The sequence below is a fragment of the Chryseobacterium sp. Mn2064 genome (assembly GCF_049319685.1).
Classification (GTDB): domain Bacteria; phylum Bacteroidota; class Bacteroidia; order Flavobacteriales; family Weeksellaceae; genus Chryseobacterium.
Map to the genome: position 1 here is coordinate 346,028 of NZ_JBMOUE010000005.1, position 57,179 is coordinate 403,206.

Consider the following 57,179-nt stretch of genomic DNA (forward strand, 5'->3'; position numbering starts at 1 on the left):
GTGCTAACTGGATGGAAAGAGAAACGTATGACTTTTATGGGATTAAATTTAAAGGACACCCTGATCTGAGACCGATTCTGAATATGGAAGATCTGGGATACCACCCAATGTTGAAGGAATATCGCCTTGAAGACGGGACAAGAACCGACAAGAACGATAATATGTTTGGAAGATAAAAATAATGCAATAAGCAGTAAGCTTAAAGCTTATAGCCTATAGCCTAAAGCATTTAAATTATGAAAGATAACTCATTATCTAATATACTAAACCAGTACGAAAGTAAGGAACAGATTGACGGACAATTATATACCCTGAATCTAGGACCTACCCACCCTGCTACCCACGGGATTTTCCAGAATATCTTAACGATGGACGGAGAAAGAATCCTTCACGCAGAGCAAACTGTAGGATACATCCACAGAGCATTTGAGAAAATTTCTGAAAGAAGAAACTATTCTCAGATCACTACCCTTACTGACCGTATGAATTACTGTTCTGCACCCATCAATAACTTAGGTTGGCACATGACAGTGGAAAAGCTGATCGGAGTTAAAGTTCCAAAACGTGTAGATTATATGCGTGTTATCCTAATGGAACTGGCAAGAATCGGTGATCACTTGATCTGTAACGGGGTAACCGGGATGGACTCAGGAGCTATTACAGGTCTTACCTATATGTTCATCGAAAGAGAACGTATTTATGACATGTACGAGCAGATCTGCGGAGCCAGAATGACTACCAATATGGGAAGAATTGGAGGATTTGAAAGAGATTTCACCCCAAAATTCCATGAGTTATTGAAGGACTTCTTAAAAACCTTCCCACCAAGATTCAAAGAATTCTGTACCCTATTAGAAAGAAACAGAATTTTCATGGACAGAACCATTGGAGCAGGAGCAATCTCAGCAGAAAGAGCATTAAGCTACGGTTTCACAGGTCCAAACTTACGTGCAGCAGGTGTAGATTACGATGTAAGAGTTGCACAGCCCTATTCCTCATACGAAGATTTCGACTTCATTATTCCTGTAGGAACTTCAGGAGATACTTACGACCGTTTCATGGTTCGTCAACAGGAAATCTGGGAATCCCTTAAAATTATCAACCAAGCATACGACAACCTTCCAGAAGGACCATTCCACGCAGATGTTCCTGATTTCTATCTTCCTGAAAAGGCAGATGTATATCAGAAAATGGAAGCGTTGATCTACCATTTCAAAATCGTAATGGGAGAAACAGATGTACCGAAAGGAGAAGTGTATCACGCTGTAGAAGGTGGAAACGGAGAATTAGGTTTCTATCTTGTGAGTGACGGAGGAAGAAGCCCTTACAGACTTCACTTCAGAAGACCATGCTTCATCTACTATCAGGCATATCCTGAAATGATTACAGGTTCTGTAATTTCAGATGCCATTGTAACAATGTGTAGTATGAATATCATTGCGGGAGAATTAGACGCATAAAAAGAAGAGGTCAGACATCAGATTTCAGATGTTAGACTCTTCGCTTTACATATAAATTTAAAATCTGATGTCTGAAATCTGGCATCTGAAATCTTAGATAAAAAATGAGCGAAACAATAGCTTTTAAACCGGAAAGTTTAGCACAGGTACACAAAATTATCGCAAGATATCCTGAAGGAAGACAAAAGTCTGCCCTTCTTCCTGTACTTCACTTGGCACAGAAAGAATTCGGAGGATGGTTAGATGTTCCTGTGATGGATTACGTTGCCGAACTCTTAAGTATCCAACCGATCGAAGTATACGAAGTGGCTACTTTCTATACGATGTTCAATATGAAGCCGGTAGGTAAATATGTTTTGGAAGTTTGCAGAACCGGACCTTGTATGGTTTGTGGAAGCGAAAAAATCCTTAATCATATAAGAACCAAACTGAACATTAAAGATGGAGAAACTACTGAAGACGGTATGTTCACGCTAAAGCCTGCTGAATGCCTTGGAGCTTGTGGATATGCACCTATGATGCAGCTAGGAAAATTCTTCCATGAAAATTTAACAATAGAAAAAGTAGACGAAATCCTTGATCTTTGTAGAGAAGGACAGGTTGCTTTAGACTAATAAAAAATTTTGAATCCGGAATTATACATTTTGGATTTAGAATTCGTTAATTTTTTTAATAATTATAAAAAGCTAGAAGCCAAAAGCCTATAGCGAAAAGCATAATAAACAATGAGTAAAAAACTTTTACTTAAAGACGCACATATAGAAGGTATTCGCTACTTTGAAACGTACCGTAAACAGGGAGGTTACACAGCAGCTGAAAAAGCCTTGAAAATGACTCCTGACGAAATTCTTGAAGAAGTAAAAGCTTCAGGACTTAGAGGTCGTGGTGGAGCTGGATTCCCAACAGGAATGAAATGGAGCTTTTTGGCAAAACCAGAAGGCGTTCCAAGACACCTTGTTGTGAATGCGGATGAATCTGAGCCTGGAACATTCAAGGACAGATATCTGATGGAGTTCCTTCCTCATTTATTGATTGAAGGGATGCTAATTTCTTCTTACTGTTTAGGTTCCAATACTTCTTATATCTACATCCGTGGAGAATATTCATGGATTCCGGATATCCTTGAAGAAGCTATTGAAGAAGCGAAAGCAGCAGGATTTTTAGGTAAAAATATTTTAGGAACTGGTTTCGATTGTGAAATCTATGTACAGAGAGGGGGTGGAGCATACATCTGCGGTGAAGAAACTGCATTGCTTGAATCCCTTGAAGGAAAAAGAGGTAACCCAAGACTAAAACCACCATTCCCGGCTGTAAAAGGTCTATGGGAAAGACCTACGGTAGTAAATAACGTTGAATCTATCGCGGCAATTGTTCCAATCATTGATATTACAGGTGCTGAGTATGCTAAAATTGGAGTAGGTAGATCTACAGGTACGAAATTGATTTCAGCTTGTGGAAACATCAACAAACCAGGAGTATACGAAATTGACATGACCATTACTGTAGAAGAATTCATCTATTCTGATGAATATTGTGGTGGTATTAAAGACGGAAAAAAATTAAAGGCTTGTATTCCTGGAGGAAGTTCTGTTCCAATTGTTCCTGCCAATTTATTGCTAAGAACAGTGAACGGAGAGCCTAGATATATGAACTATGAATCATTGGCAGACGGTGGTTTTGCTACTGGAACCATGATGGGTTCAGGTGGTTTCATCGTTTTGGATGAAGACCAGTGTATTGTAGATCACACCATGACTTTGGCAAGATTCTATAACCACGAAAGCTGTGGACAATGTACTCCTTGCCGTGAAGGTACAGGATGGATGTATAAGATTTTGAAAAAAATCGAAAAAGGAGAAGGAAAAATGGAAGATATCGATCTACTTTGGGATATCCAGAGAAAAATCGAAGGAAACACGATCTGTCCATTGGGAGATGCAGCAGCCTGGCCTGTTGCAGCAGCAATCCGTCACTTCAGAGACGAATTTGAGTGGCACGTAAAAAACCCTGAGTTATCTCAGACCCAAAACTATGGATTGGCACATTATGCAGATCCTATTCCGGCTGTTGAAAAGAATGCATAGGTAACATGAAAAAATTGTTGGTTGTCGGCTTAATGATGTCGAGTTTTGTTTTCGGACAAAAAAAAGAAAAAGATACTTTAATAGATAGAAGTACAGAAGCAGAAGTTCTTACCAAAAAACAAAAGCCAGAACCTTTAAGTAAAAAAGGTCAGATGTTCGTTTTCTTTGGATGGAACAGAGCAGCATTCAGTAACTCGGATATCCGTTTCACAGGAAATGGCTATGATTTTCAGCTGAATAACGTATCTGCACAGGACAGACCTACCAAGTTTGGTATTGTTTATATCAACCCGGGATGGTTTACAGTGGTTCAGTACAACTTCAGAGCAGGTTATTTTATTAAAGATAATTTAGCTTTAGTTTTAGGAATTGACCATATGAAATATGTGATGGATCAAAACCAAACGGTTAATTTCAAAGGTCATATTTCAGATCCGGAATATGCCGGAATGGTGCAAAACGGACAGGTAAACCTGGCAGATGAGAAGTTCCTTACTTTCGAACATACAGACGGACTTAACTATGAAAACCTAGGTCTTGAAAGATATCAAAGCCTTATCAATAAGAAAAATGTTGATTTGGTATGGTCTTACGGAGCCGGTCTTGGATTCATGTTCCCGAAAAGTAATGTAAAGCTTTTTGGAAATGAAAGAAGCGACCGTTTCCACGTAGCAGGTATGGGAACCGACTTAAGAACCAGTCTTAACTTAGTTCTTTGGGACCATGTTATGGTAAGATTAGAAGGAAAAGCAGGTTATATCAATATGTGGGATATCAAAACAACATTGAATAACAAGCCCGACAAAGCCCAACAGGATTTCGTTTTCGGACAGATCCTTGCAGGAATTGGATATACATTTAATACGAAAAAATATAAATAACAAAGCCTATTGCTTAATGCATAAAGCTTAAAGCATACAATATGAGCGAAGAAGTTAAAAAATTCAAAATAACTATAGACGGACAGACTACTGAAGTTTTGCCTGGTACTTCTATTCTAGAAGCGGCAAGACAAATCGGTGGTAAATCTGTACCTCCTGCAATGTGCTACTACAGCAAATTGGAAACCAGTGGAGGAAGATGTAGAACTTGTCTGGTAGAAGTTTCTAAAGGGTCTGAAGCAGATCCACGTCCTATGCCGAAATTGGTAGCAAGCTGCAGAACCAATGTAATGGATGGGATGGAAGTAAAAAACCTTACTTCCGATAAAGCTCAGGAAGGAAGAAAAGCCGTTACCGAATTTTTATTGGTAAATCACCCGCTAGACTGCCCTATCTGTGACCAGGCAGGAGAATGTCATCTTCAGGACTTAGGTTATGAACATGGTGTAGAGAGTACAAGAACAGAATTCGAAAGAAATACTTACGAAGCAGATGATCTTGGACCGAACATCAAATTGAACATGAACCGTTGTATTCTTTGTGCAAGATGCGTATTAACAGCAAATCAGCTTACAGAAACAAGAGAACACGGTATCCTTTTCAGAGGAGATCACGCAGAAATTTCAACCTATTTAAATAAAGCTTTAGACAATGACTTCATCGGAAACGTTATCGACGTTTGTCCGGTAGGAGCATTAACAGACAGAACAGCTCGTTTTGCAAGCAGAGTATGGTTTACAAAACCAATGAACGCTACCTGCAAATGTGATAAATGTTCAGGAAAAGCTGTTGTTTGGATGAAAGGTGACGAAATTGTAAGAGTAACTGCAAGAAAAGACCAGTGGGGTGAAGTAGAAGAATTCATCTGCGATACCTGCCGTTTCGAAAGAAAATCATTGTCAGACTGGAACATAGAAGGTCCTAGACATATCGACAGACACTCTGTAATTTCATTGAACCACTACGAAAAACCTAAAGATGAGCTAAGAGTATTAGACAATCCGATGGCGAAGGAAATCAGTGAAAAAGACGAAAAATAATTTTAATAAAGACAATTAGATTTCAGACACAAGACATCCGACTTAATCTCGTTTCTGACATCTCACATCTAAAAATCTTTACAATAAAAAATGGATTTACTTACATTTAAACTTATACTTGTATTAGCACTTTTCCTGCTATCACTAACGATTGCAGCCTACTCTACTTGGGCAGAAAGAAAAGTTGCCTCTATCATGCAGGACAGAATTGGTCCTAACAGAGCAGGACCTTTCGGACTACTGCAGCCTCTTGCTGATGGTGGAAAATTCTTCTTCAAAGAAGACTTTACACCTGCCAATGCTGAAAAATTCCTTTTCGTATTGGGACCAGCATTAGTAATGTTTATTTCATTAATCACAGGGGCGGTTATTCCTTGGGGTAAAAGTTTAAATATTGCAGGTACTTCTTTTGATCTTCAGGTTGCCAATATTGACGTTGGAGTACTTTTCATCATCGGAATGGCTTCCATTGGTGTATACGGAATTATGATCGGAGGTTGGGCTTCTAACAACAAATATTCATTACTAGGTGCTATCCGTGCTTCTTCTCAGATGATTTCTTATGAATTGGCAATGGGATTAGCACTTCTTTCTATCATTATGATGACAGGAAGCTTAGACTTAAAAGAAATTACTGAAAGTCAGACTACCGGAAAATTATGGGGCGTTATTCCTTGGGGTTCCGGTTTCAACTGGAATATTTTCTACCAGCCGATCGCCTTCCTTGTTTTCTTTGTGGCTGCTTTGGCAGAAACCAACAGACACCCGTTCGATTTACCTGAGTGTGAATCTGAATTGGTAACAGGATATTCTACAGAATACTCTTCCATGAAGTTAGGATTGTATATGTTCGGAGAATATGTGAACATGTTCATCTCCAATGCTTTTATGGTTGTTCTTTTCTTTGGAGGGTACAACTATCCTGGTATTGAATGGGCAACAGAACACTGGGGTGAAAATATTGCGGGAATCATCAGTATTGGTGCATTCCTTACAAAAACAATAATCGGAATTTTGATCTTCATGTGGATCAGATGGACGCTTCCAAGATTCAGATATGATCAGTTAATGCACTTAGGATGGAAAACATTGATCCCGATGGCATTAGTAAATCTATTGATTACAGGAGCTGTAATTTTAGCATTTGCGAACTAAGAAAATTTGAAAATGTGCTGATTTGAAAATTTGAGAATGAAATCAAAGTTTTATCTTTAGCGTATCATATTCAATCACCAATATTAAATAATTAAGATAACAGACAAGATTAGTCTAAAATCTGGTGTCTAACATCTAATATCTATAATTAAATGAAACTTACAAACAGATCAAAAGTTGTTTCCAACAAAGAAATGACCCTTGCTGAAAAAATCTACCTTCCTGCGATCTTTACAGGAATGGGGATTACATTTAAGCATGCTGTAAGAACCGTGATAAAGGGTGCTCCCGCAGTATATTCGTATCCGGAAGTACAGAAACCAAGAGCTACCATCTGGAGAGGCCAGCACGTTTTGAAAAGAGACGAAGAAGGCAGAGAAAGATGTACCGCTTGTGGACTTTGTGCGGTAGCTTGTCCTGCAGAAGCCATCACGATGACTGCTGCTGAAAGAACTAAAGAAGAAAAAGGTCTTTACAGAGAAGAAAAGTATGCTTCAGTATATGAAATCAATATGCTGAGATGTATTTTCTGCGGAATGTGTGAAGAAGCCTGTCCTAAATCTGCCATCTATCTTACCGACAGATTGGTAGACGTGGAAACAAACAGAGGTTCTTTCATTTACGGAAAAGATAAACTAGTTGAAAAAATAAATGAAAGGATTGATATCACCACAAGACAATCCGAGAAACAAAAAAATGCGGTAAAATAATGGATCAGTTTTTATTTTTCTTGGTGGCGTTTTTAGCAGTGGCAAGTGCGGTTTACTTCGTATTTGCAAGAAATCCTTTATATGCTATTTTGTCATTAATTGTTACGATGTTTTCAATTGCCGGAATGTACATCCTTCTGAATGCACAGTTCCTTGCAATTATCCAGATTATAGTGTACGCAGGTGCTATCATGGTACTTTTCCTTTATATCTTAATGATGCTTAACCTTAATAAAGGAGACGAAAGTAAGAAGAACAATACTTTAAAATTTATTGGAGTTTTTACAGCAGGTCTTCTTTTAGTAGGAGTACTAGGGGTTTTCAGAGGTGTACAGGACAATCATATTGTTGTTGAAAATGTAGACAGAAGTATCGGTCTTACGAAAAATCTGGGTAAACTATTGTTTAATGAATATGTTTTACCGTTTGAGCTTGCTTCCATCCTAATTTTGGCAGGTATTGTAGGCGCGGTATTAATCGGTAAAAAAGATTTATAAAATTATGGGAGAAGTAAATACATTTATACAAAGCGTCCCTTTGGAATACTTCATCATCCTTTCATCAGTATTGTTCTGTTTGGGAGTAATGGGAGTATTGCTTAGAAAAAATGCTATTGTGATTCTGGGCTGTGTAGAGCTTATGCTGAATTCTGTAAACCTTTTATTGGCAGCTTTTTCAGCGTATAAAGGCAACGGCGACGGACAGCTTTTGGTTTTCTTCATTATGGTGGTAGCTGCTGCTGAAGTAGCGGTAGGTTTGGCAATTATTGCTATGCTATATAGAAACACCCGTTCTGTTGATGTGAGTATATTTAATAAATTAAGAGGATAAGAATGGAGAATTTAGTATATGCAATAGTACTTTTACCACTTTTAGGGTTTCTTATTAACGGTTTATTCGGGAAAAATCTTCCAAAAATTTTGGTAGGTTCTTTAGCAACGGCAATGGTTTTCGGATCATTCTGTATCGCTGTAAGTATTTTCATGAATTTCAATTCTGAAAGTCAGCCTGTAATCGTAAAAGCTTTTGAATGGTTTAGAGTAAATGGAGTACAAATTAATTTTGGATTCCAGATTGATCAGCTTTCATTAATGATGGTGATGATCATTACGGGTATCGGTTCACTGATCCACTTATACTCTATCGGATATATGAGTCATGACAAAGGATTCTACAAGTTTTTTACTTACCTGAATCTTTTCATCTTCTCCATGTTACTTTTAGTAATGGGAAGCAACTACCTGATCCTGTTCATCGGATGGGAAGGTGTAGGTCTTTGTTCTTATCTATTGATCGGATTCTGGTATACCAACGAAGAATATGGTAAAGCAGCAAGAAAAGCTTTCATCATGAACAGAATTGGTGACCTTGCATTATTGATTGGTATCTTTATGATTGCTTCTCAAACCAATGCTGTAGATTATCTTTCAGTAGCAGAGAATGCTTCAAAATTTGAATTAGACGGAACAGTGATCATCTTTATCACAGCGAGTTTATTCATCGGTGCTACCGGTAAATCTGCTCAGGTTCCTTTATATACATGGTTACCGGATGCGATGGCAGGACCAACTCCTGTATCAGCGTTAATCCACGCGGCAACGATGGTAACAGCGGGGATCTATTTGGTAGTAAGATCCAACTTCTTATTTACTTTAGCTCCAACCGTACAGGGTGGAATTTTATTCATAGGATTCTTAACTGCAGCTTTAGCAGGATTCTATGCATTACGTCAGAACGACATCAAAAAAGTATTGGCATACTCTACCGTTTCACAGCTTGGATTTATGTTCATCGCTTTAGGTCTTGGTGCTTATACAACAGCAATGTTCCACGTAATGACACACGCTTTCTTCAAAGCTTTATTATTCTTAGGAGCAGGTTCTGTAATCCACGCTATGAGCAACGAGCAGGATATGCGTTTCATGGGAGGTCTAAAAAAATATATTCCTCTTACGCACGCTACATTCCTTATCGGAACATTAGCCATCTCAGGTTTCCCTTTACTTTCAGGGATGATCTCTAAAGACGAAATTTTAGTAGCAGCTTTCGCTAAAAATCCAATCTATTGGGTAATCTTATTTGTTTTAGCGGCAATGACTGCAACGTATATGTTCAGACTGTATTATCTGACTTTCCACGGAGAATTCAGAGGTACTGAAGAGCAAAAACACCACTTACACGAAAGCCCATCTAATATGACATTACCGTTGATCGTATTGGCTATTCTTTCTGTACTTGGAGGTTTAATCAACTTGCCACACTTCATCGGTCACGGGCACTATGCTAAACTGATGGAATGGTTAAAGCCAGTTCTTACGGAACAAAGCTTCAGCCAAATGGAAGCTACTCTTTCAGGAGTACCTTTCAATACTGAAATGATCTTATTAGCAGCAACCATCTTAATGTTCTTCTCTGTTTGGTTTATCGTAAGAAATACCTACGTGAAAAAGAAAAAAATGGCGGTTGCAGAAGAAAACTATACCGGATGGGAAAAGCTTTCTGCTAAAAAATTATATGTAGACGAACTTTACAACGCATTGATTGTAAAAACTGTTGAAGGATTAGGACGCGGAGGAAAGATGTTTGATAAGGGTATCTTAGACCGTTTTGTAAACTTTGTAGGGGATGGTGCTGAAGACAGCGGAAAAGCTATGAAGCGTGTACAGAACGGAAATGTAGAGACGTATATTCTTATCATGTCTTTAGCTGTGGGAATTATATTAATTGTTAACTTTTTATTACAATAATAATGTCTTGTTTGTTATTAACATTATTACTTTTACCTCTAGTAGGTTCGGGATTAGTTTTTGCCTGGAAGAATAGTTCCAGCAAATATTTGGCGCTTGGGATTGCATTGGTACAAATGCTTCTTACCTTCTACATGCTTTCGGATTTCAATTTTGGACCGACGGTAGATAGTAAGTTGCAGTACGAAATCACTTACCCTTGGTCTCAATTCATTAAAAGTTCACTTCATTTCGGCGTTGACGGAATGAGTATGCTTCTTTTGATATTGACCAACATTCTGGCACCAATCATCATTTTATCTTCTTTCAACGAAAATGTAAACTACAGAAATACCTTCTATGGGCTAATTCTGTTGATGCAGTTTGGTCTTGTAGGAGTATTTACTTCTTTAGACGGATTGTTGTTCTACATTTTCTGGGAAGTAACATTGATTCCAATTTGGTTTATTGCCGGACTTTGGGGACAAGAAAATAAAAGGTTCGAATTCACTACGAAATTCTTCGTATATACATTCGTTGGTTCATTATTTATGTTAGCCGGATTGATCTATGTGTACAACCACTCTGCATCATTCGCCTTAACAGATTTATATAATGCGCAACTAAACGAAGTACAGCAGACTGTGGTATTCTGGTTCATCTTCTTTGCTTTTGCAGTGAAGTTACCGGTATTTCCTTTCCACACATGGCAGCCTGATACTTATACCTACTCTCCTACTCAAGGATCCATGTTATTATCAGGGATCATGCTGAAAATGGCAGTGTATGGTGTAATGCGTTATCTATTACCAATCACTCCGCTTCCCATTGCAGGAATTTCAGGACAGATCGTAATCATCCTTGCTATCGTAGGAATTGTTCACGGTGCATTGATCGCGATCATCCAGACTGATATGAAAAGAATCATTGCCTATTCATCTTTCTCTCACGTAGGATTGATGGTGGCAGGTATCTTCGCATCTGCAGTCGTTACTTTAAGAGGAACTTTCAATGTAGAAGGTGCTGAAGGAGCTTTGGTACAGACTTTTGCTCACGGTATCAACGTTGTAGGATTATTCTACTGTTGTGATATTCTATATAAGAGATTCAAATCAAGAGACATCAGACAAATGGGTGGTTTAGCTAAAGTAGCGCCTAAATTTGCAGTGTTATTCTTGATTATTATATTAGGTTCAATGGGAGTTCCATTAACAAATGGATTCATCGGGGAATTTATTTTGTTGAAATCGGTATATGACTTCAACGGAACAGCAGCAGTAATTGCTGGTCTTACGGTAATTCTTTGTGCGGTATATTTATTGAGATTCTACGGAAAAGCAATGTTTGGAGAAGGTGATGAGGCCGTTCTAAGTACAGCAAAAGATTTATCAGGTGTAGAATTTTCTGTATTGGCAAGTTTAGCGGTTTTTGTGATCTTACTAGGTATTTTCCCACAACCGGTGATCGATATGGTGAGTAGTTCAGTGAAGTTTATCTACCAATCAATGGTAAGTTAATTTGATATTTTAAAAAATGAGTGTTTTAATTATTGTTTTCCTAACGGCAGTTATTGCGTTATTTTCGGGAGTTTTTGAACAAGGAAAATTCGCAAGATACATTGGGATTTTGGGATTAATCATCGCATTGTATGTAAGTTTTATGCCAGAATGTGCGTTCTTCGACCATTACAAGCATATGTACGAATACAGTGCAAATACTGCATTATTCACTAAAATATCAATCGTAACAACTTTATTGTTATTCTTCCTGGGTGGTTTTGCTTTCAGCAACCACAGAAGCCACCAGTCAGAATTATATGCATTGATGCTATTTGCATTATGCGGAGGGATCATCCTTTTCGGATATCAAAACTTAGTAACGATGTTCTTAGGGGTTGAGATCCTTTCTATTCCTTTATATGTAATGGCAGGAGCCAACAAAACTGATTTGAGATCCAACGAGGCTTCAATCAAATATTTCCTAATGGGTGCATTCGCAACAGGTTTCTTACTGTTCGGTATCGCGTTCATCTATGGAAGTGCAGGAAGTTTCGATCTTTATAAAATCCATGATTTTGGAGTGGCAAATGCTTCGAATGTAATGTTCATCTTAGGAGTATTACTAATCCTTTGTGCATTGGCATTCAAAGTAGCATTAGCACCTTTCCACATGTGGAGCCCTGATGTATACGCAGGTTCTCCTTCATTAATCACTGCTTTTATGGCAAGTGTAGTAAAAATTTCAGGGTTCTTCGCATTGTTCAGATTAATGACAATCGGTTTCGCTGGAGTTACTCACGAATGGATTAATGTTTTAGGAGTATTTTTAATTATTACTTTACTTTTGGCGAACGTTATGGGTCTTGCTCAGACAAATGCAAAAAGAATGTTGGCTTACTCTTCAGTATCTCATGCAGGATATATCGGATTGGTATTCTTCGGAATGACAAACCTTTCAACGTATAACCTAGCGTTTTATTTATTTGCTTATTCTTTATCTACAGTAGGTGTTTTCATGTGCCTGATCTGGGTAGAGAAATTAAAGAGAGAAACCTCTTTCGGAGCCTTCAAAGGATTGGCAAAAACAGAACCTTTATTAGCAACTACAGCGGCGATCTCTATGCTATCAATGGCAGGAGTTCCTTTAACAGCTGGGTTCATGGGGAAATTTGCTTTATTCTCTCAGGCAATGAACGGAGCGGCTTTCTTAGTATTGGTAGCGGTTTTAGGTTCTGCCCTATCTATCGCTTACTATTTAAGATTGATCATCGCGATGTTCTTCTTTAAAGAATCAACATTCAAGTCTTCAGAAAAGGTAACTCTTACTTATAACATTGTTGGTGTAGTTGTAATTGCAGCTATTATTATCCTGGGAGTTTTCCCAGATACATTTGCAGGAATGTTCGGATTGTAAAAAGTTATCCACACGATACTAAAAACCTTTCAGATAATCTGAAAGGTTTTTTTATGATGAATAAATATCTTTTTTCAATGTCTTTGATGATAAAAGCTCAATAAAAACAAATTCCAAATGGAAATTTTGATATATTTAAATACAATAAAACCTTCACTTATCCGATCTTATTTCAAACTAAAAAACTAATGACCTCCCCTCTTCTCAAAAAATTTTCTCTCATCTTCTTTTTCGCTTTAATTTGCTTTAGCTGCAAATCTCAAAATAATATCGATTACAACTTCGGGTTTGAATCTAATAGCCAAAACAGCAAACTACCAGATGGGTGGTTTTCCTGGGGAAACAATACCGAACAAATGTCTTCAGAACTATTTCAATCCGGAAAAAAATCAGTCCTGATTCAGTCAGAAAAAATGCCAGCCCAAGGAGGAATAGCTTACGTACTGTTTAACAAATACAGAGGAAAAGAAATAACACTTGAGGGCTATGTTAAAACAGAGAAGGCAGATAACGCCGGTTTATTCATTACATTAGGAGAAGGTCGGGAAGATATTCTTCATTCAAATGATATAAAAAAAGAAAGCGTGCCAGGAACAGCAGACTGGAAAAAATATACACTAAGACTTCCATTCAATCGTAATTCAGGAAATTTTATGATCGGAGGTTTTCTTAAGGGAAAAGGAAAAGTATGGTTCGACAGCTTTAAGGTTTATATTGATGGTAAAAACGTAGAAGAAATATTTCCCGATGACCTTTCTCAATCTCCCGATGAATTCTTTGTAGATTCCCAGTTTAGAATCGATAGTCTCAACAGCAGACAAATCTCTAATTTGTATCAACTGGGAAAAACATGGGGATACATAAAATATCACAGTCCATTCATTTCAAAAGGTGAAATTAAGTGGGATTATGAACTATTCCGTTTCCTTCCCAATATCAATTCAAACCATTTTGACTGCTTACTGTACAGCTGGAGTACATCTTTCGGAAGCGGCCTAAAAACGGTTAATAAAGAAAATCATTATATCGATTTTGTTCCTGGTGAAGGAAATCCCATCTTTAAAAATGAAGAATCATATCCACGAATGAAGTGGGATGACGATGGAATGAAACTTCTTTCTTTGTTCCGTTACTGGAACTGCATTAATTATTTCTTCCCTTATAAAGATCTTATCGGAAAAGACTGGGATACTGTTTTGAAAGAATACATCCCAAAGCTTATTCATACCAATGATGAACTCACTTATAAACTTGCCGTATTGGAATTAACAAAAGAGATCAATGATTCTCATGCCGGCATCTATACTTTTGGAGATATTGTTGATGAATTTTATGGCTTTAATACTGCTCCTATATCAACAAGATTTATTGAAGGTCAGCTGGCCGTCACTTACATCGATACCAAGAAAACCTCAGTAGATCTTTCCGTTGGAGATATCATTACAGAAATAGACCACAAAAAAGTCGGTGATCTTCTAAAAGAGAAAGCAAAATATATCCCAGCATCCAACAATGCATCACTTCTTCGGTATGTAAATGATTACATCCTGAAAACCAACAACGACTTTACCACATTTACTCTAAAAAAAGCTAACGGAAAAACTGCAACAGTTTCGATAAAAACGGTTCCTAATGAGACTTTTCTGGAAGAAAATACAATTCCTGTTTATAAAGAAATAGATCAGAACGTTGGCTATATTTGCTCTGCTGTCATCACAGAAAAAGAGATGGAAACTGTCATAAAAAAATTCAAGAACAAGAAAGGAATTATCATTGATCTCCGATGCTATCCTAAAGCATTTACAACTTCTGTCATTTCAGAATATTTCTTCCCTGAAGCAAAACAATTTGCACAAATAAAAGCCACCTCATTACAATATCCTGGAATATTCAAAACTACAGAACAAGCCAAAATAGGAAAAAAAAACACCAATTATTACCAAGGGAAAGTCGCTATTTTAGTGGATGAATACACACAAAGCGCATCAGAATTTCTTGCGATGGCCTTACAAACGTCTCCCAAATCTGTCATTATTGGCTCTCAAACTGCTGGTACCGATGGAAATGTTTCCTCAATAGATCTTCCAGGTTCTATGAGTACTTCTATAAGCGGATTGGGGATCAGTTATCCGAATGGAAAAGAATCTCAGAGAGCAGGAGTTTCCATTGATATTCAGACTAATCCCACTTTAGAATCACTACGTAAAGGAGATGATCCGCTTGTTCAAAAAGCGGTGGAATTTATTAATCGGTAATACAAAAATACTTCATGGTAAAAGACTGCAACAAATCGTAAAATACACTGTAAAATGTTTCAGAATATCTGTAAATTTTATACAATAAAATAAAATTTCTATCCTATCAATATTCTGCATTTTTCATAACTTTACTCTAAATTTCAGCTTTTGGCCAATCTTTATAAAAAAGACTCTCCTTTTCAGGTTTTTATATCATTCAAAAAATATTTGGATGTGCTGGAACATATCCGCTACAACGACCGCCTGGAGTACAGAGTCAGCTATGCTGAGTCTTTGATAGAGAGTACCCGAAATTTTAAAGAGTTTAAAGAAGGATTTCAGGATACCAGTCTCTTAGAAAAAAATGAAGACCTCATCAGACTTCTTCTTGCTGATCTTTTCCCAATCGGGCTTACAAAGAATGAAATAAAAGCAGCCAGTATTCCTCTGTCCAACCTCACCTTCAACTATACTGAAAGGTTTAAAGATATTCTGAAAGATGCCGGAAAAGACTTTGAAATAGAGTTGAGAAACATCAGTGACAATGAATTTTATGTTTTCTGCTGTTGTATCATTCTTCAGAGTTATTTTAAAAAAGATATCAAAAGTACAATTCCGCTTTATTATGACATCCCGAACAAACAGGGGATCATGAAGCATTATAAAATTACAGTAAATTCAGATTTTACTGAAATTTATCCTACAGAGGAAGCTAAAATTCCGGAGAATGATGTGCTGGATATGCTTCTGGAAAATCTGGATGACTTTAAACTGTGGAAAAAATATTTCCCTTCGGAATCATGGATTCTAAAAGGTTTTACCATTATTTCACTGGTAGACTGCACTTCTGAAGTCGCCCTGTCTGATCTCAAATCAAGCATGATAGAGATTGATCCTGAAAATCTTAATCCGAACGAAAATCTGACAGAAATTTTCAAATCTTATTTTGACGTTCCTGAACTCAATTTCGGTTTGATGACGTTCAACAAAAAAGAGCAGAAACTGGATAAGCTCCCTATTTACGAAAGTCTTCTTACCAATCATATTCTCGATTTCTGGATCAATACATTTGATGAGGAAACCAGAAAGACAACATTCAACAATTTGAGCCACAATTCAAAGTCCATTGTGGTTTCCAATGTGAACAATCTTGATGAGAATGTTAAAAAGCTTCCTTCTTTCAGTATTTTAAAAGATAATAATGTCAACAGCTTCATGGTAATTCCTATCATGAAAGATAATGAGCTTCTTGCTATTATGGAATTCACTTCTCCTATTGCAGGCAGTTTCAATGGTTTAAAGCTCAAAAAAATGGAGTTTTTTACCGATATGATTCTTTTCTCGCTCAGTAGATTTTATTTTGAAAAAAATTATCAGATTGAAGCGATCATACAACGTGAATATACCACCATTCACGACAGTGTGGTATGGAAGTTCAGAAATGAAGCTGAAAAATATTTTACTGCATCTCTTGGGAGAAAAATACACACTTTAAAGCAAATCTCTTTTAAAAATCTTACTCCGCTATTTGGAGTATCAGACATCCGTTCTTCTTCAGAGAAGCGTTTCAATCTGATGCTTAAAGATCTTAATCACCAGATTGAAGCACTGAACAATATTTTAACACTTACCAACTCAGATTCCGAGAAGTTTCAGCTGGCTCTGGATGTTTTTGAAAACGAACTGAACAATGAGATTAAAGCCGATACCGAGCAGCGTTTTCAAAGACTCTTACGGGACGAAATTCATCCTTTTCTGCAGGGAAAACTGGAGGTAAGAACTTCTAGAGACACTAAAACCAAGATAAAAGAATATTTCTCACAGCTTCTGCCTCAAACAGATCTGTTTTATAGTCATAGAAAAAATCTGGATGACTCTATCACGCTTCTCAACAGAAAATTTGCAGATATGTTGGATGAAAGCCAGGTTAAAGCTCAGGAAATTTTTCCGCATTATTATGAAAGATTCAAATCTGACGGTGTGGAACACAATCTCTACATCGGTCAGTCGATTGCCCCAGATTTGCATTACACCGCAAAAGTAGTTCATAAACTCCGATACTGGCAGCTGAAAACCATCTGCAAAATAGAGGTGGAATTTCAGTCTTTTAAAATGAATCTTCCTATTCAGCTGGATATTGCTTCCCTGATCTTCGTTTATAATGAAAAGATAGACATCCGTTTCAGAATGGACGAAAAAAGGTTTGATGTAGACGGCGCTTACAATTCCTATTATGAGATCATCAAAAAGCGCTTGGATAAAGCCCATATCAAAGATTCTCAGGAAAGAATAACGGCCCCGGGAAAAATTACTATCGTTTATTTTGGAATGGAAAACCAGAAAGAATACCTCGATTATATCTCCAAGCTGCAAAAGAAAAAAATTCTGCAGCATGACATCGAATTCCTAAAAGTAGAAGACCTTCAGGGGATTACAGGATTGCTTGCGTTGAGAGTTTCAATCTGCCAGAATGAATCTGTAATTTAATTTTTATCCGTTTAAAGACTCAGAAAAGCTGCTCCAAAAGACAACACGGAAATAATAATTCCGGCCATAAAGATCTTATACGTGATGGATAAAAGCTTATACTTTCTTTCAAGAACTTTTCCCAGATAGTAAAGATCCTTCACCATCGAATCGTAGATATAATCTCTGTCTTTGATCAGATCTTTCATCGCATTGTGATAATCATCAAATATCATCTGTTGAAAATTTCCGAAGAACAGTAGGTTTACTTTTCTGTTAACAATATCCTGTGCCGTAAAGGTCGTTTTGGTGACATTCGGTTTTGTAGAAAGAATCGCAAATATAATCGTAAGAACACTTGACAGCAATAATATAAAGCTTGGAAGAATCAAATGGGAGTTTTTCGGTGCATCCAGCTTTGGAACCAGTACAGAAAGACAAACCGAAATGATGATTGCGTTTACAGAAAGCAGAATATTGGCTTTGCTGTCTGCAATATCGCTCAATCGGGTATGGTTGTTCAGCGTAACTCTGAATAAAGTATCTACACTTCTGTCTGATTTTTCTTTATCTTTCTTCCCTTCAGAATTGTCTTTTTTATCCTCCTCTTTTTCTTTGCTTAACTTTTTTTCTATCTTTTTGATATTTTTCTTTTTCAGAGGTTCCCAGTTTTCTTTGGCGTAATCCGTATAAAAGGTGTGCTTATTTTTCAGCATATCCAGATTGCCGGCATTCCATTCATCATTGGAAAAACATCTGAAATTGGTAAGTTCCCATTCTTTTCTCAGAGCATCAGAAATATCATTGTAATCATGACCTGCAAAATGACTGAAATCTGCATCTTTTACAATTTTCTCCAGCAAAGTCTGAGGAACATAGGTAATTTTAGTCGCAAGAATAAGCTTTTCAACATCCTGGATATAGCCTTCAGGATAATTCTCTTTTTGTAAAAATTCCCTCATCACTTCTACTCCTTTCTCTTCGTGGTTCTGCGCACACTCTATATAACCGGTGTCATGGAACCATAAGGCTACAAGCACCTTTTCCTGATCCTCTTCTGAAACAGGCGTATTTTTCATGATTTCCTCTGCCTTATTGACAGTGTAGGCAGTATGAATAAAATTATGATAAAAATATACTGAAGATAACTTATCTTTGAATAAGATTTCAACATAATTTTTAGCTTTGTGTAGAATGCTCATTCCTGAATTTTTGTTAATGTAAATTTATGAATTTATCCTTTAAAACTCATCTAAAAAATACTTCTATTGTTCTGAGAACAGTAATGTCCGCCGGAGTGCTTTATTCCTGCGCTACATATAACGTACAAAAGGGCAAAAACTTATATGAAGTAAAAGATTCTGACATAAAATCTGAAAACGATTTTAAACTTTTTCTGATTGGAGATGCCGGAAATGCAGATGAACCTCAGGCTCAAAAAACGCTAAATTTACTGAAAAGTAAACTGGATTCGGCAGACAGCAATTCTATGCTGATCTTTTTGGGAGATAATATCTACCCTAGTGGAATGCCGGAAAAATCTGACAAAGATTATGCATCTGCAAAGCAAAAACTGGAAAACCAGCTGTCCATTACCAAAAATTTCAAAGGAAAAACTTTGGTTATTCCCGGAAATCATGATTGGTATAACGGACTGGATGGTCTCAATAGCCAGGAAAGCCTTGTTAAAAAATATCTTGACGATAAAAAAGCTTTTCTACCCAAAAATGGCTGTCCTATTGATGACATTACTATTTCCAAAGACATTAAATTAATTGCTATTGATTCGGAATGGGTCATTACCAACTGGGACAATCATCCGGGAATCAACAAAAACTGTAATATAAAAACCCGTGAAGATTTTTTTACTGAGTTCAAAGACCTCATCATTAAAAATCAGGGAAAAAGAATTATTGTAGCTCTTCATCATCCTATTATCAGTAGTGGAACTCATGCGGGGTTCACTGCTGCAAAATCGCATCTTTATCCGTTCAATAGTAAAGTCCCTTTACCGGTTATCGCAAGTGCGGTGAACATTTTGAGAAGTTCTTCAGGAGCAAGCCCTGCTGATCTCAACAACCAGCATTATGCAGATCTTGCCAACAGACTGAAAAGTATTGTTCAGGATAAAGAAAATATTATATTCGTTTCAGGACATGATCATAATCTTCAATACCATGAAGATGAAAATTTAAGACAGATCATCAGTGGAGCCGGTTCAAAAGTGGATCCATCCACTATTGTAGAGCATACTGATTTCTCATATGGAGGAAGCGGCTTTGCTGTGCTGAATATCAGAAAAGACCAAAGCACAGATGTGGAATACTTTTCCACAAAAGATAATCAGACCAAAAAACTTACTCATATTTCCGTAATTTCAAAACCGGATGTGTTTGTAAATAATTTTCCTAATAGTTTTCCACCAACTATTTCTTCAACCATTTATCCGGTAGCTCTTACTGAAAAAAGAAAATTCTATCGATGGCTTTGGGGAGATCATTACAGAAAATATTATGGTATTCCTATTGAAGCTCCTACAGCTAATCTTTCGGAACTGAACGGCGGGTATAAACCTTTCAGAGAAGGAGGAGGAAACCAGTCCAACAGTTTAAGGCTGAAAGCGCAGGACGGTCAGGAATTTGTAATGCGTGGGGTGAAAAAAAGTGCAATTCGCTTCCTTAATAATATGGCTTTCCAGAAAAGTACATTGGGAGAAGAGCTTGCGGATACATTTCCTGAGAAATTCTTATTGGATTTTTATACCACCAATCATCCGTTCACTCCGTTTACGATTGGTAACATGTCAGAAAAACTGAATATTTTACACAGTAATCCCAAACTTTATTACATTCCTAAACAACAGGCTTTAGGAAGATATAATGAAGACTATGGGGATGAAATGTATATGATTGAAGAACGTTTTTCTTCGGATCCGAAAACCCTGGCTTACCTTAATAATGCTAAAGATATTGTCTCTACGGATGACGTTTTAAAAAACCTTACAAAAAGCTATAAATATTCTGTTGACCGGGAATCTTATATCAGAGCACGATTATTTGATATGTTGATTGGGGATTGGGACAGACATTCTGATCAGTGGAAATGGGCAGAATATGAAGTAGGCGATAAAGTAGTTTACAAACCGATTCCAAAAGACAGAGATCAGGCTTTCAGTAAATATGACGGTGCTGCATTCAAACTGATCATGAATGTACCGGCTATTCGCCATATGAAAACCTTTACAGAAGATATCAGCAGTGTAAAATGGCTGGCTATGGAACCTTATCCGATGGATCTTGTCTTTTTAAAATCCTCTACTCAAGAAGAATGGGAAGCTCAGGCAAAATATATTCAGGAACATCTTACGGATACAGACATTGATGATGCCTTCCATAATCTACCGAAAGAGGTACAGGACGAAACCATTGCCGATATTCAGAGAAAACTGAAAATACGAAAAACCAAGCTTCAGACTTATGCTTCTCAGTACTATGATGTTCTTCAGGTAAAAGTTCCTTTGGCAGGAACTGTAAACCCTGATAAGTTTGTGATTACCAAAAATGGTCATTCAGTATTAGTACAGCAATATAAATTAGGTAAGAATAAAGACAAGAATGAGTTGGTTTTTGAAAAAACCTATCATGATTCAAAAACAAAAGAACTATGGATTTATGGCCTGGAAGATGATGATATTTACGAAGTGGTGGGCAAAGGAAGACCTAAAATGAATATCAGACTGATTGGAGGATACAATCATGATGTATACAATGTAGCAGACGGAAGAAAAGTAAAAATCTATGATTTCGAATCTCAAAAGAATACATACAACACCCATAATGCGACAAAAAATATTACCAACGATTATGACATCAACAGTTATAATTATAAGCATCCGAAATATAATTCAGTAGCGGGCTATCCGAACTTGGATTACAACCCGGATGATGGCGTTATTGTAGGTGTTTTGGCTAATTATACGGTGAATAATTTCATTCGCGATCCTTTTACTCAGAAGCACAGCTTAAAAGCCAATTTTTATACCGCAACGGCAGGATTCAGTCTTACCTATAAAGGTGTTTTCAAAAAGGCAATTGGCGGATGGGATCTCAATCTGGATGCGTTTTATACTACTCCAAGATTTTCACAGAATTTCTTCGGTCTTTCCAATGAAAGTGCTTATGACAAAGAAGATACAGAGAGAGAATACAACAGAGCAAGAATTTCCAAGTTCAACTTTTCACCTTCTATCGTGAAAAAAAGCTGGACAAATCTTAGTAACCAGATTCAGCTTACTTTTGAAGACAATAAAGTTCAGAGAAAAGACGGGCGATTCATCAATCAATCTCCGGACGTGAAGCCTGAAGTTTTCAACAGCCAGCAATTTGTAGGCGCTAACTATACTTTTGGTTATAAGAATGCTGACAATGTGGCTTTTCCAACCTTGGGGCTAGAGCTTATGGTGAATGCTGACTGGAAGGCTACTCTTTCTGATTTTAACACAAATTTCCTTACGCTGAAAGGAAAACTGGCTATTGATCACCGAATTGATAAAAAGGGAATCTTTGTATTTGCCAATTCCAGTAATGCCATGTGGATCAATAATAACAATTTTGAATTCTACCAGGCTGCTGCTATAGGAGGAAACAATGGAATGAGAGCATTCAGAAATGAACGTTTTTCGGGAAGGTCTTATTTTATCAACAACTCTGAGATCCGTTGGGACTTTGGAAGAATAAGAAACAATATTGCTCCCGCTAATCTGGGAATTCTTGTTGGGTATGATGTGGGACGTGTATGGAATGATGGTGAAAATTCAAGAAAGTGGCATCAATCTGCAGGGGCCGGTTTATGGCTGAGCATTGTTGAAATGATGTCTGCAAGGCTGAATTACTTCTATGGTTCGGATGGAGGAAGGATTTCTGCAGGAGTGGGAATGAAGTTTTAAACTGTTGAAATTATTCTTCAAAAAGCGCCCTTATTTCACAATTAAAGCATTAATAAAACCCATCAGAACAAACTCAACAACAATATCTTATATTCAATTATTCAAAAAAAATCAATTTAAACAAAAATTAACAATCCTATTTAAAATTTGAAGATTTTCATCCATAAAATGAATATGACCTACATGCAAAAGTCATAGTTGAAAGATTATCGTCTATAACCATCCATAGATTAATATTTTTAGTATCTGTCAAAAAGACAAGGTATCTGAAAAAAATTATATTTGCCTAGAATTATTCGATAAAAAAACAACGTAAGATGAAAAAAAAGCTATTGTATATGGCACTATTTGTTATGTTCAAAATTATAAACGCACAAGTAGGAATACATACTCTCACTCCTCAACATTCTTTACATGTCAATGGTTCTCTTCAGGTCGTAAAAGATCTTAATGTAGGCGGAAGTGCCAATACAAAAGGAAATTCCGGTAACAGAGGAGAATTTTTAATGTCAAACGGAACCGGCAATGCTCCTGTATGGAAAACAATAGAATCGGAAAACTTTCTGAAAGTAGTTTTTGTAGGGAACAAAACAGATATCAGTCCCAACAGCGGAAGCTATACAGGCACACATACCACTCCGGTAAATACCCATGAAAATTATTCACAAACCTATATTTTTAATGTGAGTAATAAAATAGATAACGCTTATCTTACTTACAATACAAACACAGGATTATTCACGGTAGTTAAACCTGGTTTTTACAATATTGTACCCTATGTTACTTATGACCTCAGCCTAAATGGTAATGGACAAACTGCAGGAACGGCAAATTCTTATATTCAGAAAGTGTTGCCTGCTCTTACAACGCTCTCCGGAATCTCTACAGGACATGGCGAACGTACTTTAGGCCTGAATCATAATCTATCCAGTATCAATTTTTTTAATCCCGGGGATACGTTCAGGATACGTTGTCGTTATACCCAAAACTTTAGATTATCAGGCGGTAATATTCATATTTCATACTTGACGCCTTAGGTTATTTTTGCCTTCAATCACTTCAATTATATATGTTTTTTTTTAAAATCCACAGAGAAAATTCTCTGTGGATTTTGCTTTATTCTATCTTTTGAAAAGGAAAATATAATAATACCTGCCTGTTGTTATCATAATTGTAGGTCCAGTGGCTGTTTGAGAACTTTCTTAAAAAGGAAATGTATACACATATCCGCCTTCATTTTTACTTTTCTCATCGGCAATCATTAAGGTTTTATCATCATAGAAAACAATGGCTTCTTTCTGAGAATTGTGATGTAAAGGGATCTTCTGAATCTTGGATGTATTGAAATTATCTGCTGTAAATCCTGTAAGGACATGAATATTTTTATGGCTCAGCAAAACAATTTTGTTTTTTGTACTGTTGATGGTTGCAGAAGTAATGGCAGCATCATTGTAACCTCCTTCAAGTTTTAAAGTTCCTATAAGCTTCGCTTCGAAATTTCCTTCTTTGTTTGGAACTTTGAAGACAAGGAAAGTTCCGTCAAACCCTTTGCTTCTGTTTTTGGTAAAAAGATAGAAATTGCCGTTCATTTCAACAAAAGCTTCACAATCATAGAGTAGTTTTGATTTCTTTGGCGGAAATTCTGTCTGTCCCTGATAATGAAATTTTGTAGTCTGAACAACTTTTGTTGTGGTTTGTGTAATATCTTTCAGATCCGTTTTTAAAATCACGAGATCCTGTCTGTCGTTATCATTATTACCGAAATCTCCAATGTAAATATTACCCTGCGCATCTGAAATAATATCTTCCCAATCTGTATTTTCAGAATTTTCAACCGGAACTTTGGCTACCAGATCTCCTTTCTCATTCATCCCGTATACAGCATTCTTATTCCCACTGTCTTCAATTACCCAAATCGTCTTTTTGTCTTTTGAAAGGGTAATTCCTGATACTTCCTTCAATTTTTTAGGTAAGGCGAACTGTACTTTTAGTTCATCACTTTTAGCAGGTGAATTCTGAGCTTTCGGATTACAGCTCAATAAAAACAAAGCAGGTAAAATAAGAAAACGTAGCATATTTTTATTTTTTTAACTGAAAATAAGAAGCATTAATCATTCCAAGTAAGATCTATGAAAGCTGTTTTGCTTTTTCCCAAAGAACATCCATCTCTTCCAAAGACATATCTGCAAGCTTCAGACCCTGATCTTCTGCGAGTTTTTCCATTTTCTGGAATCTTGAAATAAATTTAATATTGGTTCGTTCCAATGCTGAATCCGGATTGATTCCTGAAATTCGGGCATAATTGATCAATGAGAAAAATACATCTCCCAATTCCTGTTCTTTTTTATCTAAATCTGTTTCTGCATGAAATTCCTGAATTTCTTCGTCAACCTTTTTCCAGGCATCTTCTGCATCATGAAATTCAAATCCAATACCTTTTACTTTATCTTGGATTCTGTACGCTTTTACAAGGCTTGGAAGGCTTTTTGGAACGCCACCCAAAATAGATTTGTTGCCTTCCTTTAATTTTAATTTTTCCCAATTCTGCTTTACTTCTTCTTCATCTTTCACTTCTGTATCTCCATAAATATGAGGATGGCGGAAAATCAACTTTTCATTGAGTGAGTTGATGACATCTGCAATATCAAAACTTTCTTTTTCGGAACCTATTTTAGAATAAAAAACGAGATGGAGCAGAACATCTCCCAGTTCTTTCTTTATTTCCTGCAAATCTTCCTGTAAAATAGCATCAGAGAGTTCATAGGTTTCTTCAAGGGTAAGATGGCGAAGGGATTGTAAAGTCTGCTTCTGATCCCATGGACATTTTTCACGCAGATCATCCATGATATCAAGTAATCTTCCAAAAGCGTCTAGCTTTTCCTGTTTCGTATTCATAAGTAAATGGAAATTCAATCTTATACAAATGTAAGGGTTATTTTGTGAAAATACATCTACTTCATTTCAACAAAAAATCCTGTCGAGAAAGTTCTCAACAGGATCCTGTATTGTCAATTCAAAAGAGAATTATCCTTGTTTTCTGTGTGTGCTCTTTGGAGCTGATTTCGCAGCGGAAGTAGCTTTTACTTTTGGAGCAGCAGGTTTTTCAGCTTTTGGAGCCGCTTTTTTAGGAGCTTCTTTTTCTACGCTTACTTCTTCTGTAGCAGCCTCACCTTCTAAAGTTTCTGGTTCTGCTTTTACAAAGCTTTCCGGAGTGATGTATCCTGCTTTGTGAAGAATGTTGTACCACTGAGCTAATTTTTTGATATCAGAAGCATATACTCTTTCAGTATCATAGTTTGGAAGAGAGCTTAACATAAACTCTTTCAATTCTGCATCAGAAGATTTGTGAGAAATTGTTTCCTTGTAATCGTTATTTTTTGCAACATTTTCAAAAACTTCGAACAAAGGAACTTCTTTATCAAATGTAAACATTGCAATATTATCCAATAAACTTACCTGGCTTGAATTTCCAATGCTAACTTTTTTCTTGTTGGTAACATCTTCAATGATGAATCCGTTTCTTAATTGGGAAACTAATTTGTAAAGTCCTGGTTTTCCAGAAATTGAAATTATTTTTTCTAACAGCATAATTTTATTTTTTGTATATTCTGCAATCAGCACTAGCTTTTTGCTTTTTATTATTTTTTTTATCCTTGTTTAAATTATTTTGGGAATCTCATTTTGTAACCGATGCTTACGTCACCTTGAGAGATTTTGGACAGTTTTCCTTTCACCAATTTTTTCTTCAAAGCACTCAGGTGGTCAGTAAACAAAATCCCTTCAATGTGGTCATACTCATGTTGAATTACGCGGGCTCTAATATCGGAAAAAGTTTCTGTATGTTTCACAAAATTTTCGTCATAATATTCAATAACGATTGTGCCCTTTCTTTTTACGTCTTCTCTTACATCAGGAATAGAAAGACAGCCTTCGTTGAACTTCCATTCTTCGCCGGATTCTTCAAGAATTTTGGCATTGATAAAGACTTTTTTGAATTCTGCCAACTCATCTTTAATATCCTCATAATCCTCATCTTCTGCAAGAGGTGTCACATCTATAACAAACAGACGCAGATCCAAACCAATCTGAGGTGCCGCAAGACCTATTCCGTTGGCGCTGTACATGGTTTCGAACATATTATCTATCAGTTCCTGTAATCCGGGGTAATCTTTTTCTATATCTTTTCCTACTTTTCTCAAAACAGGATCCCCAAAAGCTCTTATCGGTAGTATCATCTTAATCTTTGTTCTAAAAAATTCTGCAATATGATGGTTGCACTTACTTTATCTATTAATCCTTTTTCCTGCCTCTTTTTTTTACTTTTTCCACTTTGTGAAATAAAAAACGAAGCCATTTTGGAAGTAAATCTTTCATCAAAACGGTGAACTGCAATATCCGAAAATTCTTTTTTAAATTCTTCAATGAACTTTAAGATGTCGGTTTCCACCTCAGAAATATTTCCTTTCAAATCTATGGGAAGTCCAATGACTACGTCATCTACCTTATTTTCGCTGAAATATTTTTTCAAAAACTCCATCAAAAATCGGTTCTCTACAGTCTCCAGTCCACTGGCTATAATCTGCATATCATCCGTTACAGCAAGGCCACAACGGGCTTTTCCGTAGTCTATCGCAAGGATTTGTCCCATAAGTCTGCAAATTTAGTAAAATTTACTGATTTTATTCATAACGCAGTTTTTTTATATAAATCATGTTTTATTCCATTATTTTTTTTATAATTTTAATCTTCCAAAAAACATATATATGAAGAGACTCATCCTCGTAAGACATGCAAAAAGCGACTGGCCCGAAGAAACTGAGGACTTTGACAGACCTTTGGCAGACAAGGGTTTGGAGGATGCTATGAACATGTCCAGATTCTTAAAAAACAATAATATCACAATTGATCATTTTGTTTCCAGCCCGGCAGTGCGTGCGCTGAATACGTGCAAAATTTTCAATCAGGCTTATCAGTTGAACTGTTCTACTGATCAGAAGTTATATAATCCTTCGGAAACAAGTTTTGAATCTGTAATCTACGATCTGGATGATAATCTTAGCTCAGTTGCCCTTTTCTCTCATAACAATGGGATTTCTAATTTTGCCAATTCTATTTCTGAAGATATTTTCCACTTTCCAACGTGCGGAGTAGCCGGTTTTGAAGTAGACTGTAACTCGTGGTCGGAATTTGACGGGGCCAAAAAGAAACTTCTATTCTTTTATGAACCTGGGAAAATATAGTTTTACCTTTTTTTATCTGCTGTTATTCATTCTTCCTTTCTCCTGTCAGAAAAAGGAAAAAACGTATTTTGAAACAATAGCAATTGATGATATTCCACTTCCTAAGCCTAAACCCGGAGCCTGGAGATACCATCATGAGGAAAAATTTCAGACTTTTGAAGATTTTCAAAAAGGAAGGAAAATTATACCTAAGCCGGGGAAAAATACAATTTATCTTCAGCCTATAGGAAATTTTGATGCTCTTCAGAAAAAGGAAATAGCTCTCACAAAAGAATATTTGAGAATTTATTTTCAGCTGGAAACCAAAATACTTCCCGTTTTACCCAATACAGTCTTTCCTAAAACAGTGAGAAGAATTTCTAAAGAGGGACAGGAACAAATATTAGCGGGATATGTACTGGACAGTATTTTAATCAAGAGAAAACCTAAAGACGCCGTAGTTCTGATGGGAATTACAGAAAAAGATCTTTTTCCTCTGCCTGAGTGGAACTATGTTTTCGGACTGGCTTCGTACGAAGATGGTGTAGGTGTCACATCTATATATAGATTTGCAAATGGTGGTTTAACAGCATCCAATTTTAATGAAAGTCTTCTCCGGTTAATAAAGATAGGTTCTCATGAGATCGGGCATATGTTCGGAATCAGCCATTGTCTGAATGCCAATTGTGTAATGAACGGCACCAATTCTCTTTCGGAAACGGATTATCATCTCGCAAGGGCTTGCTCACTTTGCCAGAGAAAACTGAGTTCAAGCATTCATTATAATGATAAAAAAAGACTTCTTGAACTAAAAGACTTCTTTGAAAAACAGCACCATAATACAGATCTTACTGTAGTAAATCAGGATCTGAATCTTGTACAGTAAAACAACTTTTCTTTTATAGGCTACACATTCCCCTCCGGTGGAGGGGGTGAAAAAAAATTATTTTTTGACAGGTGTGGTTAATAAAAAAACGGGCTTTAGCCCGTTCCTATTGAATATATTTTGCAGTTTCGTTTTTTACTTCTTCTTCAGATCCAAATCATCAAAATCAAAACTAAAATCTGTTACATCAGAAATAGCTTTCAACTTTGCAGATTCTGCTTTTCCATTTTCATCATAGCTGAAAATAATATAGGCATCGGCATCATAGCTTCTATCATCCCATTTGATGATAAAAGAATTATTAGAGTACGGAAGTAATTCTCCTTTCAGCCTTGGAGAGTTTTTACATGAAATTCTGTACGTATTTCCCTCTGCTACAATTTGAACATCACCAAACCATACATCGTTGTATGTTCCTGTAAACTGTTCTGCTTTTGGCTGAAGAGCTTTTTCTTTTTTAAATGCCTCAGACTTAGCAAATGCTTCTTTCTTTTGCTTATCATATTCTGCTTCTACCTTAGACATTCTTTCGCCGTAAGTTTTAAGCCAGTTTCTATCTGCAATTCCGAGATAAGAATCTTTCACAGTGTTGGTGATTGTATTGAAAGCGGCTCCAGATTGTTGGTTAGTTAATACAACAATTCCCAATTTAAGATCTGGTATCAGAGTGAACTGTGTAACGGTTCCTATCAATCCTCCTGTATGCTGTATTTGTTTATGTCCTTTAACGTCGCTAAGGAACCAGCCTAAACCGTATCCGTAAAAACTTGTATCATATGGATTTTTTGCCGCCACTCTATCAGGAATCTGCAGACTCCAAAGTTGTTGTGCATTTTTATCTGAAACCAGTTTTTTCCCATCTTTTGTGGTGAAATTATTGAGAAGACATTCTGCCCAGGTTGTCATATCTTTAATATTACTCATAATTCCACCTGCGGCATTTCCTGTTTCGTTCCAATCGTGAGGTACTGCAATTGCTTTACCATCTACAGGAGCGTGCGCATCAATTTTATTGGCAACGGTTTTTGCTCTGTTATAGCTTCCGAAACTTGAATTCATCCCTACAGGTTTCATAATTCTCTGCTCAACAAATTCAGCCCAGCTAAGTCCGGAAATTCTGTGAATCACCTCCCCTGCGACAATAAACATAATGTTGTTATAATCAAGCTTTGTTCTGAAAGGATTCTCTGGCTTCAGATATCTTACATTGTGAACGATATCATTAACGGTTAAGTTCCCACCTTCCGGAAAGAACATCAAATCTCCCTGTCCTAATCCTAATCCTGCTCTGTGAGTAATAAGATCTTTGATCGTTACATTTTGAGAAACATAAGGATCATACATCTGAAACTCGGGAATATATTTTGAAACTTTATCATCCCAGTTCAATTTTCCTTCATCAGCCAGAATAGCTAATGATACACAGGTAAATCCTTTGGAGTTAGAAGCAATACCTACCAGAGTATTATCATCCATAGGCTGTTTGGTGGTAAGAGAACGAACACCGAAACCTTTAGAATAGGTTATTTTCCCATCTTTAATAATTCCTACCGACATTCCCGGAACATCAAAAGTTTTCAGGGTATTCTGGACCAGTTCATCCAGTTTTTTCTCTTCTACCTGTGCATTGGCCAATCCTACAGTCAAAAGAAAAATGAAAAAAGAAAATTTCTGTTTCATTGCTTTTTTAATTTTCCCAAATTTAATAAATATTAAGAGATGCTCATTTTGATCGTGTTAAAAGTTTACTTACATTTCGGACAAATCAGTTTTTAATCAATGAAAAAGTCTATTTGCACCTGTCTTCTCTCTCTTTTTTCGCTTGGTGCTATGAAAAGCCAGAGTAAAGCGCCCAACCCTCTTCTTCTGCAAACGTGGAACCTGAAGAGTGCTGATACTTATATTTATACATACGAAAAACAGGATGCATTTGAAAAGAAAAGACAAGGTCTCAGATTTCAGAAAAATGATAAAATTACCGGCAATCTCAATAGTGCTCCTTACAAATTTGATACAGAGGAAGATATTAATCCTAAAAAATTAAAATTCGATCTTTACATTGGCAATTGGAAAAAGGTTTCGGATACAACAATTAACATTTTATTTCCTTCCAATTCCAGTATGAATGGTACTTTTATTATTACAAGACTGACTGAGAATGAATTGAAACTCAAAAAACTATTCAGTGCTGAAATTGAAAAGAAACTGGACTCTATCCGTAGAACAAAAAATATTGGTGACTGATTTCTCTAAGAGATCATTACTCAAGAGATTTACTAAACCTTCTTTATATTTGCAGTTTAAAAGTATTGAAAATGACAATAAAACGATTATTAGCTTTCTTCCTGGTGACGATAAGCTGTAATTTATACTTCTCTCAGGATGTAACCATCAAAGACACTAAAGTTTTACTGGATGGAAAACAGATTTTAAAAGCTGAGAAAATAACCCTTGCACAGTATTCATTTTTCTCGATGAAGAATGACGAGGAAGTTCTTCTCTATAAATATATGGACAATGAAACACCCAGCTATGTGAGCGACGACTATTTCATTCTGAATTTTCTCACTGAAAAAGTTAAAGTAGAATCTAAAGATCTGGGAAAAGTTTCCAATTTTATGAATTCTAAAAAAGGGATGGAAAAAATAATAAAATGGCTGTTGAAAGAAAGAGTTCTTACTCATGATGGAAATCTGAACCTTGAACGTTTGGCCATTTTCAAGGAAAAATACGACGAAAATATCACTGCAAGAACTGTTAGATAATGACAAAAATCCTCCTTCTCTCCGATTCTCATTCTTATATAGATGACCGAATTTTAGAATATGCAGCACAAGCCGATGAAATATGGCATTGCGGCGATTTTGGAAGTATGGATGTTATTGAACAGCTTGAGAAAATAAAGCCTTTAAAAGGAGTTTACGGGAATATTGACAATGCTAAAATTCGTGCTGAATTTCCCGAAGTCAACCGTTTTTTTTGTGAGAAACTGGAAGTATTGATGATCCATATTGGTGGCTATCCCGGGAAATATACCCCTCTCACAAAAAAAGAAATTGCTGAAAAGAGTCCGAAATTATTCATTTCTGGGCATTCCCACATCTTAAAAGCAATGTATGATGAGAAAAACAGTCTTTTGCATCTGAATCCCGGAGCTTGTGGAAAACAGGGTTGGCATAAAGTGAGAACCATGATGCGCTTTGTGGTAGACGGTGAGGAAATAAAAGACTTGGAGGTGATTGAACTGGGATCTAGAGTATAATGCGGGGGGGTGAGAGTAGATGAGTTTGCCTTTAATACAATTTACTTTTTACCTTTGCATCAATATTGGGTTCAGGCAATTCTTAAAATTATGAAAATCGGCGATAAAGTTTCGGTAGTAGATGAAGATTTAAGCGGTATGGTAACTTCCGTGAAGGGGAATATTGTGGTTTTCAAAGATGAATATGGCTTTACCCATCAATATCCAAAAGAAAAACTAGTTCCGAAAGATGCGGATCTGTACGAAAATATCCGCGTGGTAAAAAAGGCAGAACCTAAAAAGGTGGTTTCCAAAAAACATCAGAAAAATCATTTGGTTTTGGATCTGCATTTTCATAATTTGGTAAAGAATCCTAATGACTATGACAGCTTTGAAAGATTGTTCATTCAAAAGGAAAAGCTGATTCAAGTTATAGAGTTTTGCAGAAAAAATAACCTGAAACGTCTCGAAATTGTACATGGCATTGGTGACGGAGTATTGCAGAGGATGGTTCGGGATGTTTTGGAAAGCCAGGTTAATATTGATTTTTATAATAAGGAAATACTTCACCATCAATCGGGTGCGGTAATGGTAGAATTTCACTAAATTTGCAGGAATTGAAATATGAACGTACTTAATTTACTTTTTACCAAAGACGGATTGATCTATCAGATTGTGAAAAACAAAAACATTCTGGAAGAGCAGTCTTATTTCGTTACAGAAGAAACTTCGCCCAATCTTATTGAAGAAAAACTTGATGAAGTTCTTATCAAACAGCGCTTTGATGAAATTCAGATCATTTCTGCATTTAATCATTTTACTCTGATGCCGGAAGGATTTTCTGAGCACGATGCAGGATTTGACCTGATCGCCTTTAATGCTCCCGCAGATAAAGAGAAGGAAGAACTGATGCTTTCCATCAACAAAAAATTTGGAATTCAGTTTTATTATACTTTCCCTAAAAATTATTACAAAAAGATAAAGGAGCTTGCTGTACCGGTACATTTCAATTTCTCCGGTGAAAAATTCCTGAGCTCTGTTCAAAATAAAAACAGTAAAGAAATTCACATCAATCTTTATCATAACCAATGTGAGTTTTTTGCGATAGACAATAAAAAGATCATTCTTTATAATAACCTGGATGTTAACTCTGAAGTAGATTTTCTTTACTTCATTATGTTCACATTGAGCAAGTTAGGTTTCGGAATCAATGAAACCAGCTTTTATGCTTACGGAGAAACAACTGAGAATGAAACGTTTATCTCCGAACTTCAGAAATTTGTTAAAAACCTGAAAATTGTTTTTGACAATATCCCAAACAAGAATTTTATACTTAACTAGGTTGCAGGCCGCAGGGATTAGTTTCTAAACATAGTCACCTGCTACTTATAATCTACCACCTAAACTAAAAAATATGTTCAGAATCATATCAGGCAAATGGAAAGCCAAAAAAATTGCCGCTCCTAAAAACTTTGATGTAAGGCCTACCACCGATTTTGCGAAAGAGGCTTTATTCAGTATTCTGGAAAACAAATACGATATGCAGTCGATCTCCGTGCTAGATCTTTTTGCAGGAATTGGCTCTATTACTTTTGAATTTGCTTCCAGAGGATGTCAGGATGTAACTTCTGTGGAAATGAACCCTAAGCATACCTCTTTTATCAATTCTACGGCATCAGATCTTGATATGTCTCTTCAGATCAATGTACAGCGAGGAGATGTTTTCGACTGGCTTAAAAAATTCAGAAATAAAAAGTCTTTTGAAATTGTTTTTTCTGACGCTCCTTTCGAAATGGAGGAAAAAAAATACTACGAGCTGATCTCTTTGGTTTTAAACAATAAATATCTGAAAATAAACGGAGTACTTATTGTAGAGCACCAAAGCCGTATGAAGCTTGAACATCCTAATTTAATAGATACCCGAAAGTACGGAAACGTAAGTTTCAGTTTTTTTGAACCGAATAAAGAAGATAATCAGGAAATTTAATTCCTGATTATTTTTTTGGAAATAACAGGGGCTTGCTGTCCCCATTTGGTAATCGCTTCCAGTACAGGCAGTAAAGTTCTCCCAAAATCGGTCAGTTCATATTCAACGACCAAAGGAGGTTTTTCTGTAAAAACAATTCTGTCTATAATACCATCTTCTTCCATTTGCTTTAGCTGTAAACTCAGCGTTCGTTCTGTAATGGTAGGAATTGATTTTCTGATCTCATTATATCGCTTAGCTCCCTCAATAAGGTGGTGTAAAATTACCGCTTTCCATTTCCCGCCAATGAACTTCATTGTTACACTGGTGCAGCAGGGATAGGATTTATTATCTATTGTATACATTTTTATACTATCATTTTTTACCGTTATTGCAAAGTTAGTAAACTTAAATTACTTTTGTAACTATAAAAATGATAGTATAAAATTATGAACTTTTTAGACAAAATGAAAAACAGGTATACTGTAAAAAAGTATAACCCACAGGGAAAAATAAATGAAGAACAGGTTGCAATCCTTCAGCAGATTTTAAATTTAAGCCCTTCCTCCATCAACAGCCAACCGTGGAATTTTGTTTTTGTAAATGATAATTCCAAAGTAAAGAGCCAGCTGGCAGAAGCTTCTTTCTGGAATAAAGAAAAAATACTGGAAAGCAGCCATTTAATCGTGTTCCAGGTTCTGAAAAATTCGGAAGATTTTGAAAAGCAGATTGAAGGCGTACTTCCTGAAGGTTCTGTGAATTATTACAAAAATTTTGTAAAGCCTAAGGGAGAAAAAGGCATCCAATCATGGATGAAACATCAGGTTTATTTATCACTGGGAGTTCTTTTATCTGCCTGTGCCGATATGGAAATAGATTCTACTCCGATGGAAGGTATTGAGCCTGAAAAATATGATGCTATTCTGAATAATGAAAAATATGAAACATTATTCGCTGTAGCTATTGGAGAGAAAGATGAAACCGATGCGAACCAGCCAAAGTTAAATCCAAAGACAAGATTGAAGGCTGAAAAAGTAATTGTGGAAGCCTAATTTTAAATGAATCTTTCATGAAAAAAGATCAGTTTTTGTTTTCCAAAACAAATGTGATAAAAAAAGTCTGCTTCTTATAGGAGGCAGACTTTTAATTTATAGTACTTTAAATTCCAGATCTATGCTTTTTCCGAAGAATTTCTTAGAAATTTTCTCGAAGTTTTTGGTAAGATCCGAAAGATAGAAATGATAATTCGGTTTTGGATTGTTCTCATTCAAAAGACTGTATTTATCCAGAATGATTTTCAAATGATTTGCTACAATATTTGGAGAGTCTATAACACGCACTCTATTTCCATAATACTGCTTGATCTCATCTATCAAAAGAGGATAATGGGTACATCCCAGAATCAACGTTTCAATATTTTTTAATTTACTGTTGCTTAAATAATTGTAAATAATGGCGTGCGTAATCGGGTGGTTTTTAAAACCTTCTTCAATAGCGGGCACCAATAATGGCGTTGCCAGTTCATCTACCTTGATCCATTTATTATGCTTACGGATGCTTTTTTTATACAACCCGGAATTTACAGTTGCTTTGGTCGCTATAACTCCTACATTATTATGGATTTCATAGGAAACTTTTTCAGCTACAGGATTGATCACGTCTATCACAGGAACTCTTCCTGCAACGGACTGCATCACTTCGTTCAAAGCGTTGGCTGTAGCCGTATTGCAAGCTATTACAATGGCTTTACAGTTCTGCTCCAACAGAAAATTGGTAATCTTTGTAGAGTATTCAATAATAGCTTCTTTAGATTTTTCTCCGTAAGGAAGGTGCTTGGTATCTCCAAAATAGATCAGATCTTCGTTGGGAAGAAGTCTTTTAATCTCTTTGGCAACAGTAAGACCTCCTACACCACTATCGAAAATTCCGATAGGCTGGTTGGGTGAAAGATGCGAATAATCTTGTTTTTTAGTTTTCAAATGAACTGAAATTTTATACAAAAATAGTGAATTTTATGGCACACTTGCATATATACAAGTATTATACGAGAAACAAATCTGAAGCAATACCGTCTGCCATAAACCAATGCTTTTCAGGAATTTTTAAATGGTCGTTTTCAACTATTAAGATTCCTTCTTCAATTTTGGTTTTTATTTCGGATTGGAAATGTTCCAATACTTTATCTGAAAATTTATTTTTCAAACTGGTAATATCAACCCCCCAAATTGTTCTTAAACCAATCATAATCATTTCATTAAACTGATCTTCCTGAGAAAGAATTTCTTCTTCTTTTGCCAACAGCTTGTCATTAAGCTTCTTTATATATTGCTGATTATTGGCGATATTCCAGCTTCTTACATCAAAACCATTATAAGAATGTGCGGAAGGGCCTATCCCAAGATATTCCTGATATTTCCAGTAAGCAGAATTATGTCTGGAGTAAAATCCGGGTTTTGCAAAGTTGGAAACTTCATAATGTTCGAAGCCGTTATCTTTCAAAAAGTCTGACAGATAATAAAATTCCCTGTTTTGTTCTTCTTCTTTCGGACTTTTCACTTTTCCTTTCGAAATCCAGTTTTCCAGAGCTGTCTTAGGTTCAACAGTTAAAGCATAAGACGAAATATGAGGAACTTCCAGAGCGATTGTTCTGTTCAGATTTTCTTTCCAGATTTCAAGGTTGGAAGTAGGTGAACCGTAAATTAAATCAATACTCAGGTTTTCAAAACCAAAATCCTGTGCACGTTTTATAGAGCTTTCTGCTTCGGAGGCATTATGAGCGCGATTCATCAATTTTAAATCTTCCTCAAAAAAGCTTTGAGTTCCTATTGAAAGTCTGTTAACAGGTGTTCCGGCAAGCTGTTTCAGAAATTTTTTATCCAGATCGTCGGGATTGGCTTCCAGCGTAATTTCTATATCGTTTTCAAAATTGAAATATTGCAGTACTTCATCAATCAAAGAATGAATTTCATCCACAGAAAGAATAGAAGGTGTTCCGCCACCAAAATACAGAGATTTCAGATTTTTGTTCTGTAGTTCATTTTTTCTGAGGGCTATTTCGGTCTTCATAGCACGAATCATTTCATCTTTAAAATTCAAAGATGTTGAAAAGTGGAAATTGCAGTAGCTGCACTTCTGCTTACAAAACGGAATGTGAATATATATCATAAAAAAAGCTCTGAAAAAATTCAGAGCTCAAATTTATTTAAATTAAATTGATTAATATCTAAATCCTCTAACATTAATAAAGTTATCGAAGTTATAACCAAGACCGATCATGAAGCTGTTTCCTCCATATTTCTGAATATCAGATATTCCAAGGTTATACGTTGCCCCGATCATGAATTTGTTGAATCTCACTTTTACAATTGGAGAAATACTTAGATTTTGGCTGTCAAATCTATTTTGCTCTGTTCTATAGCTTACCCCAAAAGAGAATGCATTGATATCATTAGAGAAGGTAGCCATAAGGTTCCAGTCGATCATTCTTGATGAATTGGTATTCAGATTGATCAATGCTGAAGGTGCTAACGTAATATTATCAGCAATATTCCAGTTATATCCTAAGTTTAAGAAAAATTTGATTGGTGAAGGCTCGTAGTTGTTTACGATAGAGGCATCATTACTTAATGCGATATCATTCACGGAAACACCCCCGAAAAGTCCTCTATACGTAGCGGCTAAACCGAAGTTTGCATATACCATGAAGATATTACTTTCTTCACCTCTTAATAATGGATCTCCACCTTCTTCAGTATTAATCTTTGAATAATCAAAATTCATGTTATAGAAGTTAACACTTGTACCAAAAGAGAACTGGTCTTTTCTGTCTCCTTCGCTGCTTAATGGAATAAAGTAAGAAGCACCGGCTGTAATACCTCCTGCAGAAATGGGCCCGTTACTGTCTCTAAACACAGAAATACCAGCACCTACTCTATCAAAGATATTCGCATTAATCCCGATTGATTGCACATTCGGAGAATTACTGAATTTTGAAAATTGTTGTTGATAATTGGCGTTGAGCTGTACGTAATCTGTTTTTCCGTATTGAGCTGGGTTGAACAGGAACTCACCATCCAAAAGATATTGCTGATAGTATGGTAGTGATTCTTGTGCTTTGTATGCATTTGACAAAAGAGCTAAACATACGATAGCATATAGTTTTCTCATAACAAATCTTGATTTCAATTCAACAAATATAAAAAAATTCTCAATATATTTTTAGTTTTCCAAATAATTTCTCCATTTTTTTACAGCATCCGCCATATCTTTGGGCATTGGGCTCTCAAAATATAATTCCTTTTTAGTCGTTGGGTGTATAAATCCTAGGGTGTGCGCATGGAGGGCATGTCTCGGCAAAATCTCAAAAACATTTTTAATAAACTGCTTATATTTTGGCAGATTTATCCCTCTCAATGGCGTATGCCCTTCATATCTTTCATCATTGAAAAGCGTATGGCCTATATGCTTGAAGTGTGCTCTGATCTGGTGTGTTCTTCCTGTTTCAAGCTTACATTCAACCCAGGTCATATATTTAAATCTTTCCAAGACTTTATAGTGGGTAACAGCGTGTTTTCCCTGACTTCCATCTTCATATACGGACATCTGCATTCTGTTTTTAGGGTGTCTTCCGATATGTCCTCTAATTGTTCCTTCATCTTCCTGAGGATTTCCCCATACAAAGGCCCAATAGAGTCTTTTCGTAGTTCTGTTAAAAAACTGTTTGGCCAAAAAGCTTAATGCATATTCATTCTTTGCAATAACAAGCAATCCGGAAGTATCTTTATCAATCCTGTGAACAAGACCTACCCTGTCCAGATCAGACTTTTGACCATTCTTTTCAAAGTGATAGGCCAGTGCATTCACCAGGGTTCCGTCCCAGTTCCCGTGTCCCGGGTGTACTACCATTCCTGCTTCTTTATCTACCACTACAAGATCCTCATCTTCATAGATAATATGTAATGGGATATCCTGCGGAATAATAACATTAGCTCTCGGTGGATGAGCAAGCAATACAGAGATCTGATCACCGGGCTTTACGCGGTAATTCTGCTTTACCGGAGTTCCGTTCACAATAACGTTTCCGGCCCGGCATGTCTGTGAAATTTTATTTCTTGAAGAATTCTGTCTGTATATTAAAAGAAACTTATCAATTCTTAAGGGCTCTTGTTTGTTGTCAACAGTGATATTAAGATGCTCGTATAAGCCTTTATTTTCCTCATCAATATCCATATTTTCGATACTGTTGGAATCTAATAATTCTTCATCTAAAAAATCTTCGTTATCTTCTGACATTTGTTTATATTTTTTACACAAAAGGCTTCAACATTTTGCAGTTGAAGCCATTATTTTTAATATTAATCTGATTTTATTCTACGACTACTTTCTTAGCTTTAGCATTCTGAGCTGGATGTTGTGTCGTTGTTGTGCTAGCTGGTTTTGCTGAAGTTCCGGTAGTATGAGTGCCGTTTGCTGCTGTTTTTGGTTTCTCCGTTGCAGAAACCGCAGGTTTCGATGCTGTAGTCTGAGTTTTCGGAGCTTCTGTTTTAGGAACTTCCGGCTTAGGGGTTTCCTTTTTTGGAGCTGGAGGAGGAGCTACCGGAGCATCATAAACTGGTTCATTATGAACTTCTTCATATCGTACCGGAGGCAATGTTGTATCTACTTTCATACGGTACATTGCATTCAGCTGTTCCACTTTTGCTCTAAGCTCTGCAGGAGTACGCTTACTTGCCCAAAGGTCAATCTGCATTCCCTGATCACGAACATCTCCTGAAGCAGGATCCTGATAATAGATAATATCAGATTCATCCTTACTTCCGTCTTCATGTTCTACCAATCCTACTTCAAACATACTTTTTGCAATAACAGCTCTTGCTTCTTTTACAGAAAGCCCTACCACATTAGGAATAGAAATATTTCTCATAGGCCCGGATCCTACCACTACGTCAATTACTGAAAATCTAGGTAAACGGGTTCCCGGATTAACGGCATTTCCTTTATATAGGATTCTTAGAAGAGCATCTTTCTGAATACTCGGCTCGTAAATTGTATCTCCGATCTTAAGACCAACCTGATCCAATCTCTGGAATGCCAGACCTGAATATTTGTTGATAACATCAGGAACTGCAATCTGGGCCCATGTTCTAGGATTTACTCTAAGACGCACCGTTCTTCCGTCTTTTACACGGGAACCTGGTGCAGGATAGATCTGAAGAACCTGAAAAGGTCTGTATTTTGGATCATAATTGGCACTGTCTACTTCATATTCCAAACCTGTATCATCCAATATTTTAACAGCGTCGTGTATTGATTTATTGACAACATTAGGCACAGGAATTTCCTGACCATGATTAGTATGGTATTCCAACCAACGGAATGTGAGCCATACCAGCCCTACAAAAACACCGATGGCTACTACTAAATTCAGTAAAACTTTCCAATTGAAAAGTGATTTAAGCATACTTAAAAATACTTTAATTATAACGGCAAATATAGCTAATAATTTTAGAATGGGCTTTTTATTTAACACATTTCATTTTTGATTTTAAAATTTCCGGATTTCCCTTATTGCATTCCATAAAATGATTAAATTTGCCTTAATTGATACTATATGGTTATGAACAAAAAATGTGTTGCCGTAGTAATGGGAGGCTATTCTGATGAATATGTGGTTTCTTTAAAAAGCGGACAGTTGATCTATGATTCTTTAGACAGATATCTATATGATGTATATAAGGTTGTTGTCCTTAAAGATGAGTGGTATTTTTTAGGCGAAAATGACAAAAAATATAACATCAACAGAGGTGATTTTTCTGTTACATTAGATAACGGAGAAGTACTGAAGTTTGATGTATGCTTCAATATCATCCATGGAACTCCCGGAGAAAATGGTATTCTTCAGGCTTACTGGGATGCGATAGGTCAGAAATATACAGGATGTGGTTTTTATCAGAGCGCTCTTACATTCAATAAGAAAGATACTCTTGCTGTATTGTCAAAATATGGTATTCCTTCTGCTAAAAGTATCTATTTAAGAAAAGGAGAAGACATCAATGTAGATGAAATTGTATCAGAATTAAAACTTCCGCTTTTCGTAAAGCCCAACCAGTCGGGATCTTCACTGGGAATTTCAAAGGTAAAAGACAAGTCTGAACTTATTGCGGCTACAGAAGTTGCTTTCAAAGAAGATGATGAGATTCTTATTGAGAGTTTCTTAGACGGGATGGAGGTTTCTGTAGGCGTTGTTGATTTCAAGGGAGAAAGCATCGTATTGGGTATTACAGAAATTGTTCCTACCAACGAATTCTTCGATTATGAAGCGAAGTATGAAGGAGCTTCTGAAGAAATTACCCCGGCAAGAATTGACGAAGAAACCACAAAAAGAGTGGAAGAAATTGCCAAAAGAGCCTACAATTCACTAGGAATGAGCGGATTTTCAAGAAGCGAATATATCTTAATGGATGGTATTCCTTATATGCTTGAAATGAATACCAACCCTGGATTCTCTCCTGCAAGTATTCTTCCTCAACAGGCCAAACATTACGGAATTTCCATTATGGATCTTTGCGGTAATGAAGTTGAAAAAGCACTTAATAAATAATTAGAAGTTAGAAATTAGTGATGGGATGAACTCATTACTTCTAATTCCTGACTCACAATCATAATCCGTACAACATGAAAATTGCTGTTTTCCCGGGATCATTTGACCCGATTACACTAGGACATTACGATATTATAGAAAGAGCGGCACCGCTATTTGATAAATTAATTATTGCCATTGGACAGAATTCCCAAAAGAAATATATGTTTCCTCTGGATAAAAGAATGGAATTCATTCAAAATTCTGTAGCGGAATTTCCCAACGTGGAAGTAGACTCATTTGAGGGCTTAACGGTTGACTACTGTTTTGAAAAAAATGCCCAATACATCATCAGAGGTTTAAGAAATCCTGCAGATTTTGAATTCGAAAAAGCGATTGCACATACCAACAGAACATTAGCTCATAAAAAGCTGGAAACCGTATTCTTACTTACCTCTTCAGGAAAATCTTTCATCAGCAGCAGTATTGTAAGAGAAATCATTACTCACGGCGGCGAATATGAACTGATGGTTCCGGATTCTGTAAGAGTTGAGAGATAAATATATTAGTAATGAGCAATAAGTAATGAATAATTTTGATAGAGTAGATTTTAACCAAATTTTCAGGGAGAGAACCAAAAGCTTTTCCATCGCTATCATTAAGACACTTTCTTCATTACCTTTTTCGGATGATATTTCAATAATAAGAAAACAAATCATCAGATCCGCAACCTCTGTTGCTGCCAATTATCGGGCAGTATCCAGAGCAAGATCTGAAAAAGAAAAATTCGCTAAAATGTGCATAGTAGTCGAAGAAATTGATGAAACTCAACTTTGGCTTGAAATTATTGAAGAATTACAATATTTAAATCCGGAAAAAATTTTACATTTAAAATCAGAATGCGAAGAACTCGTAAAAGTTATGACTACATATAAGTTTAAATTATCTCAAATTTAAATGGCATAATTTTTATTACTCATTGCTCATTATTTATCATTCATAATATATGCACGAACAGTTCAATTTTGCCATAGAAGTCCTTGGAACCATCGCCTTTTCCATGTCGGGAAGTTTTGCAGCGATGCAGAAACGTCTCGATCCGTTTGGGGTTCTTATCATTGCCTTCGTAACTTCCGTGGGAGGAGGAACTGTGAGAGATTTATTGCTGGATATTCCGGTATTCTGGATGCATGATCTTCTGATGTGTTCACTCATTCTGCTTACCAGTGTATTTTCCATGGTGTTCAAATCGCTGGAAAAAAACTTTCAGGTTACCCTGTTTATTTTCGACAGTTTTGGTTTGGGCCTCTTTACAATTATTGGGATCCAGAAAGGATTGAATGCAGGAATTCACCCTATGATTTGTATTGCCCTGGGAACGATTACCGGTTGTTTTGGGGGGATTATCCGGGATATACTGCTTAACAGGATTCCGCTGATCTTCAGAAAGGAGATCTATGCAACGGCTTGTATATTGGGAGGATCAGCATTTTTACTGATGACCAAATACACTTCGCTTTCTTACACCTTCATCCAGATTTTCACCATCTTACTGATTGTAGCGATCCGTACTTTGGCGGTAAAATACCACTGGCAGATGCCTAAGTTTTATGGCTACGACCACCATAATTCGGAAATGTAAAACAGATTTTACAGATATAAAAAAAGCACCTGAGACAGGTGCTTTTTATTTTTATTTTTTCTGACTAGAAGAATTTTCCTCTATTTCTCATATTAGGATTATGCATATGCTTTTGCATGGTCGGCATTTTCAACTGATCTTTCATCATCTTGATCTGATCCGTCATCATCCCAGCGCTGTCTAATCTTTTTGCTTCTTCCAGCAATTTCTGCCCTTCCTGCTTTCTTCCTTTGGAAATAGCTGCTGCTGCAAGATTCAATGTCGCCATCGCTCTGTCGTGTTTCATATTCAAACCATACTCCAATGCTTTCTTCATTAAAGGTTCCACTTTTGTCGGGTGATCCTGAGCTTGTGTTAACCCTAATAAGTAATGAAAGTATCCGTATTGAGTTTGATGAAGTTGTCCTTTATAATCTGTTATTTTTGTTAACCATTCTGCAGCTTTCTCCATATTCTGTTTTCTCAGTTGCCAGAATGCCAGAAGAATATATTCATTTTTAAAGAAAAGCAGAATCGGAAATGCGGCAAGAAGAAAAACCACAATACCCCAGCCAAGATTTCTTGTAAAAATCATCATATAAAGTCCCAGTAGGATAAGAACTGCTGCTACTGCAATTTTAATGTATTTATTCATTATTAAATTTTAGAAGTGCAAAGATAATAAATTTAGGTCTTAAAGTTCAAAAAGTCAATGGTGAATAGTCAATTCGCTACGCTTGTTAATTTTTGTATCTGTGAGAAATTCATGATTCATTTTACGAAACGAAAACTCACTATTGCTCCTTATGCTTCTTTTTTAATTCTTTCAAACGTCTGAAAACAGAAATCGTAACCATTTTTTTCGTCTTTCTCGTGGCAGATTTCATTTGTTTTTTCCCAGATTTTCTCATCTATTTTCGGAAAGAAAGTATCTGCTTGAAGATCTGCTTTCACTAAGGTAACCTCTAATTTGTCTACAATATCCATCGTCTGCTCATAAATATTACCTCCTCCGATGATGAAGATTTCTTCATCAATCTTTTTGGCAAATTTCACTGCTTCTTTCAGACTTCCTACGATAAGAATACCCTCCTCAAACCAGTCTTTTTTTCTTGAAACAACAATATTAGTACGGTTAGGCAAGGCCTTACCAATGCTCTCATACGTTTTTCTTCCCATGATCACCGGATGCCCTGAAGTAATATCTTTAAAATGTTTTAAATCTTTAGGAAGATGCCAAAGCAACTGATTTTCAAAACCAATTTCATTCTTCTCTCCCATTGCCACCACTATTGTTGTCATTCAAATATAATTTTCTACAAAATTAGCACATAATTTGTATATTTGATTAGCACAAAAAATTAAAAAAAATAAACTATGAAAAATAAAGGATGCCTAAGCGCAGGAACCATTGGTATTGTTCTTCTTATTATTGTTATTGGTCTTTTCTTCTGGGGAAAAAGCGGCTATAACAGTTTTGTAGATAAAGAGCAGACTGTGAACGCAAAATGGTCTAATGTAGAAACGGTATATCAAAAAAGAGCCAATCTTATTCCTAATCTTGAAAGAACGGTAAAATCTTATTCAAAATTTGAACAGGAAACTTTAACGCAAGTTGTTGAAGCACGTTCTAAAGCAACTTCCATCAATATTGATCCAACCAATATGACGGAAGCTGACATTGCGAAGTTTCAGGCTGCACAGGGAGAATTATCCGGAGCGTTGAGCAGATTAATGGCAGTCGTAGAGTCGTATCCTAATTTAAAAGCAGACCAGCAGTATATCAACTTCCAAAGAGAGTATACCGCTATCGAAAACAGTATCAGAACAGAAACTGTTTATTACAACGACGCTGCTCAGATTTACAATACCTCTATCAAGACTTTCCCAAACAATATTTTGGCGAATTTCACCAACTTTAAAGAAAAACCTTACTTCAAAGCTGACGCAGGAGCTCAGAAAGCACCTGATGTATTCAAATAACAATGGGTAATTACCTTACAAATCAACAGATCGCTTCCCTTGTGGAAGCGATTCAGTCTGCGGAAGATCATTCTACGGGAGAGATCCGAGTGCATATAGATTCCAATACTGATGATCATCTTGCAAAAACGGCATTTGAGGTTTTCCGCGAACTCTGTATGGATAAAACCGCCGATAGAAATGCCGTGCTTTTTCATGTTAATTTTGAAAAAAAATATCTGACCATCATTGGAGATGTTGGAATTCACGATAAAGTACAGCAATCCTACTGGAATCATCTGCACGATTATATCACTGCTGAATTTGCCAAAGGTAACTACTATAAAGCATTGAAAAGTGCGATCCTGGAAACAGGTCTTGAACTTAAAAAACATTTTCCTGTAGAAGGAGAAAACCCAAACCAACTTCCGAATGAAATTACATTCTCTTAAAATAGTATTTTCATTTCTACTGCTCTGCTTTTACACTTTTGTATCAGCACAGTATACTATTCCTGAAAAACCTGCAATTCTTTATCCTGTTTTTGATGAAGCTAATCTTCTTACTCCACAGGAAAAAAATGATCTGAATAATAAACTCATCAAGTTTGCCGACTCTACTTCTACAGAAATTGAAGTGATCATTATTCCATCTACAAAAGGGGAAGATGTGAACTTCCTGGCCACCATGTTCGGTGAAAAATGGAAAATCGGGAAAAAAGATGTAGATAACGGAGTTGTATTTCTTATTGCAACGGAAGACAGAACCATGTCTATCCAACAGGGACGTGCTGTAGAACAATATCTTACCGCGTCAGTAGCAGGACAGATTCTTGACTATATTGTAACCCCAAATTTCAAAAAAGGACTTTGGTATGAAGGTATCAATGGAGGAACCTCAGCTATTATGGAGGCTGTTCAAGGGAAATTCAAACCTGTTGCCACTACAGCGCCTTCCGGTAACGGAAGTGCATTAAAAGTCCTTATTATTGCCTTTGTTATCTTCATCATTATTGCCATTCTTTTTGGAAACAGAGGCGGCGGCGGTGGTGGCGGTAATAATGACGACGATGATGATGTGATCATTACCCGAAGAGGACGCAGAAACTATCCTGGCGGATTTTTCCCTTTCCCCGGCGGATTTGGGGGTGGCGGCTTCGGAGGAGGAAGTTCCGGCGGTGGCGGAGGATTTGGAGGCTTCGGTGGCGGAGGAAGTTTTGGAGGCGGAGGCGCTTCAGGAGGATGGTAGTTTAGTGTTCTTAGAAAACTCTGTTCCTTATCTACCTTTCAGCCTTATTCATTAACCTTGCTAAATTCCAATTAAAAATGGGGAAAGAAATTTTCAAACGATTACTATATCCCTTTTTATTTTCTCTGGGATTATCTTTTTTGATTGTTTTATTGGTTTCAGGAGGTTCAGGAGGATCTGAAAACACGCAGGCTCGAAACATCATGTTTTTTTATGCGTCTTTCATTTCTATAAGCTGTTTTATTTCTTCTGTACCTGCATTTCTTAACTTAGTTGTATCGGTGAGGAAAAGCCTGTATCTAAGTATCGCTTCGTTCTTTGCATTCCCTTTGGCTGTTCATATTTTTACAATTCTCCAAAATACTGAAGGAGACCTCGCTCTATTGATTATATTTTACAGCCCTTCTTCACTTTATCTTCTAGCCCTTATTTACAATTTTTATAGATTCAGAAAAAATACCGAAATAGAGTGGATTCAAAAGAATCTCTAAATTTGAATCAAACCTTTTATCTAAACCTCAAAAATAAACCCATTCTTCGTATAATATTAATATTAAATTCAATTTTATATATTAAAAAATTAACAAAACCCCACAAAAACTACCTTTTATTCAATATTTTTTCACTATATTTACTGAAAACAGGATTATGAAGAAGACCTTGGTAGTATTTGCACACCCTTATCTGGAGCACTCTAATTCGAATGTAGAGCTCATCAATTTCTACGTTCGTCATCAGCATTATACCTTAAGAGATCTTTACGAAGAATATCCTGACTTTCATATTGCGGCTTTCAGAGAAAGAAAACGCCTTAAAAACTACGACCGTTTTATTTTTCAGTTTCCATTGATATGGTTCGGAATGCCACCTCTTCTTAGATTATGGATTGATGAAGTTTTTGATAGAGACTGGCTTAAAGAAGGAGAATACAATCCTTTAGAAGGAAAAGAAGTCTATATTCTTATTACCACAGGAGGAAAAGAAAGATCATTCAGTAAAACGGGAACTTATCAGTATACGATAGACGAGCTAATCAGTGGGCTGATTGTTTCTTTAAGAGTCTTTAAAGCCGACATCAAGCATATTAAAATCGTATACGAAGCCAGCAAGCTTTCTAAAAAGGAAATTATTTTACATAAAAAAGAATTTACAGAACTACTCAACCAATAGCATATGGAATCCAGCTTAGCGATGAACACATTAATTTTTCTGGGGGTAGCCATTATTATGGTTCCATTGGCCAGAAAGTTTGGATTGAGTTCTGTGATCGGATATATTTTAGGAGGAATCATTATAGGTCCTTATGTTCTGAGACTTACAGGAAATAATGTAAACGACATTATGCACGCCAGTGAGTTTGGAGTGATCATGCTTTTATTCATTGTAGGATTGGAACTGGAGCCCAGGAAATTCTGGGATATGCGAAAAAAGATCATGGGACTGGGGCTTTCTCAAATGCTGCTCACCATTTCGTTGCTATTTGTAGTATTCATCAGTGTAGGATGGCGAATAGACAAAGCAATAGCCGTAGCCATGTGTTTTGCATTATCTTCCACAGCCATCGTTCTGCAAACTCTACAGGAAAAGAACAACCTTAAAACAACGGCGGGAGAAGCTTCTTTTTCCACGCTTCTGTTTCAGGATATCTCAGTGATTCCAATTCTGGCAATTCTTCCCATTATTGCTAATTATAAAGCGAAACATCATGACAATGAAATTCAGATTCTGATTCAGAAGTTACCGGAATGGTTACAGGCAAGTACCGTAATTCTGGGAGTTGTTTTACTGATTCTGTTGGGAAGATATGTATTTGTCCCTTTTCTCCGCTATGTTTCAAAATCGGGAATGGCAGAATTGTTAACAGCTTCTTCACTATTTCTGGTCATTGGGGTTTCTGAGCTTATGGTAGTTATTGGCCTTTCTCCCGCACTGGGAGCTTTCCTCGCTGGAGTTATGCTTGCGAACAGTGAATTCCGGCATGAACTGGAGGCGCAGATCAATCCGTTCAAAGGGTTGCTGTTGGCTGTATTTTTCGTGAGTGTAGGCTCAACAATTAATTTTAACATTATTCAGAAAGATCCTTTATTTATCTTCAGTACCGTGTTTGCAGTGCTGATTGTAAAGTTTATTGTTTTATATGCGATTGGAAAATTTTTCAAGATAGATACTCCACAGAGTCTTTTCTATGCATTTGCTCTTTCCCAGGTAGGAGAATTTGCGTTCGTATTAATCAACTACGCCTCCGATCTTTATCTTCTGAGCCCGGAACTGAATGCTCAGCTTATGGCTGTAACGGCAATTACGATGTGTATCACTCCTATCCTTTTGATCTTGAATGATCGATTTATCACGCCCAAATTTATCAAAGAAGTTCCTGAAGAAGATCACGATTTTAATATTTTAGACAGCGATGTCACTCAAAAAAAGATTATCATTGTCGGTTTTGGTCATTTTGGAAGTACTGTAGGACGACTTTTAAAAGCGAATAAAGTATCGGCCACTATTTTGGATAGAGATTCAGACCGTGTAAAGCTATTGAGAAGCTACGGTTTTAAAGTATATTATGGGGATGCCACCAGAATTCCGATTCTAAGAGCGGCCGGAATTGAAGATGCAGAGATTTTGGTTTTATGTCTTGATGATCCGGATGACAATATGTTTATTGCAGAACTCGTTCGTGAACATTATCCTGATGTAAAGATTTTCGTAAGGGCCAAAAATAGAATTGACGCCTATGAATACCTCAACAACGGGATCAATCATATTTATCGTGAAACATTAGGTACTGCAGTGGATATGGCTGTAGACGTTCTTCATGAAACAGGAATGAGAAAATATGCGGCACGACGTCTTGGACAAAGATTTATGGCCATTGATAAAGCATCGATCAGAAAACTGGCAAAAATGAAGGAAGATGATGATATTGCTTTATTCAGTACAAAAGAAATCCTCCAGCGTGAGGAGGAATTATTGGCGTACGATAATCTTAATTTTGATAACCGAAATTGGGAGGGTTCCTCATCCACAGAAGAAGATGAGGAAGAATCCCAGGATTAGTTTATTGGATGGTTACACTTCCACCGCTGCTTTCGTCTTTCGTTACGCTTGTAAGCTCTCCTTTCTTAGAAATCGTAACACTTCCACCAGAAGAAGCCTCCGCTTTAACACTGGAAACGGCTGCTACATGAATACTTGCACCACTGGACGCATCTGCTTCTACATGCTCTGCAATAACATCTTTTGCCGAAATACTACTCCCCGAAGAAGCGCTTATTTCTGCCTTTTTTGCTTTTCCTGAAATTTCAAGGCTTGATCCTGATGAAGATTCAACTCCAAGATTCACAGCCCATACTTTTCCACTGAAATTGCTGCTACTGCTGATATTGATATCCATATCGTTGGCTTCCAGATTTCCAGAAATACTTGCTGCACTGGATACCTCGATATCTGTTTTTTCCTGCGTAAACTTATCTTTTACCTCAATACTCGCTGCCGAATCTGCTAAAAGCTTTTTAAAATCTTTAGCATAGATCTTTGCCGTTACTTTAGTTGTATTTATCACTCTGATACCGCTCTTGTAATGAATGTGTAACTTACCGCCATCATTATCCACAAGGATTTCATTGATGATATTCTGAGGAGCAGAAATCTCAACTTTCTCTACATCCGACTTTATCACTACCGCTTCTATAGCCTGTGAAACCTGAATTTCATCAAAATCTCCCGTAACTTCTTTATGTTGCATCGGTCCATTATCAGTAGTAACTACCTTCTCTACCCAGCTGCTTTTTTCTTCGTTTCTTCTCTCATGTTTATCATTACATGAGGCCAATATCACAAAGGCTGATAAAATAAAAAGAGTTCGTTTTTTCATGATTTATTTCTTTTATTTATTATTTTTTTGATTTCTTATTTAAATGACAACTAATTTATAAAAAATATTACATCGCACTTAAAAATACTACATTTCCTTTACAAATTTAAAACTGCTAGCTATTAAAATCATTCCCATTATTTACCTGCTTTTTCCTCTTACGAAATACCTCACGCAAAATAGATTCTATGATGTAAGTTTTTAATATCTTTATGGTTTAATAACAACTATATTTATGAAGAATATTTCATCGGTATTATTAATTTCTGCCTTGGCGTTCAACCAATCTTGTACTACAATGAAACAGACCGATACACAACAGGAGCTTCCTGCACCTGATCCCTCTTTATCTTCAAACCCTTTCATGAAGAAGAGTAAGCTTCAGTACGAAGCTCCGGAATTCGACAAAATCAAAAATGAGCATTTCAAACCTGCTTTCGATTTTGGTTTAAAACAACATGAGGCTGAAATCGTAAAAATAGCCAACAACCCGGCTGCTCCTACGTTTGAAAATACCATCGTTGCATTAGAAAAAAGTGGTGAAGTACTGAAAAGAACTCAGATCGTGTTCTCTAATCTTACCAGCGCCAACACCAATCCTACGCTACAGGCTCTGGATGAAGAATATGCTCCTATTTTTGCAGCACATTCTGATAAAATGTACCTGAATGAAAATCTTTATAAAAGAATACAATCAATCAAAGAAGACGGTCTTGATCCTGAAAGTAAGAGACTGGTACAATATTACAAGCAAAACTTTGAGATTGCCGGGGCTAATCTTTCTGCTGCTGACAAAGAAAAACTGAAGCAGATTAATCAGGAATTGGCTTCCCTTTCTACGCAATACTCCAACAAATTATTGGAAGCGAGAAAACAAGGTGGTGTATTTTTCTCTGATGCAAAAGAACTGGACGGACTTTCTGCTGACGAAATTGCAGCCGCTGCGGCAGATGCTAAAACAGCAGGGCAACCTGGCAAATATCTTCTTGCCTTACAAAATACAACACAGCAACCTCTTTTACAAAACCTGAAAAACAGAGCTACGAGAGAAAAACTCTTTAAGGCTTCGTGGACAAGAGCTGAAAAAGGTGATGCTAATGATACGAGAGATACCATTGAAAAATTAGCTAAACTAAGATTGAAGAAAGCTCAGATCTTAGGTAAAAAGAATTTTGCAGAATGGAAACTTCAGGATCAGATGGCAAAAACTCCGGAGGCTGCCACTAAACTGATGAACCAGATTGCTACTCCGGCTGTAGAAACGGCAAGAAGAGAAGCAAAAGACATTCAGGATCTTATCGATCAGCAAAAAGGAGGTTTCAAAGTAGAACCTTGGGACTGGAATTTCTATGCTGAACAGGTAAGAAAAGCAAAATTTGATCTTGATGAAAGTGAAATAAAACCTTACTTCGAAATCACAACCGTTCTTGAAAAGGGAGTTTTCTTCGCTGCTGAAAAATTCTATGGACTTACATTCAAAAAAAGAACAGATCTTCCTGTTTATCACCCTGATGTAGTTACGTATGAAGTATTCGATCATGATGGAAAATCTATTGCGATCTATTATCTGGACTTCTATACAAGAGATTCTAAAAATGGAGGCGCATGGATGAGCAACTTTGTAGAGCAGTCTTATCTTTTAGGCACCAAACCGGTGATTGTCAACTGTTACAATTATCAGAAACCGGCTCCGGGAAAACCTTCATTAATCAGCTATGATGATGTATCAACAATTTTCCATGAATTTGGTCACTCTATCCACGGAATGTTTGCCAGCCAGAAATACCCTTCTCTTTCAGGAACCAACGTACCGAGAGACTTTGTAGAATTCCCTTCACAGATCAATGAACACTGGGCTTTAGATCCTGTTGTTTTGAAGAATTATGCAGTACATTATCAGACAAAACAGCCTATTCCACAAGCTTTAGTAGAAAAGATTAAAAAAGCGGCTACTTTCAACCAGGGATATATGACTACTGAATTGGTTTCTGCTGCAGAGCTTGATATGGATTGGCATACCATCGCTAACGAAAGCCAGTTTATTCCTGTTTTAGATTTTGAAAAACAATCTTTGGCAAGCCATGGGTTTACCTTAGCAACGGTTCCGCCAAGATACCACACTCCTTATTTCGCGCATATCTGGGGCGGTGGATATTCAGCAGGATATTACGCTTACTTATGGTCTGAGACATTGGACAATGATGCATGGGAATGGATCAGTAAAAACGGAGGATTAACCAGAGAAAATGGTGACCGTTTTAGAAAATATATTCTTTCTGTAGGAAATTCTGTAGACCTGAACCAAGCATTCAGAGATTTTACAGGACATGATCCGGATATCAAACCTTTATTGAGAAACAGAGGTTTTATTAAATAAATCAACGAGAAGCATTCTTTATTAAGGGTGCTTCTTTTTTTATGTTTCTGCTCCAGCTTGTGGATATTTATTATTTTTGTGGATTAGAATTTTAAATACATTATATGAACTGTCCTTGCTGTTCAGGAAAACCTTACGAAGATTGCTGCAAACCCTACCATACCGGAGAAAAGCATGCTCCAACAGCAGAAGCATTAATGCGTTCCCGCTTTTCTGCTTTTGCCATTCCCAACGGAGAATACCTGATGGAAACTACTCTTCCGGGAAAACGTAAATTCCACAATAAAAGAGATCTTCAGGAATGGGGAGAAATCAATGAATGGACAAAGCTTGAAATTATAAGAACTCCTGCTTTAAATCATGTAGAGTTCAAAGCTTATTACACCGATCAGGACGGTCATCCACAAGTTCACCACGAGTTTTCTGTTTTCCAGAAAATGCATGACCGCTGGTATTATGTTTCAGGAGAATTTTTAGATTAATAGTATCCATTTTCTACCTCTTCTATCTATATTTCAATAGAGCGTAAGTATACATAAGTTGTACACTGTATAAAAAATAAGCCACAGAAAATTCTGTGGCTTATTTTTATCTTACGATCAAAAAAATGTCCGATAAAAACCGGACATTTATAGTATTTTTTAGTGAGCATCAGTTCCGTCAATTCCATGAGCATGACCGTGTGATAACTCTTCTTCTGTTGCAGGACGAGTATTTAAAACTTCCACCTGGAAATCTAAAACTTTACCAGCCATTGGGTGGTTAAGATCAGCCACTACAGCTTCAGGAGTTACTTCTACCACAAATGCCTGAAAATTATTCCCTTGATTATCAGATAAAGGTAAGATCGCTCCTACTGGTGGAATTCCTGATTCTTTAAACATATCAATTGGTAATTCTGCAATAGCATCAGCTTGTCTTTCACCATAAGCTTCTTCCGGCTGAATGGTAAAAGCAGCTTTATCACCAGCTTGTAAACCAAGGATATTCTGTTCAAATTTTGGAATCATCATTCCTACACCGTACAAAAATGTAAGTGGATTTTCTGCTGTTGTTTCTTCTACAAGAATTTTAGTTCCATCTGGTTCGATCGTGTGAAGGATGTACTTTACAGCTACAACATGATTGTTTTCAATTGTCATATTTTCTATTTTTTTTCGTGAGTTTTTTCACGATTCATAACACAAATATACGTTTTTGAAATGATTTCAGATTTCTATCTGTTCTTCTTTGCCTCGTCTCTTTTCTTTTGCCTCAATACAAAGAGATATAAACTCTCGACTTTCGTTCTTGCCCATGGTGTTTTTCTTAGAAACTTCAGAGAAGAACTTATACTGGGCTTATCTGTAAAACATTTTATATTGATCTGTTCGCCCAGCCTTTCGAAACCTTGATAGTATTCTACCAATTCTTCAAGGATAGCATCCAGTCTTTTTCCGTGTAAAGGATCTTTTGATTTTTCTTCCATAACACCGTAAAATTAAAACATTTTATCAGACTTGGCGACTAAAATTGTTTCCCCTCTTAATCTTTAGTATTTTTGATGAAGCTATTTCTTACCCATAAAATGATCCGGCACCTATAATATGAGCAAAAACAACGAAGCAAACAGGAAAAAAAATAAAAAGAAAATTGACCAGAAAAAACGTAAAATACAAAATGCAGAAGCAGAAAGGAAAGCACGTTTAAAACAAATCCGAGAGGATTTTAAAGCAAGAGAAGCTGACAATAAACTCTAAAATCATGTACAACCTCTTTTGAAATCTTTGGATTTGAAATGGTTATATAATGGTAGATTGAAATCCTTTTTAATTCTCAAACTTAAATTATGAAAATTCTACACACCGCCGACTGGCACTTAGGAAAACGCCTTGATCGTTTTTCAAGGCTGGAAGAACAGACTTTAATTATGGATGAAATCGTTCATATTGCTGATGAGAATAATGTAGACTTGGTTTTGATAGCAGGTGATCTGTTTGATAATTTTAATCCAAGCGTTGAAGCAGTAGAATTATTTTATAAAACCCTGAAGCGTTTATCATTAAATGGAAAACGTCCTGTCGTTGCCATTTCCGGAAATCATGATTCTCCCAGTTTAATAAGTGCTCCCGATCCCTTAGCCCGGGAATGCGGAATTATTTTAATAGGTCATCCTAAAACGGAGATCGTCCCTTTTGCAACAGAATATTTTCAGATAACCCAAACAAAGTCCGGTTTTATCGAACTTAGTCTGGATGGCAAAGATTCTCCGGTAAGAATACTCCACACACCTTTTGCCAACGAAATCCGGTTAAAAGAATATTTTGGGGAAAATAAAGAAGAAGAAATCAATAAAGTGCTTTCACAAATGTGGAAAGAGCTTGCAGATGAGTTTTGTGATGATTCCGGCATCAATCTTCTCATGGCTCATTTATATATGAATAAAAGAGGCGCAGAAATCCTGGAAGAACCCGATGGCGAAAAACCTATTAAAATTGGAAATGCAGACCTGATCTTTTCAGATACGATTCCAGAACAGATCCAATATACAGCATTAGGGCACCTTCATGCTTTTCAGAATATCGGGACAAAAGAAAAACCGGTCATCTATTCCTCTTCTCCTTTATGTTACAGTTTCAGTGAAGCCGGACAAACCAAATATATTACTGTTATTGATGCAGAACCGGGAAAGGCGATCTCCTACGAAAAAATAGCTTTAAAAAACGGAAGAGCCTTAGTCCGTAAAACATTTACCTCCGTGGAAAGTGCTGTTCAGTGGCTCTCTGAAAATCCCTATACTTTTGTTGAACTGACTCTTGAAAGTGAAACTTTTCTTACCGCCGATGAGAGAAGACAAATATATCAGTCTCATAACGGTATTGTTCATCTTATTCCAAAAGTTAAAAACAAAGAACTGACAGAAAGCCAAAGTCAGGAAATTAATTTAAATCAGAATATCGAAATATTGTTCAAAGACTATTTTAAATCTAAAAGTGGCGGACAGGAAGCCAATGAAGAACTGATGAATTTGTTTAACGAAATTTTAAATGCTTAGCTTATGATTCCTGTTCAATTAACTATCGAAGGATTATACTCCTACCAGGAACGCCAGACTATTGATTTCAAAAATCTTACCGATGCGGGATTATTCGGTATCTTCGGAGCTGTGGGTTCGGGAAAATCTTCAGTACTGGAAGCCATTTCATTTGCTTTGTATGGTGAAACAGAACGTCTGAATATGCGTGATAAAAGAGCCTATAATATGATGAATTTAAAATCAAACACTTCTTATATAGAATTTGATTTCATCAATTATGAGAATAAATTATTTCGTGCCACCAGAGATTTCAGGAGAAATTTAAAAAAATTCGAAGAAGTAAAACCTAATACTGTTACTTTTTATGAGTTCAGTAATGGTAAATGGCTTCCTTTGGATCATTCGAATGCAGAAACGATCATAGGTTTAAGCTATTCCAATTTTAAGAGAACCATCATTATTCCACAAGGACAGTTCAAAGAATTTCTGGAACTGGGTGCTGCGGAAAGAACCAATATGATGAAGGAGATTTTTAATCTTCAACGTTTTGATCTTCAATCCAACACCTCTACCCTTCACGTAAAAAACAGATCAGAACTGGATCAGCTTGAAGGTCAACTGAAAGGTTTTGAAGAAATTAATGAAGAAAAAATCCTTAGTCAGAAGGACATTCTAAAAGAAGAGCAGAAGAAACTTTCGGAGGCTTACAGTAATCTTGAAAAGATCTCCAATATCTATCAGCAACTGAAAAGCTTAAAAAACGATTTTGAAAGTTTACAGCAAAACAGAGAAAAATTCGGGAAACTGTCCGAACAGAAATCTCAAATAGACGATCTGGAAAGCAAAACAGAATTGTACGACCGAGTTTTCAGAATTTTCAGCCCTTTAATTGTTGAAAAGAACAAACTTTCAAAAGAACAGGCTGGTAAACGCAATGAAAGAGAACAACAGATTAAAATGCTTCAGGAAACTGAACGTCTTTTTGCCATCGTAACAGAGCAGCTCGCTTCTCTCGAACCTCAGTTTAAGGCTTTGGAACAATCGAGATTACAAGAAAATGATCTGAATCTCATCATCCAGATTCTCTCCTATGCTGAGGAAATTAAAATTCTGAATGAAAGAACTCAAAAAGGTTCTGAAAAAGTAAAAGAAGTTGACCTCAACAGAGAAAAGATACAGAAAATCATTGACGAGCTTTCTGCCGGTGTTAAAAACTTAAAAGAACAAAAACTCGATTCTTCTTTGCTTTCTGAAGTTGGAAATTGGTTTATTCAACAAAAAAATCTCAAAAAGAAACAGCAGGAACAAACTGAGAAAATTGAAAAACATACGATTCAGATTGATTCCATCACAAATGAATTGAAACCCTTTTCCTATCATGAAAACTATAAAGACGATTTCAAAATACGGAAAGAAACATTAGAAGCAAGCAAAAAAGAATGGTCTCAAAAACTGGATCAGCTTAAAATCCAGAAAGAGCTTTCCCGCTTTGCCAGTGAACTTCACGATGGTGAAAATTGTCCTCTTTGCGGTTCTAAAGCGCATCCTCATATTGTAGAAATTCAGGATGTAC

At 36.5% G+C, this 57,179-nt stretch carries 59 protein-coding genes (2 of these 59 running past the window's edge); 41 read left to right on the forward strand and 18 right to left on the reverse strand.

Annotated features, from left to right (window positions below):
* From ACL9RH_RS19240 to ACL9RH_RS19310, 15 genes are all read left to right on the forward strand, one after another.
* On the forward strand, positions 1–176 hold the final stretch of the coding sequence (locus tag ACL9RH_RS19240) for an NADH-quinone oxidoreductase subunit C (protein ID WP_422694948.1). 319 nt of this gene lie to the left of the window's left edge; the window shows 176 of its 495 coding nt (coding positions 320–495); its start codon lies off the left edge, out of view; its stop codon occupies positions 174–176.
* Positions 177–236: 60 nt separating this feature from the next.
* Entirely contained in the window at positions 237–1,460 is a 1,224-nt protein-coding gene (locus ACL9RH_RS19245; RefSeq protein WP_422694949.1) for an NADH-quinone oxidoreductase subunit D, read from the forward strand.
* A gap of 104 nt (positions 1,461–1,564) precedes the next feature.
* A complete protein-coding gene (nuoE, locus tag ACL9RH_RS19250) occupies positions 1,565–2,074 on the forward strand; it encodes an NADH-quinone oxidoreductase subunit NuoE (RefSeq protein ID WP_422694950.1) in 510 nt (169 codons plus the stop codon).
* Between the two features lie 111 nt (positions 2,075–2,185).
* The gene (gene nuoF / locus ACL9RH_RS19255) at positions 2,186–3,544 is read left to right on the forward strand and encodes an NADH-quinone oxidoreductase subunit NuoF (RefSeq protein WP_105684342.1); all 1,359 of its coding nucleotides are present in this window, start codon (positions 2,186–2,188) and stop codon (positions 3,542–3,544) included.
* A gap of 5 nt (positions 3,545–3,549) precedes the next feature.
* Positions 3,550–4,425 (forward strand): hypothetical protein, encoded by an 876-nt coding sequence (locus ACL9RH_RS19260; RefSeq protein ID WP_422694951.1) that lies wholly within the window; start codon positions 3,550–3,552, stop codon positions 4,423–4,425.
* A gap of 41 nt (positions 4,426–4,466) precedes the next feature.
* On the forward strand, positions 4,467–5,465 hold the full coding sequence (locus tag ACL9RH_RS19265) for a 2Fe-2S iron-sulfur cluster-binding protein (RefSeq protein ID WP_422694952.1): 999 nt from the start codon (positions 4,467–4,469) through the stop codon (positions 5,463–5,465).
* 90 nt (positions 5,466–5,555) lie between these two features.
* On the forward strand, positions 5,556–6,620 hold the full coding sequence (nuoH, locus tag ACL9RH_RS19270; RefSeq protein ID WP_422694953.1) for an NADH-quinone oxidoreductase subunit NuoH: 1,065 nt from the start codon (positions 5,556–5,558) through the stop codon (positions 6,618–6,620).
* Positions 6,621–6,772: 152 nt separating this feature from the next.
* Positions 6,773–7,330 (forward strand): NuoI/complex I 23 kDa subunit family protein, encoded by a 558-nt coding sequence (locus tag ACL9RH_RS19275; RefSeq protein ID WP_236857402.1) that lies wholly within the window; start codon positions 6,773–6,775, stop codon positions 7,328–7,330.
* A complete protein-coding gene (locus ACL9RH_RS19280; RefSeq protein WP_422694954.1) occupies positions 7,330–7,827 on the forward strand; it encodes an NADH-quinone oxidoreductase subunit J in 498 nt (165 codons plus the stop codon). Before ACL9RH_RS19275 ends, ACL9RH_RS19280 begins: the two co-directional genes overlap by 1 nt.
* A gap of 4 nt (positions 7,828–7,831) precedes the next feature.
* Positions 7,832–8,161 carry an NADH-quinone oxidoreductase subunit NuoK gene (gene nuoK, locus ACL9RH_RS19285; RefSeq protein WP_089696983.1) on the forward strand — a complete coding sequence of 110 codons (330 nt, stop codon included), beginning with the start codon at positions 7,832–7,834 and terminating at the stop codon, positions 8,159–8,161.
* A gap of 2 nt (positions 8,162–8,163) precedes the next feature.
* Positions 8,164–10,077, forward strand: a complete 1,914-nt coding sequence (gene nuoL, locus ACL9RH_RS19290) for an NADH-quinone oxidoreductase subunit L (RefSeq protein ID WP_422694955.1) — start codon at positions 8,164–8,166, stop codon at positions 10,075–10,077.
* A gap of 2 nt (positions 10,078–10,079) precedes the next feature.
* On the forward strand, positions 10,080–11,573 hold the full coding sequence (locus ACL9RH_RS19295) for a complex I subunit 4 family protein (protein ID WP_422694956.1): 1,494 nt from the start codon (positions 10,080–10,082) through the stop codon (positions 11,571–11,573).
* 16 nt (positions 11,574–11,589) lie between these two features.
* Positions 11,590–12,969, forward strand: coding sequence for an NADH-quinone oxidoreductase subunit N (locus ACL9RH_RS19300; RefSeq protein WP_422694957.1), 1,380 nt, complete (start codon positions 11,590–11,592; stop codon positions 12,967–12,969).
* Between the two features lie 356 nt (positions 12,970–13,325).
* The gene (locus ACL9RH_RS19305) at positions 13,326–15,224 is read left to right on the forward strand and encodes a S41 family peptidase (protein WP_422694958.1); all 1,899 of its coding nucleotides are present in this window, start codon (positions 13,326–13,328) and stop codon (positions 15,222–15,224) included.
* Positions 15,225–15,374: 150 nt separating this feature from the next.
* A complete protein-coding gene (locus ACL9RH_RS19310; RefSeq protein WP_422694959.1) occupies positions 15,375–17,693 on the forward strand; it encodes a GAF domain-containing protein in 2,319 nt (772 codons plus the stop codon).
* Positions 17,694–17,704: 11 nt separating this feature from the next.
* On the opposite strand, the gene ACL9RH_RS19315 is transcribed toward ACL9RH_RS19310, so the two are convergent.
* The gene (locus ACL9RH_RS19315) at positions 17,705–18,874 is read right to left on the reverse strand and encodes a Pycsar system effector family protein (protein WP_422694960.1); all 1,170 of its coding nucleotides are present in this window, start codon (positions 18,872–18,874) and stop codon (positions 17,705–17,707) included.
* A gap of 26 nt (positions 18,875–18,900) precedes the next feature.
* Between ACL9RH_RS19315 and ACL9RH_RS19320 the strand changes: the two genes are divergently transcribed.
* Together ACL9RH_RS19320 and ACL9RH_RS19325 are read left to right on the forward strand one after the other, a co-directional pair.
* Positions 18,901–22,617 (forward strand): metallophosphoesterase, encoded by a 3,717-nt coding sequence (locus ACL9RH_RS19320; protein WP_422694961.1) that lies wholly within the window; start codon positions 18,901–18,903, stop codon positions 22,615–22,617.
* A gap of 338 nt (positions 22,618–22,955) precedes the next feature.
* Entirely contained in the window at positions 22,956–23,654 is a 699-nt protein-coding gene (locus ACL9RH_RS19325) for a hypothetical protein (protein ID WP_422694962.1), read from the forward strand.
* A gap of 165 nt (positions 23,655–23,819) precedes the next feature.
* Here the strand turns inward: ACL9RH_RS19325 and ACL9RH_RS19330 are convergent, their stop codons facing one another.
* From ACL9RH_RS19330 to ruvX, 5 genes are all read right to left on the reverse strand, one after another.
* On the reverse strand, positions 23,820–24,692 hold the full coding sequence (locus ACL9RH_RS19330; protein WP_422694963.1) for a hypothetical protein: 873 nt from the start codon (positions 24,690–24,692) through the stop codon (positions 23,820–23,822).
* A gap of 52 nt (positions 24,693–24,744) precedes the next feature.
* The gene (mazG, locus tag ACL9RH_RS19335) at positions 24,745–25,512 is read right to left on the reverse strand and encodes a nucleoside triphosphate pyrophosphohydrolase (protein WP_422694964.1); all 768 of its coding nucleotides are present in this window, start codon (positions 25,510–25,512) and stop codon (positions 24,745–24,747) included.
* Between the two features lie 129 nt (positions 25,513–25,641).
* Complete coding sequence (locus ACL9RH_RS19340) at positions 25,642–26,205, reverse strand: DUF5606 domain-containing protein (protein WP_422694965.1); 564 nt, start codon at positions 26,203–26,205, stop codon at positions 25,642–25,644.
* A 74-nt stretch (positions 26,206–26,279) separates the two neighbouring features.
* A complete protein-coding gene (def, locus tag ACL9RH_RS19345) occupies positions 26,280–26,852 on the reverse strand; it encodes a peptide deformylase (protein ID WP_422694966.1) in 573 nt (190 codons plus the stop codon).
* A complete protein-coding gene (gene ruvX, locus ACL9RH_RS19350; protein ID WP_422694967.1) occupies positions 26,849–27,265 on the reverse strand; it encodes a Holliday junction resolvase RuvX in 417 nt (138 codons plus the stop codon). Before ruvX ends, def begins: the two co-directional genes overlap by 4 nt.
* A 115-nt stretch (positions 27,266–27,380) precedes the next feature.
* Here ruvX and ACL9RH_RS19355 point away from each other — a divergent pair, with 115 nt between their 5' ends.
* Positions 27,381–27,857, forward strand: coding sequence for a SixA phosphatase family protein (locus tag ACL9RH_RS19355; protein ID WP_422694968.1), 477 nt, complete (start codon positions 27,381–27,383; stop codon positions 27,855–27,857).
* Positions 27,838–28,722 carry a Zn-dependent protease gene (locus tag ACL9RH_RS19360; protein WP_422694969.1) on the forward strand — a complete coding sequence of 295 codons (885 nt, stop codon included), beginning with the start codon at positions 27,838–27,840 and terminating at the stop codon, positions 28,720–28,722. The genes ACL9RH_RS19355 and ACL9RH_RS19360 overlap by 20 nt, the downstream gene beginning before the upstream one ends.
* Before the next feature lie 135 nt (positions 28,723–28,857).
* On the opposite strand, the gene ACL9RH_RS19365 is transcribed toward ACL9RH_RS19360, so the two are convergent.
* A complete protein-coding gene (locus tag ACL9RH_RS19365; protein ID WP_422694970.1) occupies positions 28,858–30,402 on the reverse strand; it encodes a serine hydrolase in 1,545 nt (514 codons plus the stop codon).
* A 99-nt stretch (positions 30,403–30,501) separates the two neighbouring features.
* Between ACL9RH_RS19365 and ACL9RH_RS19370 the strand changes: the two genes are divergently transcribed.
* The 6 genes from ACL9RH_RS19370 (at position 30,502) to ACL9RH_RS19395 (ending at position 33,950) form a co-directional block, all read left to right on the forward strand.
* Complete coding sequence (locus ACL9RH_RS19370; RefSeq protein ID WP_422694971.1) at positions 30,502–30,966, forward strand: hypothetical protein; 465 nt, start codon at positions 30,502–30,504, stop codon at positions 30,964–30,966.
* A gap of 71 nt (positions 30,967–31,037) precedes the next feature.
* Entirely contained in the window at positions 31,038–31,487 is a 450-nt protein-coding gene (locus tag ACL9RH_RS19375) for a hypothetical protein (RefSeq protein ID WP_422694972.1), read from the forward strand.
* Positions 31,487–31,984 (forward strand): metallophosphoesterase family protein, encoded by a 498-nt coding sequence (locus ACL9RH_RS19380; RefSeq protein WP_422694973.1) that lies wholly within the window; start codon positions 31,487–31,489, stop codon positions 31,982–31,984. Before ACL9RH_RS19375 ends, ACL9RH_RS19380 begins: the two co-directional genes overlap by 1 nt.
* Before the next feature lie 90 nt (positions 31,985–32,074).
* Positions 32,075–32,569, forward strand: coding sequence for a Smr/MutS family protein (locus tag ACL9RH_RS19385; RefSeq protein WP_422694974.1), 495 nt, complete (start codon positions 32,075–32,077; stop codon positions 32,567–32,569).
* Between the two features lie 18 nt (positions 32,570–32,587).
* A complete protein-coding gene (locus ACL9RH_RS19390; RefSeq protein WP_422694975.1) occupies positions 32,588–33,304 on the forward strand; it encodes a DUF3822 family protein in 717 nt (238 codons plus the stop codon).
* A 73-nt stretch (positions 33,305–33,377) separates the two neighbouring features.
* The gene (locus ACL9RH_RS19395; RefSeq protein ID WP_422694976.1) at positions 33,378–33,950 is read left to right on the forward strand and encodes an RsmD family RNA methyltransferase; all 573 of its coding nucleotides are present in this window, start codon (positions 33,378–33,380) and stop codon (positions 33,948–33,950) included.
* Here the strand turns inward: ACL9RH_RS19395 and ACL9RH_RS19400 are convergent.
* On the reverse strand, positions 33,947–34,294 hold the full coding sequence (locus tag ACL9RH_RS19400; RefSeq protein WP_422694977.1) for a winged helix-turn-helix transcriptional regulator: 348 nt from the start codon (positions 34,292–34,294) through the stop codon (positions 33,947–33,949). The two genes, ACL9RH_RS19395 and ACL9RH_RS19400, sit on opposite strands and share 4 nt — an antisense overlap.
* Positions 34,295–34,378: 84 nt before the next feature.
* On the opposite strand from ACL9RH_RS19400, the gene ACL9RH_RS19405 reads away from it, so the two are divergent.
* Positions 34,379–34,981, forward strand: a complete 603-nt coding sequence (locus tag ACL9RH_RS19405; protein WP_422694978.1) for a nitroreductase family protein — start codon at positions 34,379–34,381, stop codon at positions 34,979–34,981.
* Positions 34,982–35,077: 96 nt separating this feature from the next.
* On the opposite strand, the gene murI is transcribed toward ACL9RH_RS19405, so the two are convergent.
* The 5 genes from murI to ACL9RH_RS19430 form a co-directional block, all read right to left on the reverse strand.
* On the reverse strand, positions 35,078–35,908 hold the full coding sequence (gene murI, locus ACL9RH_RS19410; protein WP_422694979.1) for a glutamate racemase: 831 nt from the start codon (positions 35,906–35,908) through the stop codon (positions 35,078–35,080).
* Between the two features lie 61 nt (positions 35,909–35,969).
* Positions 35,970–37,094, reverse strand: coding sequence for a radical SAM family heme chaperone HemW (hemW, locus tag ACL9RH_RS19415; protein ID WP_422694981.1), 1,125 nt, complete (start codon positions 37,092–37,094; stop codon positions 35,970–35,972).
* 51 nt (positions 37,095–37,145) lie between these two features.
* A complete protein-coding gene (locus ACL9RH_RS19420) occupies positions 37,146–38,096 on the reverse strand; it encodes a PorP/SprF family type IX secretion system membrane protein (protein ID WP_422694982.1) in 951 nt (316 codons plus the stop codon).
* 51 nt (positions 38,097–38,147) lie between these two features.
* On the reverse strand, positions 38,148–39,221 hold the full coding sequence (locus tag ACL9RH_RS19425; protein WP_422694983.1) for an RluA family pseudouridine synthase: 1,074 nt from the start codon (positions 39,219–39,221) through the stop codon (positions 38,148–38,150).
* A gap of 73 nt (positions 39,222–39,294) precedes the next feature.
* The gene (locus ACL9RH_RS19430) at positions 39,295–40,389 is read right to left on the reverse strand and encodes a PASTA domain-containing protein (RefSeq protein ID WP_422694984.1); all 1,095 of its coding nucleotides are present in this window, start codon (positions 40,387–40,389) and stop codon (positions 39,295–39,297) included.
* Positions 40,390–40,545: 156 nt separating this feature from the next.
* Between ACL9RH_RS19430 and ACL9RH_RS19435 the strand changes: the two genes are divergently transcribed.
* The 4 genes from ACL9RH_RS19435 to ACL9RH_RS19450 all read left to right on the forward strand — a co-directional run bounded on the left by ACL9RH_RS19435 (position 40,546) and on the right by ACL9RH_RS19450 (position 43,150).
* On the forward strand, positions 40,546–41,529 hold the full coding sequence (locus tag ACL9RH_RS19435; protein ID WP_422694985.1) for a D-alanine--D-alanine ligase: 984 nt from the start codon (positions 40,546–40,548) through the stop codon (positions 41,527–41,529).
* Positions 41,530–41,603: 74 nt separating this feature from the next.
* Positions 41,604–42,068, forward strand: a complete 465-nt coding sequence (gene coaD, locus ACL9RH_RS19440) for a pantetheine-phosphate adenylyltransferase (RefSeq protein WP_047423933.1) — start codon at positions 41,604–41,606, stop codon at positions 42,066–42,068.
* A gap of 25 nt (positions 42,069–42,093) precedes the next feature.
* Positions 42,094–42,465 carry a four helix bundle protein gene (locus ACL9RH_RS19445; RefSeq protein ID WP_422694987.1) on the forward strand — a complete coding sequence of 124 codons (372 nt, stop codon included), beginning with the start codon at positions 42,094–42,096 and terminating at the stop codon, positions 42,463–42,465.
* Between the two features lie 49 nt (positions 42,466–42,514).
* Complete coding sequence (locus ACL9RH_RS19450; protein WP_422694988.1) at positions 42,515–43,150, forward strand: trimeric intracellular cation channel family protein; 636 nt, start codon at positions 42,515–42,517, stop codon at positions 43,148–43,150.
* A gap of 64 nt (positions 43,151–43,214) precedes the next feature.
* Here ACL9RH_RS19450 and ACL9RH_RS19455 read toward each other — a convergent pair whose 3' ends face one another.
* Both ACL9RH_RS19455 and ACL9RH_RS19460 read right to left on the reverse strand, forming a co-directional pair.
* Entirely contained in the window at positions 43,215–43,784 is a 570-nt protein-coding gene (locus ACL9RH_RS19455) for a DUF2892 domain-containing protein (protein WP_422694989.1), read from the reverse strand.
* Positions 43,785–43,933: 149 nt separating this feature from the next.
* Positions 43,934–44,431 (reverse strand): dihydrofolate reductase, encoded by a 498-nt coding sequence (locus ACL9RH_RS19460; protein WP_422694990.1) that lies wholly within the window; start codon positions 44,429–44,431, stop codon positions 43,934–43,936.
* 75 nt (positions 44,432–44,506) lie between these two features.
* Here ACL9RH_RS19460 and ACL9RH_RS19465 point away from each other — a divergent pair, with 75 nt between their 5' ends.
* From ACL9RH_RS19465 to ACL9RH_RS19490, 6 genes are all read left to right on the forward strand, one after another.
* Positions 44,507–45,112, forward strand: a complete 606-nt coding sequence (locus tag ACL9RH_RS19465) for a LemA family protein (protein WP_422694991.1) — start codon at positions 44,507–44,509, stop codon at positions 45,110–45,112.
* 2 nt (positions 45,113–45,114) lie between these two features.
* A complete protein-coding gene (locus ACL9RH_RS19470; protein WP_422694992.1) occupies positions 45,115–45,543 on the forward strand; it encodes a TPM domain-containing protein in 429 nt (142 codons plus the stop codon).
* Entirely contained in the window at positions 45,524–46,339 is an 816-nt protein-coding gene (locus tag ACL9RH_RS19475) for a TPM domain-containing protein (protein ID WP_422694993.1), read from the forward strand. Before ACL9RH_RS19470 ends, ACL9RH_RS19475 begins: the two co-directional genes overlap by 20 nt.
* 77 nt (positions 46,340–46,416) lie before the next feature.
* Complete coding sequence (locus ACL9RH_RS19480; protein ID WP_422694994.1) at positions 46,417–46,830, forward strand: hypothetical protein; 414 nt, start codon at positions 46,417–46,419, stop codon at positions 46,828–46,830.
* 157 nt (positions 46,831–46,987) lie between these two features.
* Positions 46,988–47,509 carry an NAD(P)H-dependent oxidoreductase gene (locus ACL9RH_RS19485; RefSeq protein WP_422694995.1) on the forward strand — a complete coding sequence of 174 codons (522 nt, stop codon included), beginning with the start codon at positions 46,988–46,990 and terminating at the stop codon, positions 47,507–47,509.
* Positions 47,510–47,512: 3 nt separating this feature from the next.
* Positions 47,513–49,396 carry a monovalent cation:proton antiporter-2 (CPA2) family protein gene (locus tag ACL9RH_RS19490; RefSeq protein ID WP_422694996.1) on the forward strand — a complete coding sequence of 628 codons (1,884 nt, stop codon included), beginning with the start codon at positions 47,513–47,515 and terminating at the stop codon, positions 49,394–49,396.
* Between the two features lies 1 nt (position 49,397).
* Here the strand turns inward: ACL9RH_RS19490 and ACL9RH_RS19495 are convergent, their stop codons facing one another.
* The gene (locus ACL9RH_RS19495) at positions 49,398–50,213 is read right to left on the reverse strand and encodes a GIN domain-containing protein (protein ID WP_422694997.1); all 816 of its coding nucleotides are present in this window, start codon (positions 50,211–50,213) and stop codon (positions 49,398–49,400) included.
* Positions 50,214–50,448: 235 nt separating this feature from the next.
* Here ACL9RH_RS19495 and ACL9RH_RS19500 point away from each other — a divergent pair, with 235 nt between their 5' ends.
* Positions 50,449–52,590, forward strand: coding sequence for a M3 family metallopeptidase (locus ACL9RH_RS19500; RefSeq protein WP_422694998.1), 2,142 nt, complete (start codon positions 50,449–50,451; stop codon positions 52,588–52,590).
* A 104-nt stretch (positions 52,591–52,694) separates the two neighbouring features.
* Positions 52,695–53,072 carry a YchJ family protein gene (locus ACL9RH_RS19505; protein WP_422694999.1) on the forward strand — a complete coding sequence of 126 codons (378 nt, stop codon included), beginning with the start codon at positions 52,695–52,697 and terminating at the stop codon, positions 53,070–53,072.
* A gap of 159 nt (positions 53,073–53,231) precedes the next feature.
* Here ACL9RH_RS19505 and ACL9RH_RS19510 read toward each other — a convergent pair whose 3' ends face one another.
* Both ACL9RH_RS19510 and ACL9RH_RS19515 read right to left on the reverse strand, forming a co-directional pair.
* On the reverse strand, positions 53,232–53,732 hold the full coding sequence (locus ACL9RH_RS19510; RefSeq protein WP_422695000.1) for an FKBP-type peptidyl-prolyl cis-trans isomerase: 501 nt from the start codon (positions 53,730–53,732) through the stop codon (positions 53,232–53,234).
* A 74-nt stretch (positions 53,733–53,806) separates the two neighbouring features.
* Complete coding sequence (locus ACL9RH_RS19515) at positions 53,807–54,058, reverse strand: VF530 family DNA-binding protein (RefSeq protein ID WP_422695001.1); 252 nt, start codon at positions 54,056–54,058, stop codon at positions 53,807–53,809.
* 118 nt (positions 54,059–54,176) lie between these two features.
* On the opposite strand from ACL9RH_RS19515, the gene ACL9RH_RS19520 reads away from it, so the two are divergent.
* The 3 genes from ACL9RH_RS19520 to ACL9RH_RS19530 form a co-directional block, all read left to right on the forward strand.
* A complete protein-coding gene (locus tag ACL9RH_RS19520) occupies positions 54,177–54,329 on the forward strand; it encodes a hypothetical protein (protein ID WP_171006328.1) in 153 nt (50 codons plus the stop codon).
* Positions 54,330–54,418: 89 nt separating this feature from the next.
* On the forward strand, positions 54,419–55,624 hold the full coding sequence (locus ACL9RH_RS19525; RefSeq protein ID WP_422695002.1) for a metallophosphoesterase family protein: 1,206 nt from the start codon (positions 54,419–54,421) through the stop codon (positions 55,622–55,624).
* Between the two features lie 3 nt (positions 55,625–55,627).
* Positions 55,628–57,179, forward strand: the 5' portion of a protein-coding gene (locus ACL9RH_RS19530) for an AAA family ATPase (RefSeq protein WP_422695003.1). 1,484 nt of this gene lie beyond the right edge of the window; the window shows 1,552 of its 3,036 coding nt (coding positions 1–1,552); it begins with the start codon at positions 55,628–55,630; its stop codon lies beyond the right edge, outside the window.

What these genes read in the sequence shown, in the direction of transcription:
- nuoF (WP_105684342.1), top strand. Translation starts at nt 2,186, where the DNA reads ATGAGTAAAAAACTTTTACTTAAAGACGCACATATAGAAGGTATTCGC.
- ACL9RH_RS19395 (WP_422694976.1), top strand. Translation starts at nt 33,378, where the DNA reads ATGTTCAGAATCATATCAGGCAAATGGAAAGCCAAAAAAATTGCCGCT.
- ACL9RH_RS19505 (WP_422694999.1), top strand. Translation starts at nt 52,695, where the DNA reads ATGAACTGTCCTTGCTGTTCAGGAAAACCTTACGAAGATTGCTGCAAA.
- ACL9RH_RS19245 (WP_422694949.1), top strand. Translation starts at nt 237, where the DNA reads ATGAAAGATAACTCATTATCTAATATACTAAACCAGTACGAAAGTAAG.
- ACL9RH_RS19330 (WP_422694963.1), bottom strand. Translation starts at nt 24,692, where the DNA reads ATGCTACGTTTTCTTATTTTACCTGCTTTGTTTTTATTGAGCTGTAAT.
- ACL9RH_RS19495 (WP_422694997.1), bottom strand. Translation starts at nt 50,213, where the DNA reads ATGAAAAAACGAACTCTTTTTATTTTATCAGCCTTTGTGATATTGGCC.
- ACL9RH_RS19360 (WP_422694969.1), top strand. Translation starts at nt 27,838, where the DNA reads ATGAACCTGGGAAAATATAGTTTTACCTTTTTTTATCTGCTGTTATTC.
- nuoL (WP_422694955.1), top strand. Translation starts at nt 8,164, where the DNA reads ATGGAGAATTTAGTATATGCAATAGTACTTTTACCACTTTTAGGGTTT.
- ACL9RH_RS19400 (WP_422694977.1), bottom strand. Translation starts at nt 34,294, where the DNA reads ATGTATACAATAGATAATAAATCCTATCCCTGCTGCACCAGTGTAACA.
- hemW (WP_422694981.1), bottom strand. Translation starts at nt 37,094, where the DNA reads ATGATATATATTCACATTCCGTTTTGTAAGCAGAAGTGCAGCTACTGC.
- ACL9RH_RS19490 (WP_422694996.1), top strand. Translation starts at nt 47,513, where the DNA reads ATGGAATCCAGCTTAGCGATGAACACATTAATTTTTCTGGGGGTAGCC.
- ACL9RH_RS19385 (WP_422694974.1), top strand. Translation starts at nt 32,075, where the DNA reads ATGAAAATCGGCGATAAAGTTTCGGTAGTAGATGAAGATTTAAGCGGT.
- ACL9RH_RS19480 (WP_422694994.1), top strand. Translation starts at nt 46,417, where the DNA reads ATGGGGAAAGAAATTTTCAAACGATTACTATATCCCTTTTTATTTTCT.
- nuoK (WP_089696983.1), top strand. Translation starts at nt 7,832, where the DNA reads ATGGGAGAAGTAAATACATTTATACAAAGCGTCCCTTTGGAATACTTC.
- ACL9RH_RS19420 (WP_422694982.1), bottom strand. Translation starts at nt 38,096, where the DNA reads ATGAGAAAACTATATGCTATCGTATGTTTAGCTCTTTTGTCAAATGCA.
- coaD (WP_047423933.1), top strand. Translation starts at nt 41,604, where the DNA reads ATGAAAATTGCTGTTTTCCCGGGATCATTTGACCCGATTACACTAGGA.
- ACL9RH_RS19320 (WP_422694961.1), top strand. Translation starts at nt 18,901, where the DNA reads ATGAATTTATCCTTTAAAACTCATCTAAAAAATACTTCTATTGTTCTG.
- ACL9RH_RS19275 (WP_236857402.1), top strand. Translation starts at nt 6,773, where the DNA reads ATGAAACTTACAAACAGATCAAAAGTTGTTTCCAACAAAGAAATGACC.
- def (WP_422694966.1), bottom strand. Translation starts at nt 26,852, where the DNA reads ATGATACTACCGATAAGAGCTTTTGGGGATCCTGTTTTGAGAAAAGTA.
- ACL9RH_RS19365 (WP_422694970.1), bottom strand. Translation starts at nt 30,402, where the DNA reads ATGAAACAGAAATTTTCTTTTTTCATTTTTCTTTTGACTGTAGGATTG.
- ACL9RH_RS19485 (WP_422694995.1), top strand. Translation starts at nt 46,988, where the DNA reads ATGAAGAAGACCTTGGTAGTATTTGCACACCCTTATCTGGAGCACTCT.
- ACL9RH_RS19460 (WP_422694990.1), bottom strand. Translation starts at nt 44,431, where the DNA reads ATGACAACAATAGTGGTGGCAATGGGAGAGAAGAATGAAATTGGTTTT.
- ACL9RH_RS19450 (WP_422694988.1), top strand. Translation starts at nt 42,515, where the DNA reads ATGCACGAACAGTTCAATTTTGCCATAGAAGTCCTTGGAACCATCGCC.
- ACL9RH_RS19355 (WP_422694968.1), top strand. Translation starts at nt 27,381, where the DNA reads ATGAAGAGACTCATCCTCGTAAGACATGCAAAAAGCGACTGGCCCGAA.
- ACL9RH_RS19525 (WP_422695002.1), top strand. Translation starts at nt 54,419, where the DNA reads ATGAAAATTCTACACACCGCCGACTGGCACTTAGGAAAACGCCTTGAT.
- ACL9RH_RS19455 (WP_422694989.1), bottom strand. Translation starts at nt 43,784, where the DNA reads ATGAATAAATACATTAAAATTGCAGTAGCAGCAGTTCTTATCCTACTG.
- ACL9RH_RS19510 (WP_422695000.1), bottom strand. Translation starts at nt 53,732, where the DNA reads ATGACAATTGAAAACAATCATGTTGTAGCTGTAAAGTACATCCTTCAC.
- ACL9RH_RS19445 (WP_422694987.1), top strand. Translation starts at nt 42,094, where the DNA reads ATGAATAATTTTGATAGAGTAGATTTTAACCAAATTTTCAGGGAGAGA.
- ACL9RH_RS19390 (WP_422694975.1), top strand. Translation starts at nt 32,588, where the DNA reads ATGAACGTACTTAATTTACTTTTTACCAAAGACGGATTGATCTATCAG.
- ACL9RH_RS19470 (WP_422694992.1), top strand. Translation starts at nt 45,115, where the DNA reads ATGGGTAATTACCTTACAAATCAACAGATCGCTTCCCTTGTGGAAGCG.
- ACL9RH_RS19260 (WP_422694951.1), top strand. Translation starts at nt 3,550, where the DNA reads ATGAAAAAATTGTTGGTTGTCGGCTTAATGATGTCGAGTTTTGTTTTC.
- ACL9RH_RS19280 (WP_422694954.1), top strand. Translation starts at nt 7,330, where the DNA reads ATGGATCAGTTTTTATTTTTCTTGGTGGCGTTTTTAGCAGTGGCAAGT.
- ACL9RH_RS19405 (WP_422694978.1), top strand. Translation starts at nt 34,379, where the DNA reads ATGAACTTTTTAGACAAAATGAAAAACAGGTATACTGTAAAAAAGTAT.
- ruvX (WP_422694967.1), bottom strand. Translation starts at nt 27,265, where the DNA reads ATGGGACAAATCCTTGCGATAGACTACGGAAAAGCCCGTTGTGGCCTT.
- ACL9RH_RS19315 (WP_422694960.1), bottom strand. Translation starts at nt 18,874, where the DNA reads ATGAGCATTCTACACAAAGCTAAAAATTATGTTGAAATCTTATTCAAA.
- ACL9RH_RS19500 (WP_422694998.1), top strand. Translation starts at nt 50,449, where the DNA reads ATGAAGAATATTTCATCGGTATTATTAATTTCTGCCTTGGCGTTCAAC.
- ACL9RH_RS19515 (WP_422695001.1), bottom strand. Translation starts at nt 54,058, where the DNA reads ATGGAAGAAAAATCAAAAGATCCTTTACACGGAAAAAGACTGGATGCT.
- nuoE (WP_422694950.1), top strand. Translation starts at nt 1,565, where the DNA reads ATGAGCGAAACAATAGCTTTTAAACCGGAAAGTTTAGCACAGGTACAC.
- ACL9RH_RS19520 (WP_171006328.1), top strand. Translation starts at nt 54,177, where the DNA reads ATGAGCAAAAACAACGAAGCAAACAGGAAAAAAAATAAAAAGAAAATT.
- ACL9RH_RS19465 (WP_422694991.1), top strand. Translation starts at nt 44,507, where the DNA reads ATGAAAAATAAAGGATGCCTAAGCGCAGGAACCATTGGTATTGTTCTT.
- mazG (WP_422694964.1), bottom strand. Translation starts at nt 25,512, where the DNA reads ATGAATACGAAACAGGAAAAGCTAGACGCTTTTGGAAGATTACTTGAT.
- ACL9RH_RS19370 (WP_422694971.1), top strand. Translation starts at nt 30,502, where the DNA reads ATGAAAAAGTCTATTTGCACCTGTCTTCTCTCTCTTTTTTCGCTTGGT.
- ACL9RH_RS19265 (WP_422694952.1), top strand. Translation starts at nt 4,467, where the DNA reads ATGAGCGAAGAAGTTAAAAAATTCAAAATAACTATAGACGGACAGACT.
- ACL9RH_RS19305 (WP_422694958.1), top strand. Translation starts at nt 13,326, where the DNA reads ATGTCTTCAGAACTATTTCAATCCGGAAAAAAATCAGTCCTGATTCAG.
- ACL9RH_RS19425 (WP_422694983.1), bottom strand. Translation starts at nt 39,221, where the DNA reads ATGTCAGAAGATAACGAAGATTTTTTAGATGAAGAATTATTAGATTCC.
- nuoH (WP_422694953.1), top strand. Translation starts at nt 5,556, where the DNA reads ATGGATTTACTTACATTTAAACTTATACTTGTATTAGCACTTTTCCTG.
- ACL9RH_RS19375 (WP_422694972.1), top strand. Translation starts at nt 31,038, where the DNA reads ATGACAATAAAACGATTATTAGCTTTCTTCCTGGTGACGATAAGCTGT.
- ACL9RH_RS19325 (WP_422694962.1), top strand. Translation starts at nt 22,956, where the DNA reads ATGGCACTATTTGTTATGTTCAAAATTATAAACGCACAAGTAGGAATA.
- ACL9RH_RS19300 (WP_422694957.1), top strand. Translation starts at nt 11,590, where the DNA reads ATGAGTGTTTTAATTATTGTTTTCCTAACGGCAGTTATTGCGTTATTT.
- ACL9RH_RS19380 (WP_422694973.1), top strand. Translation starts at nt 31,487, where the DNA reads ATGACAAAAATCCTCCTTCTCTCCGATTCTCATTCTTATATAGATGAC.
- ACL9RH_RS19340 (WP_422694965.1), bottom strand. Translation starts at nt 26,205, where the DNA reads ATGCTGTTAGAAAAAATAATTTCAATTTCTGGAAAACCAGGACTTTAC.
- ACL9RH_RS19430 (WP_422694984.1), bottom strand. Translation starts at nt 40,389, where the DNA reads ATGCTTAAATCACTTTTCAATTGGAAAGTTTTACTGAATTTAGTAGTA.
- ACL9RH_RS19435 (WP_422694985.1), top strand. Translation starts at nt 40,546, where the DNA reads ATGAACAAAAAATGTGTTGCCGTAGTAATGGGAGGCTATTCTGATGAA.
- ACL9RH_RS19475 (WP_422694993.1), top strand. Translation starts at nt 45,524, where the DNA reads ATGAAATTACATTCTCTTAAAATAGTATTTTCATTTCTACTGCTCTGC.
- ACL9RH_RS19295 (WP_422694956.1), top strand. Translation starts at nt 10,080, where the DNA reads ATGTCTTGTTTGTTATTAACATTATTACTTTTACCTCTAGTAGGTTCG.